Genomic DNA, 57671 nt, shown 5'->3' with positions numbered 1-57671 from the left:
CTTCCGCTACTATTTCGGAACTTTGCAGAATTTCCTTCGCAGAGGTATAATTTCGAATCGCCCGTTCTTCCGCACTTTGTGCTTCTTCTACCAACCTTCTTACGAACTTGGTTGCATAGGAGATCGTAACCCCGAATGCGAATAAAAATACTCCCATTAAAATTACAAGAGGAGATCTCAATCGGACCATTCCTTCATAACCCATAGTGAGAAGTTGCGGGTTCAGAATAGTGAGTGCCATAGACATCGCGGTGAATTGAACTGCCAAGACGGTGGAAGTGATAAAAGTGAATCTAGGATTGAACCTAAAAATAGTCCCAGCTAAAATCAAAAAATAGATCCCGTAGTTTGCAGGGCTCAACACCCCGTTCGGTTTCCATTGGTCTTCCGTTCCAAAATACCCGGCCTGTACTATCGCATAACCGATAAATTCCATAAACACTGTGGCGTATTTCAACCAAGGTTTGTAACCGAAAAACTTCATTACAAAAATGGAAAAGAAGATTATGAAGGAATATGCGATGATTCCACCGATATAATAACCTAAAACCGATTGGATTCCGCTTTTCCAGGCTAGCCCAAATGCGGTTCCGAAAATAAAAACTATCGTTAAAAAGATCCGCAGATAATTTGCGGCTACTTCCCCTTGGCGTTCTAGTTCCAAATTTCTATTCATTATTCCTCGGTTAGGCGGTTTCGTTTTTGGCCTAAAATCTCTTCGAATCGACCGAGTGTCAAGCAGGGATATTATGTGGATGTAATTTAGAAGAATTAAAAGTTGATTGGGATCATTAATGCCAACTCGAGGGTGCTCATGTGGATCGTATATCCGGAATCCTTGAACAACGGTCCATGCCAACTCAGCCTAGCTTTTACGAACCCGAATTTAGGCGTTTCTACATAGATCATGTATGCAAAAACTTGTTTATCCTTAGCGTTGATGCTGGTTCTGGACAGTGCGCTCAAAGCTAATAATTCCAAAGGATTGTAATCATCCTTCAAAGATGTATAAACTAAAAGTGATAGTATATCCGTAGAAAAATTGGTGCCTTGGCTGGCAAGATACGCCCCCATTAATTCCAAATTATTACCTTGGCTTAAGTTTAATAATAGATAATTGAATAGCGGATCTCCGCTTCTCAGATCCACTAAGCCGGAGCTCAATTGTATAAAACTTAATGTGTTCAAAAAAGTATTTCTGTCACCCATTGCTCCATACAATTTTCCGATCATTTCTCCGGGATCCCTAAAGTCCACATTCCCTCTCATTCTGATATCGGCTAATCCGAAACCGACTCCCATACGAAATCCGTCTACGTCCGGATTTCCCCAATAGAATGTAGGTATTATATAATTATAATCTACTTTGACGTTAGTTCCGAGATCCGCAGTAACCGAATTTTTATCATTCTGTCCGGAACTACTGCTACTAGACGAAGAGGAACTTGAATCGGAAGAAGAACTTGTATCCGGAGCAGGTACTGAATAGGATTGTTTGTCGAACTCTTTTCGGGCGGAATGGAACAGAAGTTGAACTCCAAAAGCCTCGTTGATCTTAAAGTCCTTACTTCTGATATCAAAAAAGAAATTAGACCTTTGAGACGTTGTAGTCATCGCAGCGGACCTTCCTCTTCCGCTGATATCCAGGTCGGAAATAAAATCGTAACTTCCGCCCGGTTGTATGGAAAAAAACCTAGCCTTAGGGACTTTAGGAATGCCTAAGTCTCTATCGAACTTGTTTGCCTTCTGTCCCGAGTCATAATGATCTCGGATCTCTTTTAAGACATCGTCATCCAAATCCGTTTTTGGGGGAGAAGCGAAATTATAGATTGGAGTTAAAAAGAAGATCAAAAATAAAAAAAATAATTTTGCCCGGATATTTCGCTTCATGTAGTATAAGAGTTTTTCCAAAAAGTCGAGGCTCACAAAGGCCGACACTTAGTTTTTATTGATAGTTTATTTTGGGACGGACTATAAAGAACATTATTTATTTATTCGATCCAATTCGAGTCAACTAACAAAACGGATTGAATAAGTAATGGTACACTTTAAGATGGAAGCAATGGATTGGAGATTTAGGTCCTTACTTTTTCTAAACTTAACCGTATTCAGCATGGGTTGTATAAAAACCTTTCCTGTGCTGGAAGATCCTGTCCCTGGGGAAGAAGGTTTAGTTGCGTTTGGTCTGATCGTTGCCCAGGGAGGTATCTCGAATGGGATATTTAGAGGTTTAGAAGATTCGATTCCAAAAGAAACACATATATCTTCTCTCTCGGACAATACTTTAAGAATTAATCTAGAAGATCCAGGGCAGGAAATGGAGGGAGACGAAAATTACAGATTTTTATGGGTCAAAAAATTACAGCTAGGAAAATCGGATGGAAGTGCTCCTAAATATTTCGCAGTCACTAGACTCCCGCAAAACCAATCTTTAATATTGGACAGTGCCTCTTATTCTTATACCACAACTCATACCTACACTACCGTAAACAAATATGGGCATGTACAAACCCATACCTACACTGTTCTTCATACCAACTCCATCCGAATAGAGTATGATCCATTAGAAAAATCTAAATTTTCTTTCACAAATCCGGGTGGATTAGAGATCCGATTTATAGGAAATTTTATCGCCTATCCAAAAGATACAAATCCGACTTATGGCAGGCCTTATTTGGGCACCTACGTTATGGAAAATCTGGATACGTATCTACAGGGAAATCCGAATTTTTCTTCTAATATTAAAAGTAAATATTACGGAAAGGAAGAAATAAGTCCAAAAGGTGCAGAGATCCATTTCCTAAAAAGATTTATCAAAGAAAATCGATCTCGCTATTGGCAGGATATCGCAATTAAAAAACTTCTCCAATTAGATCCGAAGATTAGAGAAGCGGCGATCAAGGCAAAGATCCCAATCCCGACTCAAGATTTACGTGTTGAAAATTCCACCCAGGAGAACTAAGGTTTTGAGATCAGAGTATTAATCGTACCGCTAAACCCAGTATTCAAAATAGTCCAAGAAGAAGGATCCAATCCTGTTTCGGAATATATTACGTTTCCTGCTCTCCCCGCTCCTAAAAATAATTTCACGTACGGATTATAGGCTAAGCTTAAAAAGTCCGGCTGACCGTTATCGTAGGAACAGTTGCCGATCGATTCATAACCGGTCCAATTGGCACCCGCATCGGAGGAATTCATCCAAGTACAATTGTCTCCGAGTGCAACAATCATATTTCCCTTAAAGGCCATGGAATTCAGAAGAATGTCGTAGGTCCCCAATAATTCATTCGTAACTACTTCTTCCCAATCCCCTCCTGAAAGCTTTCGATTCACGTAATTCGCACCGTCTCCTTCTCCAAAAGAAAAACGGGATTGGTTCGGCCCTTTGGAAAACCAAAACGTATTCGGATTATAGTTAGGTGGAGAAGTAGGCATATTAGAATATCCTAAATATCCGGGTTGATCTGAATCGGAAACCCAAGTAGAACTTGCAAAACTATATTTTAGGATCGCACTGGATGAAGCATAGGATCCTGTTTCTCCCAGACAATGAATTCCTGCCGAATCCGCAGAAAGATAACAGGTAGAATTTAATCCTCCATCTACAATCGGAGTCGGTCCTAACTTTTTAAAATTCCAGCTCATCCCATCGGAACTGACCAACCCATAATAGTCCTCATTGGCTCCAGTTCCCATTTTATGGCCGGAAGCAAAAAACATCCCATTCCCATAGACCACTGATCTAAGAGGAGTATTAGAATAACTTAATATGTTTGGATTTGGACAGGCATGTTTTACCCACTCGACACCGTCGACACTGCTCCAAATACCGCAATTATTCGTGTTCGTTTGATATGAGGCGCTGACTGTACCGACAGCCACCCACCTTCCGTTACCTTGCGCTAGTCCATAGATCACTCCGCCGGAACAACCCGTAAAAGGAGTAGAGCCGCCTTGTCGAATGCTCCAAACAATTCCATCATTGGAAGTAAAAAGGGAACAATTATCCCCTGCAGCCATAAACTCCGGGCCTGCATCTCTACCGTTAAGTACCTCGGAAAGGGTAATATCCATGAGTAGACCAATGGGAGATTTGGCGGAGTCTATATCGATGGATTTGGCTTGGTTACAAGCCGAAATAGAAAGTAAAAATACAAAAAAACAAATCCGCTTCATGACAGGTACTCCGGACCTTTAAACCACAAATCAAAGTCTAAAAAATTGCAAAACTTTCGTTAAAATATGGGATAGAACAAGCTCTAAAATTTTTTTTCTCTACCCAAAAGTTCGGCTAATAACACACCTGTGAGCACGAAACTGCATCCGATCAAACCGGTTGCGTCCATCCGTTCATCCAAAGTAAAATAGGCAAGAATTGCGGAGAACACAGGCTCCAAAGAAAAGATCAATCCCGCTCTCGTAGGAGAGATCCCTTGCTGGTATTTTGTCTGCAAGAATGTAGTTCCCACAGAAGAGATCAAACCGTTATAGAATAAGGCAGGCATAACTCTGGAATCCATTTTGATAAACAATGGTTCGAATTCCGTCCAATGTAAGAGAAATGCTAGAAAAAAAGCGAATACACTGGTCACTAATGTTTGAGACAAAAGGAGAATATCCAAAGGGCAGGACTTACTCGCCTTATCCACATAAATAATATATAAAGAAAAGAAAAACGCGCCACCCAAAGTAAGTATATCGCCCAGGTGATAAGATATTATAAATTTATGATCTTCTCCCGTTGATTCTGCGGAAAGAAAGAATAGTCCCAACATTACCACGATCACGCCCAGTAAGTTTCCGGAACTTGGCAAACGTTTCAAAAACAAAGTCTGCAAAATAGGAGTGATAACCACCAAGGTCCCTGTCAAAAACCCGGACTTAGTAGCGGTTGTGTATTTTAAGCCGACTGTCTCGAATGCGAATCCAAGAAACATCCAAAAGCCCAATAAAAAGGCCAAGAAGTAAAGAGATTTGTTTGCCTTCCAAGTCGGATAAGATACGGGATCCTTTCGGTTCTTCAGAAGAATATAAATAATAAAAACGAACGTTGCGATCGCAAATCGGATACCGATAAATAAACAGGAAGAAATAGAGGCCAAACTCAGTTTTGTAGCGGAGAATGTCCCGCCCCAAATCAAGGTGCAAAAGATCAGCGCGGCCTCGTTTTTATATCTGTTCATTCCGATATTATTGTGCCGGGGTTTTCTTCTTTAGAACGATTTCCACTGCCTTCCAAGATTTCCAAGTGGTGCCCTGCCAGTTGACTGTCTCATATCCTTCCTTTTCCACTTTCAAATTAATACCTCTAATTCCGGGAAAGGATTGGAAAAACATTCCATCTTCTTTTCGAGAAGTCCTAACTTCCCCATGATAAAAAACGACCTTTTCATATTTGATATTTGCCGCTAAAGGATTTCCGTGTTCGTCTTTGATCTTGAAGTAAAGTTTACTTCCATCGGCAATTTCTTCCAAAAGGATCATCCATGCCGGTCTCAAAGATTCCATAATTTTCGGTACGTCCGAATATGGAGGATTCAAGTGAGAAGATTCAACTAAGTATGCGAGAGTCCCGTACTTAAAGAAATAGTAATCTTGATCCACCCCGTCCACTGCGTAGATATTTTTTTTAGCGCCGAAATTATGGTTTGGGTTTTTACTTTCTACGGCGGAAGCGATCCTCTTCGCTAAATTCCAAGTAAAGTCCGGTTCCGGATTAGAGGTTCCATCAATGGTATAAGGAACTAAGATACAATTCGCAAAAGCATGATAACTGATAGAAGCTACAAACCTTTCCTTTTCGGCTAAATTCATCATCGCTTGTGTCTCAGGCTCGGAACCGGGATACGGTCCTCTGAAAAATACGCTATTCGACATGGAAGAAGTTCGGTTCGATTTTGTTTTTCCCCAGAAGAATGGATAATTCCGATTGATATCTACTCCTGGATTTTCCTTTTCGGAGACTTGTCCCCAACCGGGATATCCGTTCTTTCTTCCCATCGACATATTCTCATGCCAGAAAACTCTGGAGCCGTCCGGATTTACGATTGGAACCACCCAGATCTTGAGTTTTGCAAACATATCCGCATACTTCTTCTTATGAGCCAAAAGTTCATAGATCACATCATAACAATGTTCCACGGAAATTACTTCGTTTGAATGATGAGCACAATTAAATAAGACGGATACTTTATTTTCATCCGGCACGGCAACGTCAGTGAGCAGAATTGCAGGAATCTCCCTACCCCTACTTGATTTTCCGATTACCTTGTGCTGCGTATGTCTCGGAAAAAGTCGATGTACCCAATATAGATAATGAGAATTTAATATATTATCCTTATAACCTTTCCTGATATCTGCTAATGCAAAAATGGATTCTGATAGGGAATTCTGGTAATTTCCGGAATAATATTTGAAAGGCATACCCTTTGCGATATTGATCCCTTCTTTAGGAAAACCGTATGTTTTTAATTTTTCCTTATGGATCACTGCATAACTATAATCTTTCTCTATAAACGTATAAGGAACTTCCCAAGAAGTTACTCTTTCGAATTCTTCCCTGGCGTTTTTATCTATTTTCAAAAGAATCGAGACGGAGCCGTCGTTTAATGGTCGAGAAGGAATAGTTTCCCTTAAAATGGAACAGGAAACTAAATAGGTACAAAAATAAAATTTGAGTAGAAAGACGCGAAGAAAGCCCGCCACAGTCGTAGTTTTTTGAAAGGGAATGGGGAAGAAAAGAAAGAATTGAGCGGAACGGTAAAATGCGAGATTATTTCCAGGGTAGAGGATCCATCTTCCCTACCCCGGAAAAAAGAAAGATGTCTACTTTTTAAGCCAGACTTGGGTTCTTCCTAATAATGAAAACCCAACGTAACCGCGGACTTCCAATTTTTTCCCACCGTCTACCGCTTTTAAAAAGCATTTGTACCAAGTCCCGTTGTTAGGATCTAAAATTTTACCACCGGACCATTTGTCTCCATCGGGAGCTAAACCACGAATGATTACCAGTCCTAAAACAGGTTTGTCTTTGTCCGTTCCGTCACATTCTGTACAAGTATGAGGTTTTCCGTTTTTATCAAGTGGATCGGTTAACTTTGCGATCTTACCGAAAATTTTACCACCCTGCTCGTAGATCTCTACGATCGACTCTTCTTTTCCTTCCTCGCTAACGGTTCTCCAACTACCAACCACCGGTGCCGGATCGGCAAACAATTCCCCTACGGAGAAAAAAATAAGGAGAGTGAGCGTACCTATAATCGTCTTCTTCATATTACTTCCTGAAATTCTAAAATTCGTTTTCAATTTCGCCTTTGCAGGCAAGATCCGCAAAGGCGATTTATTCGGCTTATCGAAACTGAAACTTAAGGTGTAAATCTAGAAGGTCCAGTCGGTAATTCATTTGCTGCATCTCCTAAAAGATACAAGGAAATTTCCGGTACAAAAGTGACGATAGCAAGACCCACTAAAAAAATCAGCAAGGTCGGCAACACCGCTTTAATAACGTTACCCAAAGGTTCTTTAAAAATCCCGGAGGCTACAAACAAGTTGATACCGACAGGAGGAGTTAAATAACCTATCTCCAAATTCACGATCATAATAATCCCGAAATGGATCGGATGGATTCCATACGTTATCGCCATTGGGGCTAATAAAGGTGCTAAGACCAAAATAGCGCTCATCACATCCATAAAACATCCTACGATCAGAAGTAGAATATTCACCCCGATCAGGAATGTTACAGGATCGGAAATCATTCCGGACATCGTCTCGACCATCGCCTGAGGGATCTGTTCGAGGGTCATAAACTTATTCAAGGCGACTGCGAATAACAGGATCAAAAATAAAGAACCCAACATTTGCGCACTTTCCACCAAAGAAGAAGGTAATGTCGACCAGGACATTTCTCTATAGATGAAAGCTTCGACTATAATAGCGTATAATACCGCAATTGCCGCCGATTCCGTCGCAGTAAACAATCCTGAGTAAATACCTCCCAGGATTACTACAGGCATGAATAACGCAAAAATTCCCGCCTTTAATGTACGACCGATCTCCTTTGCATCCCATTTGGAAGTGGGAGTTTTCCATCCTCTAGCTAAAGAGTAAAAGACCAATAGTAGCATCAAAAGTAATCCAGGCCCTACTCCTGCTAAGAATAGATCAGTAACGGAAACTCCAACCATGATCGCGTAAATGATCATAGGAATACTAGGAGGAATAATGATCCCTAAGGTCCCGCCGGAGGATAATAGCCCCATACTGAAACTTTTGGAATACCCGGCCTTAACGAGAGCAGGATAAACAATTCCTCCGATCGCTATCAATGTAACAGGAGAAGAACCCGAGATCGCGGCAAAAATACCGCAGGCAAATACTCCCGCAATTGCAAGTCCGGCAGGGATCGGAGCTGTCAAAGCCTTACTCAAGTCGATCAATCGACGAGCGATCGAACCATGGGTCATCAAATTTCCCGCGAGTATGAAAAGTGGGATCGCAAGCAATACCTCTTTATCCGCGGCATAATACATATCCTCTACTATACCTATAAAACTTCCTTCTCCGAGGAAATAGATACAATAAGAAGTCACCAATCCCATTATAACGAACAAAGGCTGACCGAGAAGGATAAGAACAACGATTAATGCAAGAAGTCCGACGCCTACCATTAAGCCTTACCTCCGTTTTGAATTTCAGCTAACGCATCAGTTGCCTCGTTCTTAGATGCAGGTCTTAGACTTGGGATAAACGAGTAAATCAAATGGCGAAATGCCATCGCCATAAAAGTATACGGAAAAATCGTTTTTACCACCCAAAGAGGTAGAAGTTCGATAACCGGATGGATATCTCCGAAATTTTTAGCCTCGGAAACGTGAACGTAAGACAGATACAGAAAAAACAAACAGAACATTGCGATCAAAAAATGTTCTAAACCCTTTTGAAAATTATGCGCTGACTTCGGCCAAAGTTTATCGGCAATCTCAGGACGAAGATGTCCTCCTTCTCCGGAAGTAAGAGCAGCTCCAAGAAATCCCCCCCAGATCATAAGAAGAATTGCAGCTTTTTGGGCCCATTCGATCCCGGAATTGAAGATCTCCCTTCCTCCCACATCGAGTCCCATTAAAATTGTAAGGCCTCCGAAACAAAGCCCAGCCAATACCTTTTCGAAATATTTCAAAAAGGTAAGAATCTTTCCCAGTACGTAAATCATTCTTATTTTTTCCCCGATTTATAGGCCTGTTTACCTTTTAAGATCAAATCGTAGATCCTTTTAGATTCTCCCCCCAACTTTCCAACCAACAATTTATCCAAACCTGCAGCGGAGTTTTTCCATTGTTGTAGCTCGGAAGCGCTTGGGGTGTAAACTTCCACACCTGTTTTTTTCAAGGTATTAAGAAGTTTAGAATCCAATGCTCTCACTCCCGCTCTGGATTCTTTTGCGATCCCATTCCCTTCTCCCATGAGGATCTTTTGTATGTCAGGACTTAATGTATCGAAGAAACTTTTAGAAATTACGACCATTCCCGGCTGGTAAATATGCTGAGTATAGGTGAAGTATTTAATAGTAGTCTGCCATTCTGCAGCAAGAGTGAATAAAGGAGTATTATCGAAGGAATCCACCACGCCGGTTTGTAAGGCGGGAAGAACTTCCGGAACAGCGATCGGAACAGCAGAGGCTCCTACCTTCTTCCAAAACTCCAAATGTACTTTGGATTCCTGAGATCTGATTTTTACACCTTTCAGATCTTCCGGCACTCTGATCGGTTTGGTCTTCGATCCGATATTCCTGTATCCATTTTCCGCCCAACTTACGAGTATAAATCCTTTCTTGGCTAGGATCTCCTTGACAGGTTCGTATAGAAAATTGTCCAAAATAAAATCCGCTTCCGCTAGGCTATCGAATAGATAAGGTAATTCCAATACGTTAAGTTCAGGAACAGTATTCGCAAGAGCTCCGGCGGTAATTCCTGCCACCTGTATCCTTCCCTTACGTACACCTGCGAGAATTTCATTCTCTCCTCCTAACTGTCCGCCAGGATATAATTTTACTTTTACCTGACCGCCGGAGTCCGCTTCGATCTTTTTCTTGATGCTCACCATAGTGTCCATCCAAGGAGTTCCGCTCGGAGCTACGGAAGCAACCTTCACCGTAACGGGGTCCGCAGAAACGGAGCCGACGACGGCAGATAGAAATGTCACCGCAATTAGAATAGGGGTTAATAACTGGTTCATTTTAATTTCCTAAATTTTCTCCTAACTTGACGGTCCCCGATAAGATCGAGGACCGCGGGCCGAATTCAAAAACATTCGGGCTTTTGTTTGGGTTGATATTCTATTCGAACTCTTTAATCAGCTTTTTAGCTTTTAATTGTTCGATGATGTTTTCGGATTCCACATCCGGGATCGCTTTCGCGTTTCCTTTGATCACATAGTTCAGCTGTTTAATGGCAGCTTCCTCGTTCCCTCTCAAACGGAAATCGGCGTATAGAACCCGAGTACCGAAATAATCGGGAGCGACCTTAATACATTCTTCGAAGTATTGATCCGCCAATTTTTTATTTCCGGTCGGGCTTAACGCCTCCGCGCCGGCTTTATATCGAAGGACAGCTCCGTAAAAGTAGGTTTTATTCAGTTGTTCTACTCGTAACATGGTCTTGGTAAGTTTGGATTTGTTTTCCAACAATGTCATCAAACCTTCCAGCCTGGACCATTTAGCAAGATTAGCATAACGCCAATACAACGCATCTATGTCCGCCAAAGTGATAGTGTCCAACGAATCCTCGAACTTTGCTCCACCCTTTATTACTTTTTCGTAAAATGCTTGGTTATGGGCCAAACCGCGCTCACACCACTTGATACCTTTATCAAAATATTCGTTTTGCTGCTTTTTGATCGATGCTTCATTCTCATCGTTCATTTCAACGTAAAGATGACCGTCAGCCAAAAGATAGTAAGCTCTACATAAAAGGACTTTGGATTCGTAGTTGCTCGGATTTTCGGAAGCCCAAGCTTCAGTTTTCTCGATGAACTTTTGTAAATCTTCCTTTACGTGTCTGCTCTTCCACAGTTTTTCCAAGTCAGCGGGGATCTTGGTTGGTTTGATCTCCCTAGCTGAGTATTGATTATCCCAAGCAGCCGTTCTAGTGGTTGCACATCCCACCGACAGTACTGTACTAAATATCGCAATCGCACCTATTAGGACTCTAATTGTGTACATTAGCGTCTCCTTATTTATCTGAAATTTGAATCGGCCTGCATTTGGAGGCCGACTTCTTTGTAAGCGGGAAAACTTTAAAAGGACCGCATCGTGTGAGAAGTATTTTTTATTTTTTCAAAACACGTGTTATAAAAAGACAAACGCGACCCAAAGAAAATCCGCTATGTTTTGCAAGTTAAGGCGTCTTAAATCTACTTTTTCAGCCAGATTTGGGTTCTACCTAACAGAGAAATCCCGATAAAACCCCTGACTTTCAGCTTAGCTCCATTCTCTATTGCCTCGATTTTGCATCGATACACCCTGCCTGACTCAGGATCCATGATGGTTCCACCCACATATTCATCCTCGCCTTTTGTTAATCCTTTCAGGAAAACTAAACCGATCACTGGTTTATCTTTATCTTCTCCCTCGCATTTTTTACAAACATGAGGCTTACCGGCTTTGTTAAGAGGATCTTTTAAGCTGACAATCTTACCGAAAATTTTCCCGTTTTCTTCGAAAATTTCCACTACAGACTTTTCCGACCCGTCAATATCGTCTACGGTCTTCCATCTTCCAATAACCGGAAGAGGTTCGGCGATTACAGACTCACCGACTAAAAACGCCGCCAAAACGACAAACAAACCGAGTGATTTTTTCATTTTTTAGGTACCCTTTAAACGTTTCTGATTGAAATCCGTTATATTTCGCCTTGTTTAGAGACGAGCAAGCAAACTATTCTTTCCATCGGTTTTTTTGCTCAAAAACCGGGATTTGCGGGAAAGAAATCTTGTTTTACGCAAAAACACATTGTCGTATAGGTTAAATATAAGAGGGAACTTGGTTTTTTACCCGTTTTCTCAGAGTATATTTTATGTTTCCAAATCGTTTTCTCCCACGTTTACGAGTATTTCTATCCGCCCTGATTTCTATATTTTTCCTATTTTACTGTTCACAGAATGACAAAAATTCCAAAACGAACGATTTGATCGCGTTATCGTTACTCACAAATAGAGACCAAATTGCCGAGGCTTTAACCTCCGCTATGGATCCCGTATCGGGTTCTATGGAAGGTTTAAGTGGAGAAGGTACTTCGGTTGCGATTCGCGGAAATCGTATCGGTTGGCCGGAAAGGATCAGTTCATTAGGTCATAGGATTTGGAACAAAGGACCGAACTTCGGAGAATTAGAAGCTTATAATTTTTCGTTCAACTGTTGGGGAGGAGGAAATTATTCCCGCCAAGTATTCTCAACCGAAACAAACGCGTATGACTTCTTGGATTACATTCTGGATGGGAACGATCCTTCTACTTCTTTCTTAGCCTCTAAAGAATTCGGGAATTGTAGATTTTTACCATTCAGCAATTGGGTAATTGATGGTCTGACTGAAAATATCTGGACGAACCTTTCATCTTCTTCTCCTTTCGTACAAGACGGTTCAAATTTGAAAATTGGAGTGAATCGTACGATCCACAATTCTTTCCAAAATATTTCCGTAAAAGTGACCGGAACCGGCGCCCCTCTTTCTTACGCTGCCGGAAGCCCAACTACCAATCAGGCATATTCTTTAACTTGGAATAATATTCTCACAGGCGCTTCTCCCGGAATTTCTTCTTATTCCCAAGATGTTTCCGTTCTAAGAGAAGGATACTCCGGAGGGGATTTGCTCTTTTCCCATCAGGTTTCTTCCTTAAGCTCCTTGCAGTACGGTGCGGATAGAAGCGACTCTAATCCTTTATCTTGGTACCGTCTCTGGAGTGCGGGTACCCTACAAGTAGTTCATGTGGAGAAAAATTTCACGTTAACGGTTTCCGTAGTGGAACCTGTGAAATGGAAATATGTAGATTGTCTTCCTAGATCAGGACAAGTATCCTTTACATTGAGCGGAGATCTGACAGGTACCGGTTCCATCTCCTTCTCGGACGGATCCGGGTATTATATTTACACTGTGACAGACTCCGAGGGAAATAATTCGACGGAGCAAGGAAATATAGATTTTTCCTCTTGCAGCGTCCCTCTTTTTATTCTCTAATAATTTTCGGAAAATAGGTCCTTTTTTCTCGGTCAATTTTTCTCTTGCATAAGAATGCGCCGGGGCGAATCCTCTTGGGAAAGGACTCTTCCCAGTTTGATGAACTCGCTCTCCTTTCGTCCGATCCATTTTATCATTCTATTTTTATCCTTAATTTTTCTGATCGCTCCTCATGTACTCGGCTCTCCGGACCCGAGTAAACCCTGCTACGGAAAAAAGATCAAAGGAATGCAATGTATTCCGGAAGGTTATTTTATTCGGGGAAGTAATACCCACGATCCCGACGAGGCTCCTGAACAAAAAATTTATCTCAGCGACTTCTATATAGATCTCTATGAAGTTACAAATGAGGATTTCAGCAAATGTATAGAAGAAGGTTCCTGCAAGGATTGTCTTTATAACGGCAACTGCGATTATATAGGTCCTGCTTACGGTGATCTATATCTTAAGCCCAAACAACCTGTGTTAGGAGTGAGCTGGTATACGGCGAAAGAATATTGCGAGTGGGTAGGCAAAAGACTTCCGACGGAAGCGGAATGGGAGAAGGCAGCGAGAGGTCCCAAAGGAAATCTATTTCCATGGGGAAACAAACCTGCGAACTGTAAGTTAGCCGTCATTGAAGAAGACGAACGAAAAGGTTGTGTATACAAAAAGATCAATCCTCCGAATTTAATGCCGACTGCACCTGTCGGAAGTAGGCCCGCAGGAGTGTACGGACTATTTGATATGGCCGGAAATTCCTGGGAATGGGTCCATGACTGGTATTCCGAAAATTACAAAGTATGCGGGGAAGCCTGCAGTGGAAAAGATCCGAAAGGCCCTTGTGAGGGAGAAGATAACTGTCCCGGTTATAATAAAAAAACCTTAAAAGGAGGGTCCTGGTGGTGGCCCGCAAGTTACGCAAGAGGTTCCAAAAGAAGAGCTCACTTCCCTCAAAACTATCCTGAATACCATCATTTCGGGTTTCGTTGCGCAAAAGACGCAGGTTAAAAAGCTATACAACGGACAACACTTTTATAAACAAATACGTAAGAAGCCAAAAATGGTTATGCGAAATGAAAACAAAAAATACAAAGAAACCGATCGTTTCTCTCTTGTTGGTCCTCCTACTGGGACAATGCGGACCGACAGAGCCTTCTCCAATCGTGGGAATGGGGATCCCATTTACCATTTGGGAGCAGGATAAAAGTCCTTATATAATTTCTAACTGGGCTTTTTCCGAAGTATCTCCGGGAAATTTTTTCCACGGACATTTCCCGGTTCTACCGGGACAAGATTCAGAAAATCCTTCCGGCCAAGGCAACATATCCGAGACCCGGGACCTGGATGGATCTTTTTTAGCCGCACCTTCCAATATTTCTAACTACGATCCGAAACGAAAAGATTCCTCGTTCATATTCTTTCATTCCGTAAAAAGAAGCAAAAACGATCTGGATATATTACTTTCCGCTTATATACCTTTTTGTCCATCGGGCTGTTATCTAGGAGTAATATCGGAAGGAAAAGGACAGATAATCGTGCCGGGCGAATCGGAAGATTCCTCCAAACCCAGGATCGTAGTCATTCCTTTCCAAAATGAAGAAGTCACCTTAGCATTACAATTGTTTCCTTTTAACGGGCCAAGGAACATGATGGAAAATCCGGTAGTGGGTAGTTTTTCAGAGGTACAAACGGTTTATCTGGTCAAAGCCCTCAGAGTATTATTATTCAGCTCCTTGGAATTTTTCTCTTTCTTCTTTTTTGCGTTCATTTATATCAGAAGACCCCAAGACAAATTTAATCTCTCTTTTTCTCTTTTAAATCTTTCATTGGCGATCTGGTATCCCGCTTATGAAGGTTGGTTTCAATACATTGTGGATTCCCCCTGGACCTGGGTCATCTTCGGATATTCTTTGGGTGCATTTCTTCCTATCTTATTTTACGAATTTACGATAGGGATCTTCCAAGCTCCCAGAAACCTTCCCGGTAGAATATTACAATTTCTTTTTATTCTACTGACCATCTGGCCTTCTTTAGAATACGGACTCACAGGAGGCCACAAGTATTTCGGTAAGGTAGCCTTCCAAATATTTCTATTCATATTAGTATTCTTTTATATGAATACTCTGTATATTTTTTTCAAATACAGAAGGAGTAGCATTCTATCCTTTCGCTGGGTGGTCACGGGTCTTATACTTGTTGCGGTATCCTCTTTCTACACTGTGATGAGTTTCGCAGGTTTCGGTCCGGCTCAACCTTGGGTGAACGAAAGTTTTTTGGTCCTTACATTACTCTTCAGTTTAGCCCTTGCCAAAAGATACGCGGAAGTTTTTAGGGCCTTGGAGAAATCGGAAGGTAAACTGAAATCCCTAAACGAATCCTTGGAAAGTAAGGTAGAAGAAAGGACAAAAATTATCGAACTCCAAAAGGCGGAGCTTGTTCAAAAAGGAAGGATTTTAGCGAAAGACCTCTCAATCGCAGGAAAGATCCAAAATGCCCTACTTCCAAGGGAACTGCCGGTTATTCCGAATGCCAAGATCTCTTATAGATACAAACCGATGATGGAGATTGGAGGCGATTTATTGGATGTGATTTACGATCCTTCCACAAGTTCCTTGGGAATGTTCATCGGAGACGTAACCGGCCATGGAGTTTCCGCGGCACTTTTGGCGTCCATGTTAAAAATGACTTTGGGCGATTGGTCTATTCTGCTTCAGGACCCATCATCCCTTCTATTACATATCCGTAATCAATTCGAAGGAAAGTTGGACGGTCATTTTATTACCGCCACCTTAGTAACCGTAGATCTGAGATCGGGTAAAACATTGATCGCGAATGCAGGGCATCCGGAATGCCTTGTTTTAAGAAAAGACGGAATTGTTGAATTTTACAGACCCAAAGGAGTAGCGATCTACGAGGCGATCCCAACAACTTACCAAACGGAATCGGTGGATTTATTACCGGGGGACAAAGTGGTATTGTATACGGATGGCATTCCGGATTCCAGAAATACAGAAGGGGAATTTTTCGGAGAAGACCGTTTGTCCGACCTGCTAAGGAAAAATTCTTTTAGACCTCCCGAAGAACTTTGCGATTCGGTTATACATGGAGTTCAGGCTTTCCAAGGAGAATTCCAACACCAAGACGACATGGCCTTACTAGTCGTAGAATATTTAGGCTAATTTATTGCACGACTAGGTTCCGTAAGTTTTAAAGAGAGTAAAGAATTTGCATATTTAGGCAAGTGAAGGTCTTCTGCGAGTTTTGCCGCTTCGTTCAAATACGAATTAATCAGATCGGCAATTTGTCTTTCTAATCGAATCTCTTCTAAAAGACCTAATATTTCTCCCTTTTTATTCCTTTTCCAGTCCGGTCTTTTTTCTTCCGGAAGGAAATAGATCATAGAAGAAATATCCTCATTTTCCAGATCTTCATTCAGATCCTGATAATCATCCAAAAGCCTCCAAGCCACACCGAAGAACTCGTACATTTTACGCACAAGTTCCGCTTGGTCCTTGGAAAAAAAAGATCTGGAAAGCAAATACGGCTGCAAGGACCAAATCCCCATTTGAGAACGAAATCTAGAGAGATGAGCCTCTAAACTTTCGGAAATTCCGATGTCTACGATCGATTTAAAATATCGATCGATAAATTCGTCAATGATCAGAACACCGTCATGCACTTCTCTCCCGAATAATTTAGTGGATTGAGCATATCTAGTCCATGCCTCCGTCCGAAGCTGAAGGATGATATGATTCGCTTTTAAGGACCCGTCCGTCAGATGATCGTCTAACGAATGAAGCAGTAACGCGGAAGAATGAGACTCAAGAAGTAACGTAAGCCATGGATTTTCCCAAGGTAACCCATGTGCTGATTCGTTGATCCAATATAGGATAGAATAACTGGGACTATAATATTTCCGTAAAAAATTAAAACCTCCCGTTATGCTGTTTTGGGAGTATTTATATAGGAATAAGACCGCTTCAGTCCTGAGAGAAATTGGCAATCCATAACAAATACTTAAAGCGGAACGATTCAGCAACTTGCAGAATTCTTCCGCCTCTCCGGGGTTATCCGAAAGACCGAAATCAAGCCTTTGCATGGTCACATTTTGAAGAATTTTCTTTTTTTTACCATTTATTTACTTCCATCTGGGAAATTTTTGTGATATTTAAGGTTTTTTATAAGTTCTTTCCGGAAAAAATATTCCATTTTAGCATTTTAGAATTTGATAACTTTTCCCCGAGGAAGACAGTTCTTTTTAGGAAAAATAAATCGATTATTAGATTATGTCTCTTAATATGAAGAGCAAAATCCTAAAAACCCTGCGTTATACGCGCTGTTAAACGAATCCTTACAATCAAAAGATTACAAAATCGGAATACAGATTCCGCACTTCTTCCAATATTTTTCTTGCAGATTTAAATGCTGAGAACATCTTCCTGAGATCGGAAGGAATAAGGTTGAGAACTTTTTTAGACTTCGTTCATACGGAAACAGTAAACCATCCTCAATTTATACTGTGTATACAAAAAGAAGATCCAAATTTTTTACAAAATTGGTTCCACACAATAGGTTATGATGTTTCTACTTGGGAATGTTCTAAATTGATCGAAACTTTTAAAACTACTTCAGGCCATAAAAAAAAGGATTAGGGTCCTCCGGCATACATTAAAATTTAATTATATATTACCCTAAGGCCGCACAGGCTTACGACCAAATTTTAGATCGCTATTCCGAATAGGACCTGCAATTGAGCGCCGTACGGATTCTGATGGCTTCTTGCCTCCTTTTCCGGTTCTTGCCAATCTTTTTGTAATTGTCGATAATCCCAATCGGTATTCGTGCCGTAAGCTCCTCTTTGTTCATGGGTAGTTCTCTCCGGATAGAGTAGTATATTTCCCCCTACATGTATAAAAAATCCGGAAGTGAAAATATATCTAAAGCCTGCCCCTGCAGAAACAAAAAGTTTTTGTTGGGAAATGTTCCAAGCATAGTCCCTATAATTCCCGCTAGGAACATAGGTCTCCGTTTTCCGTTGTTTTTCCGAGTATGTTTCCAGTCCTCCACCCGCGGCAAAATAATAAGAGCCCGAAAAAGGAAACCATTCTAGCTGGAGGGATAATTGTCTTTGGATCTTTTCAGAATTGGTAAGGGTGAATACTCCGGATAGATCGGATTGTACACCGTTCACATCCAAATCAAATCTTTGGATTACCCTTTGTTCCTGCCATTGGAGAGAAGCAGCCAACTTGGAAGAAAAATGGAATCCTGAACCGAACCAACTCAGACCGTTTGCCGTAAAACCTCCTATGAAAAATTTTCTGGAACTTCTTCTTTCAGCCTGCTCCAGTTCCCCCGGAACGGGAGCAAGACCGTTGCCGCCTTGCGCAAAAGCCGCCGGTGCAATCAATAAAATGAATAAGAAAAATAGAGCCTTTCCGCTCTTGAAGTCCAGAGAGCGGACTAAAAATTTTTGAACGAGGTTTTTTTTCATACGGGTCCGTCCAGCCGATCCAGAATTCCAAATTTATTTGGAAAGGTCAAGCTACTCGGAGGAGACGTAGACGGATCCGCCTTTCTTTAAAAATTCTTCCGATTTTTCTTTAAATCCCTCTTCCATTGCCTTCTCATCCGAGATCCCTTTCTCTTCCGCATATTTTCTCAGCTCCTGAGTCAAATGCATGGAACAGAAATGAGGCCCGCACATGGAACAAAAATGTGCGGTTTTCATTCTGTCTTGTGGAAGTGTTTCGTCATGAAAGGACTGTGCAGTATCCGGATCCAAAGAGAGAGCAAATTGGTCTTCCCATCTGAATTCGAATCTGGCCTTACTCAATAGGTTATCCCTTTCTTTGGCACCAGGATGTCCTTTGGCAAGATCGGCCGCATGAGCAGCAATCTTATAAGCGATCACTCCTTGTTTTACATCTTCTTTATCCGGAAGTCCCAAATGTTCTTTTGGAGTCACATAACATAACATTGCAGTACCGTGCCATCCGATCATTGCAGCACCGATCGCAGAAGTGATATGATCGTAACCGGGCGCTATATCGGTTACTAGAGGTCCTAATGTATAAAATGGAGCTTCTTTACAAATTTCCATCTGCAAGTCTACATTCTCCTTGATCTTATCCATAGGGACATGACCTGGACCTTCTATCATTACTTGGATATCTTCTTTCCAAGCAATCTGAGTTAGTTCTCCTAAAGTCCTTAATTCGGAAAATTGTGCCTCGTCATTTGCATCGGCGATACTTCCTGGACGTAAACCGTCACCCAAAGAAAAGGACACTCCGTATTTTTTCATTACCTTACAAATCTCTTCGAAACCTGTGTAGAGGAAATTTTCCTGATGATGGGCCAAACACCATTTTGCGATAATAGAACCGCCTCGGGAAACGATGCCGGTCACCCTTTTGGAAGTCATCGGAATGTATCGCAGAAGGACTCCCGAATGGATGGTGAAATAATCCACTCCTTGTTCCGCCTGCTCTTCCAAAGTTTCCAAAAATACGGAAAGACTTAAATTCTCCGCCTTACCTTTTACTTTTTCCAAAGCTTGGTAGATCGGTACTGTTCCGATCGGAACAGGAGAATTGCGTATGATCCATTCCCTGGTTTCATGGATATTTTTTCCGGTGGAAAGATCCATCACAGTATCGGCCCCCCATTTGATGGACCAGCGGAGTTTCTCCACTTCTTCTTCAATGGAAGAAGAAAGAGCTGAATTACCGATATTCGCGTTTATTTTTACCAGGAAGTTTTTGCCGATGATCATCGGCTCTAATTCAGGATGGTTCCTATTGGAAGGAATGATTGCTCTTCCCCTGGCGATCTCACTTCTCACAAATTCAGGATCCATCCCCTCACGTAAGGCAACGTATTGCATCTCTTCGGTTATCATTCCTTGTTTTGCGAAATACATTTGGGAATGATTTTGAACGATAGAAGGACCCGATGTTCTTTTACGGATCCATTCTTCCCTAAGTTTAGGGATCCCTACCTTCCAATCGGAAGGATTCCATCCGTCTTTCCAAGGACCTTCTGTAGTGTAAGCGTTATAAACGGTTCCGTCGGTTAAGCGTATCTCTTTTCGAGGCATCTCGAATGGAGGTATAGTTTGGTTGGATTCCATAAAGTTTCTCCCATGTTGGGGAAAATTCCGGAATCTGAAAGTGAGGAAAAGAAAAAGGATCCGGAAAGAAGTCCATGCGAAATTTATAATCTTTCGCGGATATAGATCTCGGATGTTCGTTTTTTTCCGTTTCCCTTCGCAGGCATTATCCTGATCAGGTTCCGGGGACTCTCTCAGAGACTCTTGGTCCCACCCCCAACGGTTCTCTCCATTGGATTCCTAAATTCTAGTCTTGCAAGGAGTTTTTCCGAAACTTCCCTCCGGAATTCGCGAGGAAAAATTCACTGATTTTTCTCAAAGTGTTAAAAATCAAAATAGGCGAACAAACGTAAAGATCCATGCAAAAGAGGAAGCATAAGATTATTTTTTACAACAAATGTTCAAAATAAAATCGTTTATAACGGACTTTTTTATTTTATCCAGAATATCTGTTTGACACCCAAGTCCGCGTCGATATTGTCCTGTCCAATGCTTAGGCCCCACTATAGACATAAATGGCCTAAGTGAAAACCACTCTACTATACGAAAAGTTTAAGGAGCTATTTAAATGGTTCGTAACATCACGAAAGCTTTGCTAGTTTTCGCCGTACTTTGTTCTTCATTCGGCTTAAGCGCAAAGACTTACATCACTGGGGGCCTCGGTCTCCAATTTGACCTGGGATCATTGGGCGATACAATTGCAACTGACGGTTTGGATGCATCTGGAAGCTATGCAACTACCGATTCAACCGGGACTCAGAGCGGAGTTCTTCCTCGAAAAGTGATTATTGCTGAAAATCGTTTGCTAAGTTTGCAACATACCACAAACGGATTGATCAGCGCAAAAACTAACGGTGCAATGACCGGTCTTGTTCTTTCCTTAGGATATGAGCAGGATTTTGGAAAAGCTTTCTTCTGGAGAGCAAATGCACACTACACTCGTAAAGTTATGGGTGGAGAGACTACTGCTAAATTTGCAGGACAAACTTTTTACGATACTACTTGGGACTACCATGCACTTCAAGTTCCTGTAAACGTAGGAATCAAACTTTCCGTTACAGAAGACACTGCTTTCTATATCGGAGCAGGGGTTCACTATTTCAATGGTGGATGGAGCCTCGCAGGAAGTAACCGTTTGAACGACGTTCATACAGCTCTTGTTGGAGCAGGTGTTACAAACACTACCATCTTAGGACTAGTGGCTGACGGAACAGATCCTGTTGCAAACTGGGAAAAGACAACCTTCCAGGTTTCCGGAATTGCCCCAAACTGGTTACTCGGAGCTCAATCTAGAATTTCCGATAAAGGCCACGTTTATATGGAAGTGGAGACACTGTTTTCCTTCAAATATGGAGTTGCTTACCCAAGATCACAAGGTGGTATGGAAGGTTTAGCACCTTCCGTTGCTTATCCTCAAGTTCTTGGTGGAAACCAATACAGATTCGGATACAAACACGAAATCTAATTCTAAGATTTTTGTTTGGATTATGCAAAGGCTCTCCGTTTCGGAGGGCCTTTTTTATTCCCATTCACCCTTTTAGGGCTTCGCCCATTCGTCTCCGTGCGAATTAACAAAAATTAATAAGTAAAATATAAGTCCCTCGCTACTAAAGAGATCCAGTCTTTTCTTCCTCTTTATCGAATGATAAATATAAATAAAGTCTGATCCAAAAAATACTCGCAGCGTTTCTAAGCAATTTATTCCAATGTGATTAATTACAAATAGTTAATGGAGACATTATAATGATACAAACCGCCAAAAGAATGCTTGTTACGTTTCTTCTCCTCCTTCTTCCGGGAGTCTTTTTAGAAGCAAAAACTTACGTAATGGGTAGCGCCGGATTACAGTTCGATCTAGGAAGCCTAGGGAGTACGATCTCTACGGATGGATTGGATTCTTCTAGTAATTATGCAACTACCGATAGCACGGGAAACACGAACGGAGTTCTTCCCCGTCTAGCCGTCATCCCGGAAAATCGTTTGCTTACATTGCAACATTCCTCCAACGGTCTGATCAGTGCCAAAACAAGCGGCGCTATGACCGGTCTCACATTGTCCATTGGATATGAACAAGATTTCGGGAAGGTCTTTTTCTGGAGAGCAAACGCCCATTATACTCGCAAGATTATGGGGGGAGATACGGAAGGAAAATTTGCAGGTCAGTCATTTTACCATATGACCTGGGATTATAATGCGATCCAAATCCCGTTAAATATCGGTATTAAAATCTCAGTTTCGGAAGATGCAGCTATATATCTAGGCGCCGGGATCCATTACTTCAAAGGTGGTTGGAGTTTAGCGGGCCATAATCGTTTGAACGATGTACATGAACTCTTAACCGCAGCAAATATTGATGATCCTACAGTTTTAGGCCTGGTTTCGAACGGAACGGATCCTTCTGCCAATTGGGAAAATACAAAATTTAACGTCTCCGGAATTGCTCCCAACTGGCTCATTGAAGCCCAAGCCAGAATAGCCGATAAGGGTCATATCTATATGGAAATGGAAACGTTATTTTCCTTTCAGTATGGAATCGCCCACCCTAGATCGGAAGGAGGAATTGTCGGCTTAGCCCCGAGTGTCGCGTATCCACAAGTTCTCGGTGGAAACCAGTATAGATTCGGTTATAAACACGAGATCTAGGCTAGGTCCGTTCTCCCAAGAAGAGGTACGAATTTCACAGACAATCGATTCGTTTCTTCGAATCGATTTTGTCTTTTTCTTAATGTTAGAAGTAACTGAATATCTTCTTTCCATTCTACCGGAAGCACTGCAATCCCTTCTTCCGAGAGAGATTCGAAAAGGAAACTTCCGGGTCCAGGGATTTTTGGAAAACATGCGGAGGATACAAATTTGGAGAATTTTTCTTTAGACTGTGTAAAGAGTAACGCGTCTCCAAACAGGATTCGATTCCTTTTCGTAAATCCTGTAGACCAACTTTCTAAAACTTTTACGGTCCTTTCATAGAGTGCAGGTACAATTTCCAAAGAAAGAAGTTTTGCTCCTAACTGATCCAAAATAGCGGCTAAGTATCCGGAACCTGTGCCGATTTCTAAAATTGTATCTCCTGCTTTTACCCTAAGTTGATCCGCGATGTAAGCTACTATGTATGGCTGTGAAATCGTTTGCTCTTCCCCGATCGGAACTGCCTTGTCTTCATAAGAATGTTCTCTATATTTTTCGGGAAGGAAGATATGTCTGGGAACTTTTAGAAATGCGGAAAGTAGATTTGGGTCTTTGATCCCTCTATCCGAAATTTGTGTTCGAACCATTCTCTCTCTTGCAAGAACGGTCCCTGCATCGTCAAATTTGGAGACGAAGCCTAAATCAGGATTTTCCATTGACGTATAGACCCGACTCAGTATTTTGGTTTTGGGTTCGGCTCTGTAGCTCAGTCGGTAGAGCAGAGGACTGAAAATCCTTGTGTCGGCAGTTCGATTCTGCCCGGAGCCAAAACCCGATTATCCCTTCTTTCTTTCCTCTCCCAGTTTCCATAATTCGGTAAATACCAGATCTTCCACTTGTTTGCAAAGTTCGGGCTTATATAATTTTTTTACCGGCGGTTTGGGATACACATGGATCTCATCCGTGTCCGGTATATAAGTAAGCATCCGTAAAATCTGATCCTCCCCTTCAATTTCATACATCGTATAGGACATCCCCTTAGAAGGGATAATCTGAGAAGTTTCTAAGTATTTCATGATTCTACTGCTCTATCAAGTCTAGATCTTTTGGAAAGAGATTTATTCTAGGTTTTTGTTTGGGGTATTTTACTTCCATGAGTAAGTCTTAAAAAGCTTGTACTAAAAGGCCTTTCCGTATAATCTTTCCCAATGACTCGGTCCTCTCTTAGAACTGACGGAGCTTTTCTTGTCGGGATCACCGGGATGATCGGTGGTGGTAAATCCACTGCAACAAAAATCTTGGAAGAGTTGGGTGGAGTCAGGATCAGCGCCGACGAGATCGCCCGTAAATATACGGATCCGGAAAGCCCTATTTCGAAGGAATTAATAGATTCCTTAGGACAGGAAATTTTGGATGAGTCCGGTAAGGTAGATCGAAAAAGGATCGCTAAGTTGGTATTCGGAAACCCCGAAAAGCTGAAGATCCTAAACTCTTTGACCCATCCCAGGATACGTAAGGAGTTTTTAGAAGTATTAGGCGGATTAGAAGAAGGTAGCCTGGTCCTGTGGGAGGTCCCACTACTCTTCGAAACGGACTCTTATACTCTTTGTGATGCAACCGTTTGTGTGATCTCGGATCCGGAAGTTTCCTTGGAAAGGACCGTAAAAAGGGACGGGATCAGCAGAGAAGAAGCGGAAGCCAGAGCAAAAAGCCAGCTTTCTCTTCAGGAAAAAGCAAAGAAGGCCGACTATTCCATTAAGAACACAGGGGATTTACAAGACCTTCGTAAAGAATGCGAACATTTGTACGTTGAATTAAAAGGAAGAATGAAATGAAGGAAAAAATTTTCTACGTCATCAATCTGGACAATAAAAGGATCACTCTGCTTTCCCTGTTTTTAGTGGGACTTCTTTTTTCATTCTTCTTTTTAGGAGTTTCCGTCGGTAGAAAGAGAGGCCAAGTTCAAGACGACCTGGCCCTCAACTCCAACAGAGACGTACAATCCTTGTCTTCTTCCACTGTAAACCAAGCGATGGATGAATCTTCTACCGTCAAAAGGGAAGAAGAAGTTAAATTCAGAAATCTTCCTCCCGGTGCGGAAGTTGTGGATCTAAGATCCGAAGTTTCTCCCGCAAAAAAAGAAGAACCTTCCAAGATAGAAGTGGAAGCTCCGTCTTCTTCTCATCCTGAAAAAAGATTAGTTCGGAAAGAAAAGGAATCCAAAAAATTAATTCACACCTCCCCTCGTAAGGCGGCGGTCCACAAGTCTGATAATGATTTTTTCGTTCAAGTCGCGGCTTTCAAAACTAAAGAGAAGGCGGATGAACTCAGGTCGTCTTTAGGTGGAAAGTCTTACGTAAAAAAAACCAAAAACGGTTATTTTACGGTCCGGATGGGAAATTTTCCGTCCAAAGAAGACGCGGAAAGGTCCATGAAAAAACTTCCAGGCAACTTGAAAGAAAACGCTTTGGTCTCTAAGGAATAATCTTTTTTTTTAGATATTCTTCCGGCCGATCTTCCATATTTTTTCAATTGACCCAGGAACCGTGAAACCCCAAGTTCGTTGTTAACAGAAATGGATCTGAAAGAACTCGAACCAGTTCGTCTTGCCGTTGTCAGATCCACAATCGAAAGATTGCGTCACACATATTCGGATCTTTTAACATCGATTAAGGGATACGATGGAATCCCCTCTTTTTTCGAAAACAATCTCTACGCCCCCACCAACAAGGAGGAAAGAGATCATGCATTGGAAAGTTTGTACGAAAAATTAAAAACGGTCGCAGGCAAGGCAATGACCGATAATATCCATCAGATTATTCTACTGAACAAACTCACCGATTCTTTGGATTTTGATACTGCAAAGGTAGTGATCGAAAATAACCTGATTGAGGACGGAGAGATCCCTCAGGAAAATCTTTATGCCGCTTTGGGAGCCGTAGGCAGATTCGATGACCGAAGGGCCCAGATCGGGATGGTGGGGGAAACTCTGAAATTTTTCTTTTCCCTTTCCAAACTTCCTATGGTAAAACTGATCATGGCTCCGATCAAAGTTGCAGCATCCATGGTAGGAGCTACTTCTTTAGTGGATACTATGGAAGCCGGATACAATCTATCCACTAAGATCAAAGACTTGCAGCCGTTTATCGAATCGTTCGTAGATAGAGAGAATAGACTCTTAGGAAAGCTGATCAACGGCGAAAAACACGAACCGATCCAATTTTAATTTTCCGAACGAACTTCACTCAGATTCCCTCTTGCCTTTTTTCAGATTTCCTAGATCCTTTGCTCCGGCCGAAGTTTCGGCCTTGAGGCAGACTGATGTTTATAGGTCATTACGGCGTTTCTTTCGCTTTTAAAAAAGCGGAACCCAAAACTCCTCTTTGGGCAAGTTTTGTGGGAGTTCAATTCGTAGATATTTTGTTTATGATCTTTATCTTGTTCGGGATCGAGGGTATCAGATTTGTTCCGGGATTTACGGAAATGAATAATTTCGATCTTTATTATATGCCGATCACCCACAGTTTAGTAGGAGGGATTGGTTGGTCTATTTTATGTTTTCTGATCTTTAAATTCGTCTTCTTAAGATCCAAACCATATTCGGATTCTTTAAAGAACAAGATTTCCGGGCTGATCGGTCTGACTGTTCTTTCTCATTACTTTTTGGATCTCCCTATGCACACTCAGGATTTGCCTATCTTATTCGATTCAGGTCCTAAAATAGGTTTCGGTCTTTGGCATAATAAAATTCTTTCCATCACGATTGAAGTGACTCTTACATTAATCGGTCTTATACTTTATTTCAGAGCGACGAAACCGGGCACTACTTTCGGTGGAAAATATGGAATGCAGATATTCGGTGGAATACTTTTGGTCTTAGCGATTGCCACTCCATACTTTCCAACTCCGCTGACTATTCCTGAATTTTCTATCCAGGCGTTGGTAGGTTATTTGGCTCTTGCTTTAGTTGCAGGTTGGCTGGACGACAAAAGGTTACCTGTAGAGTCTTGATCTTTAGTTTGCAAAAAGACTTCATCGGAAGTAAAAAAAGTTCATTACCTCTTTTCACGGATAAGAAACCTTTTTTACTTCTTTTGAAGGACTATTGGATTATTGTTATTTAAGTCCGTTTGGAAACTGAGAGCGTAAATCCTGAATAAACTCTTTATAACAATATTTCAACATATCCGAATGTTTAAAATCGTTTGGAAAATGATAAAATCCAATACCCAATCCAGATTCAGTCGGGGCCGAATATTTTTTAGAGAATACCGCCTTATTTGTCTTAGTATCTAATAAAGACAGTTCTACTTGCATTTCACTGGATATATAAACGGAAGGAACGGGTAGTATCCAAAGATATATGTAAAAGATGGAAAGGCCGTAGGAAAAAATTTTCGCGTGTAACTCCGTGTTTAGGATCGACCCTTGGATCACATATCTGAAATTCCCTTTGCGTGACTCAAAGCTACTTTCCTTGAACAACCCTGCATTTTCCAATTCTGAGGCTAAAGCTTTACCAAAATCATCCACCGGTTTATAATTAACCCAAAGTCCTGATGTAATATGATTCTGTTGCCCATCTGGAATTTGATAAGTTATCCAGCCGAAAGGCATGAGCGGTAGAAAAGCGAAACCGCCTCGATTAACATTTTCATTCGGTCTAGCGTCATCAAACGGTAGAACGGCGATAGATTCGTTTGTTAATTTATTGGCTGAAAAGTTTTTCGCTTCCGGGCGATAAACCCAAGATTGAGAAGTGGCGCATGCAGCAAAATAGAATATGGCAAATAAAAGTAAAATTCCTTTCCTTTTCTTCATTCAAATCTCTCTTTCATAAATTTATTCGTGAAGATTACCATTCCTTCCTCGAAGATTCGTCCCGACTCATGAATTGAGACCTTTGAAAGCAGGAAAAAAAAACTTGATAGATTGGTGTATTTCTACTGATCATTTCTGAATGAATTCCGCAACAAAGCTAGGTAAGCGGAAAATATTTCTCTTTTCCTCGATACTCTTGCTTTTGGGGATTCTATCCTGCCAAACTCGTTTACAATCGGAGTTACTTTCCGACTATGCAGAATTAAATCCCGATTTCGGTAGAATAGAACTCTCACCATACGCAAAAGTATTAATCGATCCTAGTGGTTCCCTTACCTTTTCGGAAATTAAAGAAGGACCGATTAATAACCTACATCCGAGTAGAAAAGACCAATTATCTTTCGGTCCGGAAGACGAAACTATATGGCTCTCGATCCAATTTACGACAAATTCTAAAGATTGGGTTTTCTTAATGGATTATCCTTGGATTGATGAGATAGACTTTACGATCATCGATTCTAAGGGAGCTTTGATAATCAGCGAAAAAACCGGAGACAAAAGATCGTATTCCGCCCGAAGTTTGAAATATCGTCTTCCTGGAATTTACCCAAACCTAAAAGTCGGCGAAAAATATACCCTTTTTATCAGAGTAGCTTCGGAATCAGTTAAACCGGTCCGTATCTTTACCGAACCTTTGGAAATGTTCTTAGGGAGAGATCATTTTCTTGGGAGTATGTTTCCGATATTCGCCGTATGTTGTTTTCTATCGTTACTTTTAAACCTTTTCTTGGCTTACAGATGGAGATCTTTATTACCTGTTTATTATAGTTTTTTCCTTATTAGCACTCTATCCTACCAAGCCCTTTGCGAAGGATATGGTAGTGTTTATCTATATCCCGAAGGAGGATTTTGGGAAAATCGCGCCATTTTCCTTTTTGGATTCGTTGGCGCTTGTTCGGTGGCATATTTTTGGCAACGTTTGCTGATCTTGCCTACACTTGCTCCATTTTGGAGTCGGATCATCTGGCTTACTTCGACGGGATATGTGATAATTGGAGTTTTTTTAATATTAGGAATTATTAATTTTATTTTTTTAGAATATGTTATTAGAATAAATTTTTTAATATTTTCATTTTCACTCCTATGCTCCGGGATCATTGCTTATAAAGAAGGTTTTTCTCCCGCAGTGTATTCCGTGACGGGTCAGTTGGGTGTTATTTTTCTTATAAATATTTTTCTTTTCGCCACCTTGGGACTAGTCCCGAGCACATCCTTTACTCGAAATGCTGTCTACATAGGATATATTTGGGAATTCATTTTCTTTTTCTTTACTCTTTCTTCTAGGATAAAATTTCTCGAAGAATTTAAAGTAGGAGAACGTGTGGATGAACGAGCTGCTGAAAAGTATAAAGTTTGGAAAAAGAGCAGATTAAAGGAGTCGGAAGGACAAGATGCAGCAGATCGAATTGAAAAGGCTCTTACTGTCCACAAATTATATACTGAGCAAGGTTTACAGTTGCAGGATTTTGCTGATTTCGTCCAACTACGACCTGACCAACTTTCAGAAATTTTGAACGTCCGCTACGGTAAAAGATTCAATCAACTAGTGAATGAATACAGAGTCGCTCACGCAATCGTACTACTACAATCCCAAAAAGAAGTAAACATCATCGATATCGCTTTCGAAAGCGGTTTTAATTCAAAAAACACGTTTAACAGGGAATTTAAGAAAATCGTTCGAATGTCCCCAAAGGAATTTCGTTCCGCAAAAAGGTGATATTCAGGTTCTTCAAACTTTCCGACTAGACCTTTTGGGTTTACTGACTACCTGTTTCGGTTTATCTTTTACGTTCTTTTTACTTAGAAGTCGGAACAAAAAAACATAAGCTAACAATCCGAAGGTCCATTTTTTCTATTCGGATCAAGACTGTGTAGTTTTTTCGTTTTTAGAAGTCGAAGAGTATTGGCCGAACCACCTCGGCCATTCGTATATTCGGATCACTCCGTAGAATTAGAAAAAGGCAAATAATAATGGCTGCAAACTCCATACAAACTACAAATTTTTCCGAAAAAGGAGCGATCAGTATAAATCGGATCCGAATCGGATTCTCCATAGTGATGCTTTTAGTAAACATTCTGGCTTTATTTTCTCAAGGATCCAGCTCCCAAACCAGCACATTCATAAACTTTTTGATAGAACTCACGATTTTCGGCTACGGGATAGCTCAGATCATTTTGCTCAAAAAGGGAAAGCTCAAAAGTTCCTTCGTAACGCTTTGTGTATTCTTAGATATCTTAATGTATTCACTCATATTCATCACCGTAACCGTTTACGCGGCCAATACGGAAGCGATGGTCGGAACATTAAAGATGCCGTTTTTCATCATGTTGTATTTTTTCGTGATGATCTATTCCGGACTTCTGCTTTCCCCCAAAACCACTTTATTGGTAGGGTATCTGGCTCTGATCGGAACATTCTCCATGGATTATTTCGCATGGTTAAACGGAGTGGAATTCAAATACACTACGGAAAAGTCCACAGAGATCTCCGTATTTTTCGAGATTATAAGATTCGTATTTTTTGTTTTAGGAATTCACATCTTAACTTCCGTCGTAAAATTTTTGGTTTCCGTCTCGGATGTAGCGATAAAGTCCACAGTGGAAGCGGAAGCTAAAAGTGAAGAAGCGGAGAAAACTAAAAACAGAATTAAAGACGAGGCTACTGTCTTAAACAAAAACACATCCGAAATGAAAAACGAAATGGATACTTTGAATTCAGAGATCCAAAGCCAAGTCTCTAGTATGGAGCAGATCAGTGCCTCCTTAGAAGAATTAGCAGCCTCCACAGACAGCGCAGCCGAATTCGTAAAAGCACAGTTCGGCAAAATAGAAGAATTGAACAAAGAGAGTGATACATTAAACTCGATCTTAAAGGAAGTCCGTATTTCAACCGACTCACTATCAAGAACAACGGAAGAATCCAAAGTTTATAGCAAAGACGTATCCGGAGCCATGGAAGTTTTAGGAAATAATTTCGGAGAAGTAAGTAAATCCTTCCAAAAGGTCCAAGACGTAAACGATATCATGAGGGAGATCGCCGACAGGACCAACTTACTTGCGTTAAATGCTTCTATCGAGGCGGCAAGAGCCGGAGAACATGGAAAAGGATTCGCAGTAGTAGCGCAAGAAGTAGCAAAACTTGCCGACAGCGCTTCCGAAAACGCGGCCACAATTTCCAAAATTATAGGTGAGGCTGCAAAGTTGATCACAAACGGAAACACTGCTGCAGAGGAAACAAAACGTAAAGTTTCCGTCCAAGAAGCTGGATTTACTTCCATAGTGGATAACCTGAATCAATTGAGATCTAGAGTGGAGAACCAAGGACGAATCCACGAATCATTCCTGAAATCTTTCCGAGAATTATTCGATCTATCTAGGCAGATAGAATCGATCGCAAGCGAGCAGAAGAATGGGACCAAAGAGGTAGTCCAGGCGCTTTCTTCCATCGAACAATCTTCGAATATTATTTCGGAAGGCTCCACCAGAATGAGAGCAAGCCTAGAAGAACTTTCGGAGCAGTCTAAAAGATTAGTGGTTCAGTAAACTCTGAGTCCCTAACATTTCTTTATCAGATTGCCGGATTATTAATTAATTGAAGGTTTTGCGAGTGGAGGGACTCGCCGTTTCGCAGTTTTGCTTCCTGCAAAACTCGGCTCCACGGCGTCTTTTTCGAGCCCTTCACCATCCATGGCTCGGGACGAGTTTGTTTACGCTCCCTATGGGTCGCTACAAACTCTTTCGCTCAAAAGCTTCGAGTCCCTCGAAATATACTTAATAGAATGTTTGATTGTTCTAAAAGGAAAGTTTTTGCGAGTGGAGGGACTCGAACCCCCACACATTACTGCACCAGAACCTAAATCTGGCGTGTCTACCAATTTCACCACACTCGCGACGGGTTACGAAAGTCAGTTTTTCAACAGAAGACGTGACGTCAAGGAGATTTGGTAGGCCACCTTTCTGGATAGGCTCCGTTTAGACCTTCTCTATATTCCAACTTTGGAATAACGGCAAAATTGCCTCCGCTAAGGCTAAGTCGAACTTTTCCGTGATTTTCAGATTGTACGGATTGGATTCCACCAGTTTGGAACCGATGCCCTGTCCTTGTACCCAAGTGCATAGGTCGGTCGGTTCTGTTTCATACGGTTTTTCTAGGATCTTTTTTAGGAGATCTCCCCGTATTCCTTGGGGAGTTTTCATAAACCAGATCTTCTCCCGGTTTAAAAATTTAAAGCGGCCTTTTTCTTCTTCCAAAACGGTTTCGTGATTTTTAGAAGCGAGTGTGGCAACCCCGAACTCTTCGGTCACTTTAGACAATCGGTCCAGATCATCTGCGGAAACGAACGGTCTTGCTGCATCATGAATGAGGATGATATCATTTGCCGAGAATTGGAGACTTGAAAGACCGGCTAACGTGGATCCGTGCCTGGTTTCTCCGCCTTCTACGATACGATCTCTTTCTCTAAGCAAGGAAGAACAAAGTGTCTCCGATCTTAAGATATAGTCTTTATGAGATACAAGAACGATACTTTTTGTTTTTCCCCAATCCAGAAAGATTTCCAGGCTATGGAGTAAGATGGATTTTCCGTTTAATTCTAAAAATTGTTTTGGAATATCGGACTTCATCCGGGAGCCTGTTCCTCCCGAAAGAAGTAGTACGTAAATATTACCCGAGGGAAACCAGGACTTCATTCTGTAGGACTTGTTCCAAGGTTTGTTTCTTGCGGACGAGTTTAACAGATCCGTCCAGATCGATCAGGACCTCCGGGGTTTCCGGATAAGAATTATAATTTTTTACGGACATGGAAGAACAATAAGCTCCAGCTCCTTCCATCACCACCAAATCCCCGATCTCAGGAATTTCCGTGGTCCTAAGTTGAGGTCCGCCCCCTTCCTCTTGTGTGATCAAGTCCCCACTTTCGCAACAGTGTCCTACATATACAAAGTCGCCTGTCTTACGTTCCGATTTTTCTTTCGTGGGGATCACTACCAACGGATGTTTTGCGGCATACAACGCCGGTCTTGTGTTCACATCCATCCCCATATCCAGTTTTACGAAAGTAAAACCCCCCACCCCTGTGTTGACGATATCGTCTACCTGAGCGAGGATGGCTCCATTATTCACCATTAAGAAAGAACCGGGTTCTATTTCCATTTTGAGCTGAATCCCTTTTTCTTTGGCATAATTTTCAAAGAGCTCTTTGACGGGTTTTCCGATGACCTGAGGATCGGTCGTTTTTTCACCGATCATTCTTCCAACTTTGAAACCTCCGCCCAGATTCACTGTTCTACAATCGGGGAATTGTGCCGCGATCTCTAAGGTATAATGTGCTACAGCCTTCCAAACTTCAGGATCGGAACCGGAACCTATATGTGTGTGGACTCGAACCAGTTTAAGTCCGTATTTAGAAACGATCTCTTTTACTTTTCCGATCTCTTCATGCCAGATACCGAAGGAGGATGTATTACCCCCCACATCCGTTTTTTTCGTTGCTCCGGAACCTAAACCAGGATTAAAACGAACGCTTACTTCTTTCCCAGGAAAGTTTTTTCCAAATTCTTCCAATTGCCACAGAGAACACGCGTTGAATTGGACTCCTTGAGAAACCAAATCTTTCAAGGATCTCGCTAATTGTTGGGACGTGAGTAGAATGTCGGAAGGTTTAAATCCTGCGAGTATCGCACGTTGCACTTCGTGTTCGGAAGATGCGTCTATATGAATGCCCTTCTTCCTTAATATTTCCAGGATCGTGCGCCCCGGATTCGCTTTCATTGCAAAGCGTACGGTCAGGCCGAAGGCGTTAGGGAATGCGAGTGCGTCGTCGCAACTTCTTTCGATTCCTGTACGAGAGTACACAAAAACCGGAGTCCCGTAATTTGTTGCGATTTTTCTAGCTTCTTCTGGAGTCAAAAATTTAAGATTTTCTATTGATTGCATAGGGTTAGAGGGTTTTCTAGATCCTTCTAGGCCATCTTTTAGAGCGGTCCGGGTTTTTTCAAAGGCAAAATTCCGATATGGCAGGCAAAATCACTCATCTCGAAGCTCTTTCTCAAGTCTGCAAACATTTGGATCACGGGACGGCGGAACAAAGAAAGATTGCAAAACTTTTAAGAGAAGAAGGCACCCGTAAGTTTGCCAATATAGGCGCAATCGCTCCCGATATTTTCTATTTTTATCATGTTCTTTCCCCTGTTCGGACCAAAAAGGCCCTTCCTTGGGGAGACCTAAGCCATCACGAAAACGTTTTAGAATTAGTGCTGAATTTTTTGGACGGAGTCCTCACTGTCGAAGAAGGAATCTATAGAGATCGTTTTCTCGCATTCACCCTTGGTTATATCATCCACTGCGCAGTGGACATTGTCACTCATCCTTATATCTTTTTTATCTCCGGTGATTATTATAGTCCGGATAAACAGATCAGTTCAAAAGCACAATACAATCATATGAGAGTGGAATTCGCTTTGGATTCTTGGCTCCTGGATTTCAGATGGGGAATGACCCCGAAAGCGTACGATTTCGTACAACATGTGGATGTGATCTTCAAAGGAAAAGATGGGAAGAAAAAAATGGACCCTATGCTTTGGAACTTTTGGCTGAAAGGTTTAAAAGCCACTTTCCCAAAAGATTTCAAAGAAAAGTATATAGGCTCCGAAGAAAAGATTATCCCGGGAGATATCCTTAACGAATCCTTCTTAGGTTATTTGTATTTTCATAGATACTTGGATTCCAGAAGCAAAATAATTAGGGCCGCACTTAGATTTTTAGACAATATCACTTTACATAAAGTAAATTCCTCCGTGCTGATGCTCCCTCTAAAGGAACATATAGACAAAAGGATCATGAACGAAGAAAAAAGAGAATGGTCTTATCCTGCGGACCCCAACCTGATCCGAAACGATTCTTTTGTAGAGTTGATCAATAAGGCATGCGAGTCCGCAAAGGATGCGGTGACAAATGCCTGGGGTTATGTTCACGACAAAACTTCTCGTTCTTCTTTGATCAAGGAATACCAAGGATACAATCTAGACACCGGACTTAGGTACCACGGTATCGATAAGATGCGCCAATTTTCGCCTTTATAAAAAGCAGAAATTAAAACAAATGAAACACGAACCCGTAGATTTTTTCACAAGATATTTCGTAGTACTCTTTAGGGACAGGGTCCAATCCCGTCTAAATTCTTCCGATCCTGTGCGTAAACTGATCTATCTTGTTTTGGGACTGATCTTCTTAAACGGATTTTTATTCGTATTCTCCATCAAAGATATTTGGCAGGTCCCGAAAGCGGACCGTTACGAAAAACCTTCCCTTCTATTCGGGATCAACTCCGAAGGAAAGTACGAACCGATCGCGGAGTTTTATAGATTCTCCCGAGTAGTGATCTCGGATCAAGATCTTCCCGGCGGTTGGGAAGATAATAAAGTGATTCGCTGTTTTGTTTCCACAGAGGATAATAATTTCAGATCCCACAAAGGTCTGGATTTACGCGGAATTTTTAGAGCTACCATGGTCAACCTTCTTGCAGGAAGAGTAAAAGAGGGCGCCTCTACGATCACTCAGCAGGTCGCTAGATTAAAATTCTTAAACACGGAAAGGTCCTTCTTACGAAAGGCAAGAGAAGCTTGGCTGGCGCTTCTTTTAGAATTGGTATTCGATAAGAAAACCTTAATGGAAATCTATCTAAACGAGATCCCTCTCGGACACGGTACCATAGGAGCGGGAGCGGCGGCCAAATTTTATTTCAGAAAAGATATCAAGGACTTAAGCTGGGGAGAAGCGGCGCTACTCGCAAGTTTGACCACAAGACCCAAGGAATTTTCTCCATTAGTGAATCCGAATACATCAGCCTCCAAGGTCAGAGTTGTATTCAAAAAACTTGTGGAAAACGGGATCCTGGACGTGGAAACCGCCGAGAGAGAATTCGAAACATTCTCCGAATATTATATAACCTTAAATCGTTCTCCTAATGATTCCGCATTTTCGGACCGTCTGAACAAATTCCCTTATTTTACGGAATATGTCCGTAAAAACCTAGCCCGTTATATACCTTCTCAACAGATCTACGAGGGTGGTCTGAAGATCTATACCACCTTAAATATACAGCATCAATCCCAGGCCGAAAAAGCGTTGGCTGCAGGTTTAAAACAACAGACCCAACTATCCAACCAAAGGGCTTTTACTAAGATCGATTCCTTCGAGGATACCTACGGTTCTACATTCAAACTTTTAGCGGAACTCCATGATCTTCCCGAATTCAAATTTAAGATCTCCAGGTCATACAGGACATTCAATAGAGCCTGGCAGGAAGAATTCAGAGACGATTTAGCCGTTTTAAATTTGATTTCCGGGACTGAGATGTTAGGAGAAGCAATCGACTGGAATTATAGGACTCAGGCTACAGAAGACCATTTACTTCCTGTAGAAGGTGCATTAATTTCCATTCGTCCGGACACAGGTTATATCACCGCAATGGTAGGAGGTTCGGGATTCCGCTCGGACAACCAACAGATCCGCGCATTTCAAGCGTACAGACAACCAGGTTCCGCATTCAAACCGTTAGTATACGCTTCCGCGATGGAATATTATCATGAACATCCGGACGATAAGAAAAATGTTACTGCCGCTTCTTTATTCGACGATTCTCCGTTGCAGTACGTGTTGGAAGACGGAGACGAATGGAACCCAAGCAATTATTCGGGAGAATATTCCGGATTTATCCGCTTGAGAGAAGCGCTCGAACTTTCCAGAAATAGTGTTGCCGTCCGATTATTGGAACATACCGGTCTAAATAATCTTCTGCCAAAACTGGAAAAACTCTTACAAGTGGAGAATAGAAATCTTCCTAAAGACTTTTCGATCGCATTAGGAAGTTTTGAAGTTTCTCCGTACGAACTCGCAAGGTCTTATGCCGTATTTGCTTCCGGAGGAAAACAAGTTTTTCCTCTCAGTGTTCTGTATGTAGAAGATGAACAAGGAAATCTGATCAAAGATTTCCGAAAAGAATTCGAATCCAAAGAACGAAAAAGATTACTCTCTCCTGAAACAAGCTATGTGATTACTTCGATGATGGAAGATGTGATCAAAAAAGGAACCGGAACGGGGGCCAGGTCATACGGACTCACTCGTCCTGCCGCTGGAAAAACGGGAACCACAAATAATTTTAGGGATGCTTGGTTCGCAGGTTATACTCCGGAACTTGTTGCAGTTGTTTGGGTGGGTTATGATACCGGAACACTTTCTCTCGGCAGAGGAATGTCGGGCGCCGTTGTGGCCGCTCCTATCTGGGGAAGATTTATGGCAAACGCACTTGCCAAAGAAAAATCAAGACCGTTCGATTTCGGAGACGCAAAAATTGTACGCAGGACCATCTGTTCCATCTCCGGAAAACTTCCCGGTTCCCATTGTTACCAAACGGAAGAAGAAGTTTTCGACAAAGACACAGTTCCGAAAGAAGTCTGCGAAGACCATAGAGGAATGACTGAGCCGGATCCGACCCCTACCCATACCACGGACCCAGGAACGACTAAAAAGAAAAAACCGAATCTCTTTGAAGGTGACGAGGATGTTATTCGTTAGGGACTGAGTGCAGTGTTCGCGATGATAAGGTTGCGACGAATTTAAAATTTGACTTCGCTGCGCTTCAGTCACCGACTCGCCAACGCCGGTCGTTTTCTCGCTCCCTACGGGTCGCTGCGAAAGGTGACGAGGACGTAATAAGATAAATTTCGCATAGAGGACAAGGAGATCACGGAGGGTTTTTAGATTTCCCCCAACTCAGTGTCCTCTGTGCGAAACCTTTCCCGATTATCTTCCGCAAAAAGAGTTGTCGATTTCGGAACCGCCCACCAAATAGATGAATCAGCAGTCAGGAGTAACAGATGGCCATCGGTAAGGATAATAATAACAGCGTAATCGGCCCGGGTTCCATTTTTGAGGGCAAATTCTATATCGCTGGTTCCCTACGTATCGACGGAAAATTCGAAGGGGAAATTAAAACCGACGACGCATTATTTATTGGAGAAACCGGTAAGGTCCGCACTAACATTTCGGCAAGAGAAGTGATCGTTGCCGGAACCTTGATCGGAAACATTAAGGCGGAAACAGAAGTCCGCTTGGAAGAAACCGGACGTCTCTTAGGGGATATTATCGCTCCCGCTCTTTCCCTGGCAAAAGGTGTGGTAGCAAAAGGAAATATCACCGTAACAGGCGGACAAAAGAAAGACGTTAAAAAGATCGTGGAAGAATCTTTTGGCGGCACAAGGACTCTGGACAACGGTAAGGAAGAATAACTCTAAGGCCTCGAGTTCTTTTTCCCACCTCTTAGATTTGTTCGAATCAAAAACTCGGGTGGTTCTCCACCCGACCGACCGATACTCATAGTATGATCTTCAAGAAGCCCAGGCAATTGACCGCAGGAAAAGAGATCCTCCGGACAGATAATTTCACCCTGATCTACCTGGGCGCATTCCATTTCCATTATTCCTTTTATTTCAGAGGGAACCTATATCACGGAAACCTGGATTTCAGAAGGCGTAAATTCCGCGTTATTCCTCTTATAGCGTCAGTCGTCTTTATGGTCTTGTTTTTAGGGATCTGGATGAGTCCTTCCAATGCCTCGATGGAATCCGCATCCACAGAAGTGACTGAAAACGATCAGGAAGATTTAAAAGCCAAAAAAGGCGACGAAAAGTTCTTAGAAGAGTCCGAAAAAGCAAAGCTGACCATTTTGATGGCGAACGAGATCAAAAGCGCTTCCGACAAAAAGAAACAATTTAAAGTAGTTACCTACAAAGTTAAAAGGAACGAAACTCTTTCCGAGATTGCAACCCGTTACAAGGTTTCAATGGAATCCATCGCAGGCTCCTCCAATATCAATTTGGAAGAAACACTTTACCCGGGACAAATATTACAGATCCCGAATAAACAAGGTCTATTATATAAATTTAAAGCGGGAGACACCGTTGCAAAGGTAGCGTCTCTTTACAAAGTGAACCTGGATGAAATTTTAGAAGAGAATAAGCTGGATGATCTGGATATTCTTCGTCCCGGCCAAAAAGTTTTCCTGCCAGGCGCCGTGATCCCGGACCCTGCACCCAAATGGGTGGTTCCTGTTAGTTCGCATGTAGTCACTTCCAACTACGGATGGAGAACCTTTCCACAGCATAAATTCCACGAAGCATTAGACCTAAAAGCCAACTACGAAGCGGTGATGGCTGCTCGTAACGGTAAGGTTGTATTTTCCGGATGGATGGGCGGTTACGGTAACGCGATCGTAATCGAACATAACGACGATTTTAAGACATTATACGCTCATAACTCTAGGCTGAACGTAAAACGAGGAGATTATGTGGTAGCGGGTAAGAAGATCGCAACCTCCGGATGTACAGGTTACTGTTTCGGCCCTCACTTACATTTCGAAGTAATTCACAAAGGGAAATCGGTAAATCCCGGAAAATATCTAAAAGGCCTCAGTTATAAAAGAGGCTCTAAACCGAACCATTAAGATTTTATGATGTTTCGATCTTTCTTTTTTATTCTTTTTAGTTTTGTTCTCAGCTTAGGTTGTGGTCCGTCCGCATCCGAGTATCTGGCAAAAAGGACAAATCCGCAGTATTCTTCCACTCATGGGATCGAGGTGTTTTTTAATACTTCCAGAGCGGTCAATCCAGGTACACAGGTCGCTTGTTCTAATTCTTATTTCCTGAATTTCGGAAATATGGGAACCCAATCAGGTTCTTGTTTGGTAAACGTTCCGGCTGACAGAGAGATAGGTTCACTCCCCTTCGGTCTGGGGAATAAAGAGAAATCATTCCAGTTCTTAGAACATAGAGTTGCCATCCAAGGAAAAAGCAAGGAAGAGCAGGAAAAACTTTGGTGGAACGGAATAGAAGAAGATCCTTTCGAAGAAGTGATCGTATTCGTCCACGGATTTAATGTAAACTTTGAAGAAGCTATTTTAAGGGCGGCCCAACTCAAATACGATCTGAAATTTCCCGGTAAGGTGGCGCTCTATACTTGGCCTGCAGGAGGAGACGGTTCCATGCTTGGGACCTTCTTCCTCAAAAACACATACGAAAAAAATTTAATCTCCGCAAGAAGTAGCAGAGATTCGTTTAAAAACTTCCTGAAAAGAATGATCTCTACTAAAAAGAAGATCCATCTATTGGTACATTCTATGGGACATCAGGTGGTCTTAAATTCGGTTTCAGAACTCTCCAAAGAATGGGGAGACAAACCTTTTTTAAAAGAATTAGTATTGAATGCTCCGGACTACGATACGGGCGAATTTATTTTAATCCTAGACAGTTTGTTAAAATCTTCGGAAAGGATCACATTATATTGTTCTCCCGGTGACTCCGCATTGTTTGCCTCCGCCCAGATACACCAGACAGGAAGACTAGGCGCCTGTTCCAGATTTCCCGGTGTGGATGTGGTCAATGTAAATCCGATCGACGCTTCTTTATTGTCATTAGGTCACGGATATTATTCTTCCCGTCCTATCTTGACCGATCTGTACCAACTCTTTTTGGGTTTAGGGGCGGAAAAGAGACTGTTCATTCGAAAGTCCTACGGAAACGAAAACTACATTCTCCGAAATTAAATCATTCTAAATTGTCGACCGATCCATCCGTCCCAGGGATGGAAAAATCCTTTTCCCGCTTCACGTTAGACGATATGTCAAAAAATTTTAAATTTTAGTCCGAAAGGATTAGGGAAATTTTTATATACTTATAGTTGTTTCAAAAAAAATTACAAGATAGTAGTCGATCGTAACAAAAATCATCCTTATATTCGATTTTACTTGCAAAGATGGCTTTCGAATTCTTTTGCACATTTCCGCAGATATTTTCACCTATCAATTTACATTTATGTGGTTGAAACAATCGGTTTTATTCGTAGATTAGAAGTATGCTCACAAAACCTAAGATCCTAGTTGTCGAAGATGAGATCATAGTCGCAGTCAACTTGGGCCAAAAACTTAAAAAATTAGGTTATGATCTTGTAGGCATTACATCCTCCGGAGAGGAAGCCATCCAAAAGGCGGAGGAAAATCATCCTGACCTAGTCCTAATGGACATTAATATCGAGGGAAATTTGGACGGGATCCAAACTGCGGAACTCCTACGGAACAGATTTCAAACGCCCGTTATTTATCTCACGGCTTATGCGGATGAAAACACTCTCAACAGAGCTAAAAGGACCCAGCCCCTAGGTTATATAGTCAAACCGTTCGAGTCGGACCAACTCCGTTCTTCTATCGAAGTTGCTTTGTATAAAAACGAGCTGGAAAATAGAAATCGCAAAAACGAAGAATCCTTAAAATCCACTTTGAACCAAATGGAGTCCGGGATCATCACTACGGATGAGAACGGTTTGGTTTTATTCTGCAATCCAGTAGCAGAAAAGATCGCGGGCTTAAGTTACGCGGAGTCCATCGGACTTTCTTTAACGAAGATCTTAAAATTAGAAGATACAAACTCATCCGCTTATATTCTTCCTGTTTCTGATGTATTAACTTCTCATCAAACAATTGAGAAAAGTGGAATATTCGCGATCGATGGGATCGGAAATAAGACGGCTGTGTCGGTCCAGATCTCCCCCATTCTAAACACTGAAGGAAAATCCAGCGGGTCGATCACCGTTCTTCGTTTGGGAGAAACCGACAATACGAATCAGTCTTACTTAAAAGAGATCCATCATAGGATCAAAAACAATCTCACCGTCATTTCTTCCTTACTCAGCATGAATGCCTCCAATCTGAAGGATCAAGAAACCTTGGATATTTTCAAGGATAGTCAGCATAGGATCCAAGCTGTAGCCCTTCTGCACGAAGTGCTTTATGAAAATCATGACCTGTCTTCCATCAGCTTCGATCTCTATGTTCGTAAACTTACGGACCTTCTATTCGAAGTATACAAGGTGGATCGTTCCAAATTCAAACTTATACTGGATATCCAAACCCCTAAGATACCGAGCGAAATGGGAATGAACTGCGCGTTGATTATCAATGAACTTCTGACCAATTCGTTTAAACATGGATTCAAAGGTAGAGAGAGCGGTTCTATATTGATCCGCTTTAGTTTGAATGACGAACGATATTTCTTAGAGGTTAAAGACGATGGCGTGGGTCTTTCGGACACAACGCCTCAAATTCGCAATTCCGCCTCTTTGGGACTTTCCTTGGTGGATTCTTTTGTAAAACTCCTAAGGGGAAAACTTTCATTAGAGAACGAGAACGGCTGCAAAGCTACTCTAAGTTTTCCTACAAGACACGAGACCTAAAAAACGTTTTACTCGTCGGCTGAATCGGATAACTCTGATCCCGATGAAGACAAACTTTGAATTCTTTGAAATCGTCGAAAGAGAAGACGGAGTAGCCATCGTCTTCTTGAATCGCCCCGACAAAAGAAACGCGATGAACTGGAGTTTCTGGAGAGACCTTCCCGACGTAGTTCATGAAATTAATTCCAATCAAAAGATCCGTTCCTTCGTAGTTGCCGCAAGAGGTAAATCTTTCTCCACAGGTTTAGATCTGGACTCATTCTTCCAAGAATTCGGATCCGTAGTACAAGGGACTTATGGGGACGATCGTAAAAAATTCTACGAATTGATCCTCCGCATGCAGAAAGGGATCAACGCAGTTTATGATTCTCCTAAACCTTCCATCGCGGCAGTCCAAAAACATTGTATCGGAGGAGGACTTGATCTGATCTCCGCCTGCGATATCCGTTATGCGACGTACGATGCAAGTATATCCCTCAGGGAAGCAAAGGTAGCGATCGTAGCAGACATGGGTTCCATCAACAGGCTTCCTTCTATCATCGGACAAGGAAACACAAGAGAACTTGCCTATACGGGTAAGGACATAGACGGAGAAGAAGCTCTGAGAATCGGACTTGTATCCAAATTGTTCAAGGACCAGGACCAACTTTTGAATGGTGCAATCGCAACAGCTTCCGAGATCGCCGCCAATCCAAGGATAGTGGTAGAAGGTACTAAAGAAGTAATGAACTACTCCGAAGGAAAACCGTTAGCTGTCGGTTTGAACTATGTCGCGGTATGGAATTCCAGTTTTATGGATTCCAGAGACTTCAGGGAAGCGATGAAGGCCTTTAAAGAAAGAAAAAGGCCGGAATATAATAAAAGTTAGAATCTCACCGAGTGCGGATGTAGGAACTCCTACAAACGAACCACCGCGTTTTGTGGAATTCCGACATCCGAATCAAACGTACAGATCCAAAAGCCTGGATCTTCCCTCGGAAGCCTGGGCTTGTAATTGAGCTTCTACGTTGAGTTTCAAAAGTTTAGAATTCATATCCGACTGAGCTTGGAAGATTTCTCTAGGCAGATTTGCAATTCTTTCGATCATGAGAGACTGGCTGGTTTGGCTACCGATTTCCATTTTCTTTACCTCGATTGAAGTGGGGATTTTTCTTTCCTTTGCCCCCGTTTCAATCATCGGTTGATCTGTGGAAAACTTGATTATTTTAGGAATTTTTTTAGCCTGTCCCAGTCGTGGGTTTTAGGGAACTAATCGTAAGCGCCATCCATAGGGAAAGGCAGAGAGAATTTACTAAGGCGTTCAATCTATACAAGGAATCCCTGAATTTCACCAAAAACCCGAAAACCATCCTGAAGGTGAAAAACCGCCAGGCCTGGTGCCAATACTATATTGGAAATACCAGGGAAACCTTGAATCTTTTCCAGGAATTGCAGGATCGTTTTTCCGCTCATCCGGAAAGTAGACTGTATTATGCAAATTACTTAATCAAGGTTCACAATTACAAGTCCGCCAAAAAAATACTCACCTCCGCAATCGAACTCTTTCCGGACCAATTGGAATTATACCTTACTCTTGCAAGTTTATTGAAAGATACCGATAGGTCCAATGAGGCGATCCAAGTCTTAAAACAAGCACTGTCTCAGGAAAAACTTTCCAGAGGAAGAGGGATTAAACGAAAAGATATCTGGTCCGAACTTGGATATTTGTACTACCAAAGGGGAGATTATAATTCAGCTTTAGCTTCTTTAAAAACAGCCATGAGAATGGACGAAGAAGAAACTTTCCTACATTACGATATGATCGCTCAATGTTATCTGAAAGTCTCCGATCATAAGAATGCTCTTAAGTTTATAGATCTGTATATCAAATATTTCGGAGAATCCGACGCGGATATTCTCGTGGTAAAAGCAAGGGCTCATGCCCAATTACAGGAAAGTCACTTGGCCTGCGCTTCTTTGTTACAAGCATACTCCTTAGAAAACGGGCTTAAACTTTCAGCAGAAGATATGGTCGACTTCGGTCCGCTATTACAGACCGGTTTTTTTGACACATTAGAGAATGTTGAAATAGACGAAGCTTGATCATTTCCCCGCTAATTTTTTCTTAGCAAGATCTTGGATCTTTAGGAAATCTTCCAACTTCATATTTGTTTTCGCTCCCACAGGAGAATTGTTTACTTCGCTATGATCGTGTACGTAAGGGATCCCGATCTTTGATAGATCGTCTTTATCGATCACAATCGTTTTTGTTCCTTTCGTAACCGTAAGATAATCTGATTCAGGGATCAGCCTAGAATGGTCCACACTATTTTCAAGTTCCACCTTACCTTGGCAATGGCAGATAAAAGTCATATCCTCTACTACGGAAGTATAAAATTTAGTTCCTCTAACACCCGCAGTCGTCGTCGGAGTTCCTAAACTTACGCCTTCACCTTTCACAAGTTTATTGGAGAGGAGCCAAGATCTTCCTTTCTCTTGGAAAAACTTTTTGTCCGATTTGATATCGTCGAAGCGAAATTTAGAACCGGACTGGATCTCTAGTAAGGAAACATTTTCTCCAAAGGCGATCATTGCAGTAGCGCCTTCGTCCGTAACCAATACGTCGCCGCTTTGGATCTCTTTGTTTACCTCTGCTTTGGATTTTTCGGAACCTCTTTCCAAGGTTACGTTCCCAACAATGAATGTGATCACTCCTCTGTTTGTATCCGCCTCCTTTTTAACGCAAGAAAACAAAACACTTATTAAACCTAAAAGAAATAGAACTGAGAATATTTTCATAGCGGTCTATCTTGGAGGTTCCGTTAAGGGAAGTAAATCGATTTTTAGGATAGAAGATATCGTTATTCTTCTTTATTTTATATGATAAAGAAAAAATTTCTTAAACGCATAAAAAGAAGGTGAAATTTAGTCCTTAGATCTTAGAGTAAATTCTTTTCAAACTTTATTACAACCGAACTTATTTGGAAATTTTTTTCATAGTACCGATGGTGGCATCGCTTGCCAACCTAAGCTGTTTGATCGAGAATATCGGAAGAGACCATCCATTCCATAGGCTCATGACCGTATTTTATCTTGCTGTGGGAGTCCAAAATGGAGCTACCGCTGCAATGTGCCTATCCTCTTCCGACGAACTAGGTTTGGCATGGTGGATCTTCCAATGTCATTCTTTTTTCAGTTTGGCTCCTATTCTTGCGGGTATGGCAGGTTTTTGTACGGGTCGAAAAATCTTAAATCCGCTTACAGTTCTTGTATTAGTCGCGGCGGTCCTCGCAGATTTTTTATGTTCTTCTATACCGCATTACTTCGTGGTCGGATTTAATCCCTTCCCTTTCGGTTATGGCCCTCTTCTTTCTTTATCTGGCGGTTTGATCGGAGCCGGAGTTCATGTGCTTGGAATGTGCATTTGTATTTACTTCTTCTTAAACCCTGTAAAATGGAATGTCTTCTTTGAGAAAAAATTCTTTATTACGATTTTCTTACTCTGGTGGATGGCGTTATTTTCTAACTTTTTGCCTCTTTACGGTATAGATCTTCCTCCTCTTCATCCGGTAGCGGACGCTGCGCTTTCAGTTACACTCTCCGTTTATTTGAACCGATACAACCAAGGAAGTCCCGGATTATTCAGGATAGCGGCGAATATATTGATCTCTATTGCAGTAGGCATTTTGGTAGGAATGTTATTCTGGCCGATTTTTAAATCTTTACAATTTAAAGAGATCTACATCACCGCGATCTCCGCTTTGGCAGCTTGTAGCTTCTTATCCTTCTTAGTGTTTCATTTATATAAAACCGCAAATGTAATACCTAAAACCGAATTCAACTTAGAAGAATACGGATTGTCCAAACAGGAACTCCGTATCTGCGAATTATTGAACGAAGGACATAGCAGATCCTTTATACAACTCGTATTGAATGTTTCTAATGGGACTCTTAGAAATCATTTGAAAAATATATATGCAAAGGTACTTCCGGGATCTAAATCAAGCTCTAAAGACCAACTCCAAAGACTTACGGTATTTTTGGCTAAAAGAAAGATTGAGAAGAATTAACCTTCGCCCGTGTTACACGAACGAAGGTTATTTTTTTATGATTTTGTACAGCGTGCTCGAAAGGACATCATCTTCTTATTCGGGCCGCCTCCGAATTGGTCCGCGATTTGACAATTTAATACCTGAAGATCGTAGATCGTAAGTGTATTTTCCATCACGAAGGCAGGACAATCGTTTACCACTCCATACGTGTTTCCGTCGTTATGATCTAAATCCATATGAGATCCGGTTGAGAGAGCCCCAGCTTCCAAAAATATTCCCGAGTTCTTGGACATATCGATCATGTGGATATTCAAGATAGGCAGTGTAGGTCCAGTATCCTTACTAATAATGACTCCTATATTTCCATCCTGGCATTCTTCCTGGTTTAATAAATTGAAACTATCCGAATCCAACACCAAAGTCGCAGTACCTAAAGCCGGTTCTGCAAGTCCGCCGATTAAACCACCAGGCCCTGCTTGCAGGGCTGCAATTGCCAATAAGGATTGATCATTCTTCTTTTCTTCCGAGCAGTTTACCAAAACAAAAGTAAAGATAAACAAAATCGAAAAGTGAATCTTATATATTCTAAACATATTTTCTCCGTAAGATATATAGGAGAAAGATTACACTTTTTGGAATGAGTTGGTCAATTTCCCAGATGTAATGGATCCGTATCTGCTCTATTACATATGTAATGTTTTTAGATCTTTATGGACTTATCAATCCGGAACGCTGGCAAGCTGGTTGACATCCTCTCCCCGAACGAGAATAAATTCTCCATTGGAGCCTTTTAGCCTACTTTCCAGAAACGGTTTGTATTCTTCGGAATGATAGAAGTTTTGGACCGCTTCTTTGGAAGGCCATTCAATTATTAAGAAGAGCTGAGGCAGTTTTCGATCGCCTTCCATCTTCTCCATATTTGTGGTCCGAGAAAGATATCTACCCCCGAATTTTTCCACCATCTTGGTTACATTACGAACATAAGCTGGGATCCAACGAGGGCTGGTGATATTCAATTCTGCTACGGAATAATACTTCATGACCTTCTCCCATCTTAGATCTTGAAACGGTTGCAAGCGTTTTCGGAATTGATTTGAAATGTAAACTAGTAATACCGGTAGGAATCCGAACGCCGTTTTATTCCCGAAAAATTAATAAATCCGGTGTATTCTTATCATCCCGAACGAATTTTTGAGAGCGATATTATAAGATCAGTCGAATCCTACTCGGTTTTGGTGCAAAATCTTTTCCGAAACAGCGGGAGATAATCGGCCTTTTCCATAAGACCGATAGAATGAATCCGCCGAGGAAAAAATGAACAAAGAACATTTCGATGTGATCACTGTAGGTGCGGGTCTATCAGGGATTAGCGCAGGTTATCATCTGCAAAAACTTTGCCCGGGCAAAAAATACACCATCTTAGAAAGTAGACCCGATATAGGCGGGACTTGGAGTCTCTTTCGTTATCCGGGAATTCGTTCGGATTCGGACATGTTTACCTTGGGATATTCTTTCCGACCTTGGAAAGAAGCGAAAGCGATCGCCGACGGACCTTCTATCCTAAATTACGTGAGAGAGACAGCATCCGAATTCGGAATAGATCGTAATATCAGATTCGAACATAGAGTAACGTCCACTTCCTGGTCCAGTAAAGAAAACCTCTGGACTGTAGAAGTAGAAGTGGGACCTAAAAAAGATAAACGCACATATACTACGGACTTTCTTTATATCTGCAGCGGTTATTATAATTACGAAAAAGGATTTACTCCGAACTTTCCAGGAGTAAAAAACTTTAAAGGTCAGATCATCCATCCGCAACATTGGCCCGAAAATTTAAACTATACTGGTAAAAAAGTCGTAGTGATCGGAAGTGGAGCAACCGCCGTCACCTTGGTCCCATCCATGGCGGACAATGCTTCGCATGTGACAATGTTGCAAAGGTCACCGACTTATATCACAAGTCTTCCATCCAAGGATATAATTGCCGATTTTTTAAGGTTTCTTTTGCCTGCAAAGTTGGCTCATCATATCACTCGTATCAAAAACATTCTAATCCAGATTTGGTTCTATCAGGTTTGTAAAAGATCTCCTAACTTTGCGAAGTGGCTAATCAGGGCAAGATTAAAGGTTTCGCTTCCGAAAGGTTATGATATAGATACTCATTTCAAACCGAACTATCAACCTTGGGACCAAAGAGTTTGTTTGGTTCCCGATTCGGATCTATTCAAGGCGATCTCTAAAGGAAAGGCCTCCATAGTTACGGACTATATCGAAACTTTTACTTCGAATGGAATCAAATTAAGATCCGGAAAAGAATTGGAAGCGGATATTATAGTCACCGCAACCGGATTGGAATTACTAGCGATCGGCGGGATCCGACTCAAGGTAGATGGTTCGGAAGTGGATATTTCTAAACTATTCACATTCAAAGGATTAATGTTAAGCGGAGTCCCGAATTTTGCGTTCTGTGTCGGGTATACGAACGCATCTTGGACATTAAGAGCGGATCTAACATCTACCTATGTCGCAAGATTACTAAATCATATGCAATCGAAAGGTTACAAACAATGTATGCCTATTTGCGATCCGGAAAAAATGGAGAAGGAGCCGATACTCGATCTAAATTCTGGATATATCCAGAGAGCAATAGATCAATTCCCTCAAAGAGGGGCAAACCGCCCTTGGAGATTCCATCAAAATTATCTAATGGATCTATTCGATATCAATTTTGCCAATGTGAACGATTCTCATTTATCCTTCGGATAAACGACAAAAATAGGAAGAAGAAAAACCAAATGAAAAGTTTTAAAAATAAAGTAGCAGCCATCACCGGGGCCGGATCAGGAATGGGAAGAGAACTTGCGATCCAGCTTGCAGAACAGGATTGTAACCTTGCGTTGTCGGACGTAAACGAGGCGGGACTTGCGGAAACGGTCCAATTGGTAAACAAGAAGAATCCGAATGTTTCCGTTACCAGTCAAAAGCTGGACGTTTCCGACCGATCTGCGGTCTTTAATTGGGCCTCTAAAGTAGCCAAAGATCATCATAAGGTAAATCTAATATTCAATAATGCAGGGATCGCATTCGGCTCCACGATCGAAGGATTCGAATCCAAGGATTTTCAAAGAGTAATGGATATCAATTTCGGCGGAGTGGTAAACGGTACTCAGGCGTTTTTACCTTACTTAAAAGAAAGTGGAGAAGGTCATATTATCAATACTTCCAGCGTGTTCGGGATCATCGCCGTTCCAGGGACTTCCGCATACAACGCTTCCAAATTCGCGGTCAGAGGATTTACGGAAACCTTAAGACAAGAATTGGATTTTACCAAAGCGGGAGTTTCCGCCACAAGCGTTCATCCAGGCGGCATCAAAACTGCGATCGCAAAAAGTTCTAAGACCAACGACAGTGTAAAGGCACTTGGCTTGGATCCGAATACTGCAGGTGAAAAAATGTCCGCTCAATTTATCACGAGCGCAGAGAAGGCGGCAAGGGTAATCTTAAAAGCAGTAAAGAAAAATTCCCCAAGAGTCCTGATCGGACCGGATGCCGTGTTCTTGGACTTAATGCAGAGAATTTTTCCAAGCTCTTATCCTAAGATCATTACCAAGGCACTTATGGGAAGAATGGCAAAATAAGAAGGTCGGCGAAGAGCATAATTTTTATTTTGCATTACAATAGATATTATACTCTTCGAACTCTTTTTATTCAAAAAATATAACTCTACTCTTCTTCAACAGAGGCGCCAGGTGCGTTTTTCTTAACGGATTCGATCCCGTTTTCGCAGGCCTGTTTAGATTTATACCCTTCGCTTACGGCAATAATTTCTCCGTTTGCAGCCTTTAATCTAAATCTATATTCTCCTTTAGCATCCTTATAAATTACGAATTTTGCGGACATTTGAACCTCCTGTGGGTGGAAGGAATATAGCTTAATGCAAAAAAGATAGTCAATTTATTTTTTGCTTAAACATTAGCCGGATAGGTTAAATGTATTTTTCGCATTCAGATTGTTCTTACTCCGAGCGAGAAACCTTATCCAATTCGAGAACTGAGTCTTTCGAAAGAAGTTGTTGTAAGCGAAAGCGATCTACGGCCGATCTTCTATTATTAGAATTTTTCTTCCCCAGTTCTTATTGCACCCCTTCATGTGCCGGTCATGTATCACAATCGAACAATTTTTGAGACTTGAGATCGATCGAAATTATTACGCGGATTTACTACTTTTGGAAGTGATTGATACTATTAATATGAATTCAAAGTAATACGCCAAAAGTGTATTACTTTGCTCATAAACGTTATGCATTTATCCCTAAAAACACGGATTAAAACTGACAAATGTCAATTTTTTCATCTTTTCAAATGAAAATAGTTTTTAATGAATCCCAACAATCAACAAAAGAATTCCAGCCATTAAGGATTGTGATGGAGACATTCGACATTTTTCGTCAAAAAAATTGTTAGAAAGCGAAGAGGATCCGATCCAAAAACATGGATATAAGAGAAACACATAAGAGGTCTTGGGATATTTTATCCGATCCCACTGCAATTTCCAGAATTGCAGGATCCTTTCTTTATTCAGAAGAACTTACAGTGAAAGGCCGGCAATCCGAGAACAAAGCGATTATTATAGAAACTTTCGGAGATTCCGGACAGATCTCCGTTCGTTTTCAGCAAAGATCAAGAATATCATCGGATGAAAAGATCATTCTACAAAGGACTTTGAAAAATCATTTAGAGCTGAATTGCAGAACTATCAGGCGTCTCAATGATTTCGAATTTTTGATGCAAGCTGAATCGGTTTGTATTGCTAAAACGAATCGAAAGGAAGAAAGGCTTAGAATTAAGAATGATTCTGTGTTCGCGACGAATATTGTTTATCATCCTGAACGTTTCGAATTAAATCGGCATATCTCTCCGAACGTTATACGCGACATTTTGGAAACTTTCAAGGATGAATTAAAACATCCGAAATTTGGAGAGATAAACGTCGGACTTTTCCAATCAGGCCAAGAATCCAAATTCGAGATCGTTAGAAAGACCAAAAAGATCTTCTACATCCAAAACACCAACAATCCAGGCTCTTACACCGAGGTCTTGCCTCAATTCGTGAATTACATAACTTATTTCGGTAAAAATATTCTTTCTGCAATCAGACGGTATAAAAACGAATCCATAATATCGGAATTAATACTTCCTTTACTATATGATAAAAACGACAAAGACTCGTTTCCTAAGGCTTATCTTTGGATAAGAAGTGCTCAAGAACCGATCCTAGCCGAAGATCTCTCCGAACTCTACGCATTATCGGAAAAGATCATCACTACAATCCAAAACTCGGATTCTATCAAGTCGACCGATCGATTTGACGTAATTGATATTTCCGAATCGGGCGTAAAAATAAGGATACGTCAAAAGGATATATTGTACAACGTCTACCGAAACGAAAGTCTTAAATTCGACCTTGTATTCAAAGGAAGGCCACCGATTCACATGAATGCAAAGATCTGTTGGCGCTCCATAGACAGGAATGGAAAACTTTTTTTAGGATTAAAATTCATATCTGATCAAGACCAGCTAACCAGCTTAAGAAAATTGGAATATAATCTTCAATCATTACGCAATCGTATAAACTCCGAAAAAAGTAATGCTGCGGTCGTTAAAATTTACCGCACTTCGGTCCCGAGAAGAAAGAAAACTTAACTCAGGCTTACAAGGATTACTCAACGAAGCAAAATTAATTATTCAATGCCAGTCTAATACCCACTCCAAATTGTAGGTAAAATGTATTTAATATTCTCCCAGTAAATTGGTTCCCGATTGGATTAACTTCTTATCAAAAGATTAATTGAGCATTGATCTGCTTCTCTACAGGCAAAAGACGATTCTAAACAAAATTAACGACATTTGCCGTAAGGCGGACGACTGTCTTTATAGAGTTCGATATTAAACAGACCTTCTCGGATTTTTCCATTACTTTCAAAGCCTTGGCCCGGTCCGATTCGTTCGATATTCGGATCTTTGCATCCAAAACAATCTCAGTGATCGAATAACGTCCTTCAACCATCTCAAGTTTACCGTTAGCGGAACTTTCAAAATCGGAGAATTCAAGTTTTGAATTTTTAGCGATCGCAAGAAAAGTTGTCATATAACAACTGTTAACGGAAGCAACAAACAGATGTTCAGGCGACCAAATCCCGGGATGACCGCCGGGAAATTCCGGCGGTGTAGCTACTTGTATGGAAGAAAGACCGGGTGCGGAAGCGATCCCGATCCTATCCTTCTCCCATTTTACATTTACTTGATAGAAATGTATTTCCTCCATTAACGCCTTCTTCCTTTCCCAGGTCTACCTCCTCCTCGTCCCCATAGCGGATCTCCTGCGGGAGTCCGAAGAGTGAGCTTCTGTCCATCCTTAGTAACTTCGCGAGCAACGATGATATTTCCGACCTTTGAACCTACGATCGTTATCATATCGTCTTTGGCTATCTTCACGGTTTGTTTATCTATGTAAAAGGAAGGTCCTAACATAATCGTAAACGTTTCATTTTCGGCTTGAAAGGTTAAATGAATTCCTTCCCCTCTTCCACCATGAGGAACCTTTATAATTTCGGTAACCTTCCCGCTTAACGTAACTTCCGTTGTGGGATCGTATTTCTTTCCCATTCCTTGGCCCATATTACCGCCGCCTTGGGCAAAAACATTCGTAACGATCAGCATACCGCAGATCATTAATAATAATCGATTCATCGGATCCTCCAATTTAACAAATAGATAAAACATAACTTATATTTCCTTTCAACGAAATATAGCCTGTATCTACATGATATATATCACGACTCGGACGCGGTCCAACAAAACAAGGCGCATGAATGAAGTAGCATAAGAAAAGGAACCCAAAGACGAAATTCCATTAAGGTATAAAAAACAAATAGTTTGGGTATGGATCCCTTACGACAAAAGTATATATTTATTATTAAATAAGATGAATATTAAAGCTTGGATAGATCTCTACAATCTATTTCGAATTCCTGAATAGATTGTGAATTGAAAAGGTCCTGCGAAATTCGCAATCCTGTCTCGCCGAATTTTCCTTTTTCTATTTTCTGATAGCCGATGGTAACATGGAAGGTATCGATCCAATTTATGTTCTCGAAGTCTTCTCCAATCTTAAGTTTAAGAGATTTCCCCGGTTGTACTAAAGCAATAGATTTGGATTGATCCTCCGAATTTTTGTGCTCTTTATTTGAGCCGAAAAAATATCCAAGCCTTGCTTCCGAATAGTTTCTCTCAATCGAGGGAGAAGCCGTATTCAATAAAATTACAGGATCTGAGTCCTGGTTTTTGATCGTTATTTCATTCAAGATCTGATCGCAACGAATACTATCGACAGTTAGAGAATTAGGAATTTGTTTGAAATCTACAGATTCTTTACACGCGAAGGTTGTAAGCGAGCAAAGTAGTAATAAGGAAGATTTCGCACCCATTTCAAATAACTCCTTTACGTTTATATTCTATTTCTTGTGAGAATCAATTAAAAGACGAAAAATCCGACTCAGATACAAGAACATTTCTTTAAAATGTAATGAATTATTTTCTGAAGCCGTCGCGAAGGATTTTTATTTAAAAAAATACAAGCCAGAACGGCAAAGCTCATTCAATTTGTATTTCATTGAAGAATCAAGGGAAAAGGACCGTTTATGATAGAAAAACTGGTAGATTTATCCATTCGTAAGAAAGGAGCAGTATTGATCATCTGCGCCATATTCTCCCTTATCGGTTTATTTAACGCTTTAAAACTTCCAATTGACGCAGTTCCCGACGTAACAAATGTCCAAGTAACTGCCGTTACTTCCTCGCCGGGTTTGACCCCGTTCGAAGTGGAGCAATTCATTACGTATCCGATAGAATTAGAGTTGAACGGAATTCCCGGAGCAAAAGAGATCCGCTCCATCTCACGCGCGGGAGTAAGCTCCGTATCGGTTATTTTCGAAGATGGGACAGACATTTGGTTTGCAAGACAACTTGTGAATGAACGCCTAAAGATTGTCGATGCCCAAATCCCTCCGGAATACGGATCGCCTGAATTAGCTCCCGTTGCCACGGCCTTAGGGGATATATACGAATTCGTTCTTTCTTCCGATAGACATTCTCCGACAGAACTTAGGAGTTATGTAGATTGGGATCTATCGAAAAAAATAAAGGCGGTTCCTGGTGTAATTGAAGTAAACACGTTAGGCGGAACTTTAAAGCAATATCAAGTATTGATCGATCCCAAAAGATTAGCGGCACACAATCTTACCGTGACCGAGATCTTGGATGATATTAAGGCTGCTAACTTCAACACCGGCGGAGGTTATGTTCAAAAAGGAGAAGAACAATTAGTTATCCGCGGAGAAGGACAGTTCGGAGGAATAGAAGAACTGAGGAGAGTTGCAGTTAGAACTTCTGCCGACGGAATTCCACTTTTATTAGGCCAAATCGCTAAAGTAGAAGAAGGACCCGCACTTCGTTTCGGTATTGCCACTCAAAAAGGCAAAGAAGTGGTTGCTGCGACAGTCATCATGCTGCTTGGTCAGAATTCCAGGGATGTCGTGGATCGAGTGCGCGAAAAAGTAGAAGAAGTTCGACCGACTCTTCCTGAAGGAATGAAGTTAGAGCCGTTTTACGATCGTTCCGAATTTATTAACCGTGCTTTAAAGACTGTCTTTATGAATTTAAGTGAAGGAGCTCTACTTGTATTCCTTGCTCTTATCCTAACTTTAGGGACAGCAAAAGGCGGAGCGTTAGTTGCCGCGGCAATTCCCGTTTCAATGCTGGTTGCGGTTATCTTTATGCGACAACTGGGTGTTGTAGGGAACTTGATGTCTTTAGGCGCACTCGATTTCGGCTTACTTGTGGACGGCTCCATCGTAATGTTAGAGTCCGTTTTGGCCGGATTTTATATAGGTAGAAAAAGCTTCGATCGCCCCATGAATGAAGAAGAGCTTCGTGTTGCTACTGAAAACATTATTTCGGATCGATGCAAGAGAGTAGCGAAAGCGGCAGCATTCTCCGTTGCGATCATTATGCTTGTCTATCTTCCTCTCATGGTCCTTGAAGGAGTGGAAGGAAGAATGTTCCGCCCCATGGCGATAACCGTTGCCCTCGCTCTAGCAAGCGCACTTGTTTTTTCCGTTACGGTCTTTCCGGCAAGTCTTGCTTACGCATATAAACGACCTTTTATCCATAAAGCACACGCTTGGGAAAAAATAGAGGAATACTATATTAAACTTTTGGATTGGGGATGGATGCGAAAAAAAAAGATCATTCTCTTTTCAGTCGGAGTTATCCTTTTTTCATTTTTATCCGGAAGTTTCTTAGGTTCCGAATTCTTACCTCGAATCGATGAAGGAGAATTGGAAATCGATGCAAAAAGACTACCCTCTACCGCTATCGATTATTCCCGAGATTTAAATATGGAGATCGAAGAGGTTCTCTCCGGATTTCCGGAAATTGTTAGCGTTGTCTCCCGTGTGGGGCGGGGAGAATCAGCGGCGGAACCCTTAGGTACGGAGGAAACTTCCGTCATGGTTAAATTGAAACCTAAAGAAGATTGGGTAAATGCGGATACTCGTGAAGAGCTGATGGACAAGATCAAAAGTAAGCTGATCGCAGAAGTCCCTTCCACTTATTTCAGTATGTCCCAACCGATCGAAAATAGGGTAAATTCACTTCTTACAGGTTCTAAAGCGGACGTAGTCGTGAAGATATACGGAGACGATCTTAAAACTATTAAAAATATCGGAGATAAGATCGCATCTACAATGCAGAAGGTGCCAGGAACCGGAGACTTACGTGTGCAAAGAGTTCTCGGACTTCCTATGCTTCAGATCAATACCAACTACGATAAGATGGCTCGCTATGGAGCATCCGCTTCTGAAATTCTCCGCACGGTGGAGATGATGAGAGTCGGAACTAAGGCCGGAAAAATATTTGAAGGAATGAGAAGATACGATTTAGTTCTCAGACTTGATTTGGAAGCCGACGATCTTCCGGAAGTAGCCAATATTCCAATTATGACAGCAACCGGAAATACGATCCCTCTTGGACAAGTAGCGGATATAGAAATTCTAGATTCCGCGGCAGCCATTTATAGAGAAGCGCTTAAACGAAGGATCTTCGTCGAAGTAAATATTCGAGGAAGAGACCTAGTCGGATATATCAATGAAGCAAAGGAAAAAGTAAAACCTATCGCAGCTAGTCTTCCCGCCGGATATGAAATAGAATGGGGAGGACAATTCGATAACTTCGTGAGAGCAAGAAACAGATTACTCTTAGTCGTTCCTGTCGCCTTAGCGATCATATTTTTTATGCTTATGGCTGCATTCAATAGTATTTACTATGCATTAGGAGTATTTGCCGTAGTTCCGTTGGCAACTGCAGGAGGTATTTTAGGTTTAGTCTTGCGTGGTTTGCCATTTAGTATACCGGCTGCAGTCGGATTTATTGCTGTAAGCGGGATCGCCGTTTTGAACGGCGTGGTGTACGCATCAACATTGAAGGAAGAGATCCAATCCGGAAAACGTATAGCAGATGCGGTTATTTCCGCCGGGATACTTTCGTTACGGCCCGTTCTTACGACTGAATTTATCGCCGCTATCGGATTTCTTCCAATGGCACTTTCCAATATGGCAGGAGCAGAAGTGCAAAGACCTTTGGCTACCGTAGTGATAGCAGGAGTATTGGTCGCAACCGCATTATCTCGTCTTGTTCTTCCTATCGTGATGGAAACTCTTTTAGGTTGGGACGAAGCAAGGATAAAAAGAAAGGAAGAGATCCGAAGAAAAAAAGAAAGCACTTATATTCGGATCGATATCGGAGAAGATCATACTCCAGCTTTTGCAGAACATCATAGTGAAGTTTTGTATGAAGAAAACAGTCATAAATCTGAACCAATTAAGAAAAAAAATGTTAGAAAAAAGACGAAATGAAACGGAAGCGGTGGAACGATTCGAAGGAAAGGATAGTTATTCATTTAACACTCGTAATCCGAACCGAGGACCGCCTAACTTTCCAATCCAGACGGTCCGGACCAGTCCCAAGACAGGAATTAAGGATCTGTCAAGTGGATTTTTCGTTGGGCCATATGAGCCACACCTTCAAAAAAAATATCAAAATTTAGCCCTTAATACACAGTATTTCACCCAGATAACCAAGAAGATACTAAACGACTTCTACCCGAAACATTGTCCAACTACTGAATGTAACAATAGAATCTTAGACAAAGAAATCTCAACAAGACCAGATCTAATTAGATGCCCTCAATGTAGATATCTAACATCAAGACTAAGTTACACTCCCCTTCACCATTTCAAATTGCCGTTATGGATGTTCGGATATTTACTTTATGAATCATTAATTCAATACCCAAAGGTAGTAACAGCAACAGAATTAAGTAAGAGATTAAGAATTGGATATAATGCAGCCAGCTTACTAAAGAGAAGATTTCAACTCTTTGCATCAGACCAAAACCCAAAGTATAAGAAG

53 protein-coding genes, 2 tRNA genes, 1 pseudogene and 1 riboswitch (1 of these 57 running past the window's edge) are annotated in these 57671 nt (G+C 41.5%); of the genes and pseudogenes, 28 read left to right on the top strand and 28 right to left on the bottom strand.

Annotation, left to right across the window (positions count from 1 at the left end):
• Positions 1-676, bottom strand: partial view of a methyl-accepting chemotaxis protein gene (locus LEP1GSC192_RS16525; RefSeq protein ID WP_020771499.1) — the start only. The gene continues 899 nt to the left of window position 1, outside the view; 676 of the gene's 1575 nt are visible here — the first part of the coding sequence; it begins with the start codon at positions 674-676; its stop codon lies beyond the left edge, outside the window.
• 95 nt (positions 677-771) lie between these two features.
• The gene (locus tag LEP1GSC192_RS16520) at positions 772-1890 is read right to left on the bottom strand and encodes a hypothetical protein (RefSeq protein ID WP_020771424.1); all 1119 of its coding nucleotides are present in this window, start codon (positions 1888-1890) and stop codon (positions 772-774) included.
• A gap of 148 nt (positions 1891-2038) precedes the next feature.
• Between LEP1GSC192_RS16520 and LEP1GSC192_RS16515 the strand changes: the two genes are divergently transcribed.
• Complete coding sequence (locus tag LEP1GSC192_RS16515; RefSeq protein WP_036090746.1) at positions 2039-2962, top strand: hypothetical protein; 924 nt, start codon at positions 2039-2041, stop codon at positions 2960-2962.
• Here LEP1GSC192_RS16515 and LEP1GSC192_RS16510 read toward each other — a convergent pair.
• The 9 genes from LEP1GSC192_RS16510 to LEP1GSC192_RS16470 form a co-directional block, all read right to left on the bottom strand.
• Positions 2959-4176 (bottom strand): hypothetical protein, encoded by a 1218-nt coding sequence (locus LEP1GSC192_RS16510; protein ID WP_020771279.1) that lies wholly within the window; start codon positions 4174-4176, stop codon positions 2959-2961. The two genes, LEP1GSC192_RS16515 and LEP1GSC192_RS16510, sit on opposite strands and share 4 nt — an antisense overlap.
• Positions 4177-4259: 83 nt before the next feature.
• A complete protein-coding gene (locus LEP1GSC192_RS16505; RefSeq protein ID WP_020771506.1) occupies positions 4260-5183 on the bottom strand; it encodes a DMT family transporter in 924 nt (307 codons plus the stop codon).
• A 7-nt stretch (positions 5184-5190) separates the two neighbouring features.
• Positions 5191-6705 carry a M14 family zinc carboxypeptidase gene (locus LEP1GSC192_RS16500; protein WP_020771157.1) on the bottom strand — a complete coding sequence of 505 codons (1515 nt, stop codon included), beginning with the start codon at positions 6703-6705 and terminating at the stop codon, positions 5191-5193.
• 120 nt (positions 6706-6825) lie between these two features.
• The gene (locus LEP1GSC192_RS16495; protein WP_036090975.1) at positions 6826-7272 is read right to left on the bottom strand and encodes a DUF2147 domain-containing protein; all 447 of its coding nucleotides are present in this window, start codon (positions 7270-7272) and stop codon (positions 6826-6828) included.
• A gap of 92 nt (positions 7273-7364) precedes the next feature.
• Positions 7365-8669, bottom strand: a complete 1305-nt coding sequence (locus LEP1GSC192_RS16490) for a TRAP transporter large permease (RefSeq protein WP_020771323.1) — start codon at positions 8667-8669, stop codon at positions 7365-7367.
• Positions 8669-9211: a TRAP transporter small permease gene (locus LEP1GSC192_RS16485; protein WP_020771263.1), complete on the bottom strand. Its 543-nt coding sequence runs from the start codon at positions 9209-9211 to the stop codon at positions 8669-8671. Before LEP1GSC192_RS16485 ends, LEP1GSC192_RS16490 begins: the two co-directional genes overlap by 1 nt.
• 2 nt (positions 9212-9213) lie before the next feature.
• Complete coding sequence (locus LEP1GSC192_RS16480; RefSeq protein ID WP_020771180.1) at positions 9214-10233, bottom strand: TRAP transporter substrate-binding protein; 1020 nt, start codon at positions 10231-10233, stop codon at positions 9214-9216.
• A 100-nt stretch (positions 10234-10333) separates the two neighbouring features.
• Positions 10334-11218, bottom strand: coding sequence for a TRAP transporter TatT component family protein (locus LEP1GSC192_RS16475; protein WP_020771437.1), 885 nt, complete (start codon positions 11216-11218; stop codon positions 10334-10336).
• A 191-nt stretch (positions 11219-11409) separates the two neighbouring features.
• On the bottom strand, positions 11410-11859 hold the full coding sequence (locus tag LEP1GSC192_RS16470) for a DUF2147 domain-containing protein (RefSeq protein ID WP_020771332.1): 450 nt from the start codon (positions 11857-11859) through the stop codon (positions 11410-11412).
• Positions 11860-12242: 383 nt separating this feature from the next.
• Here LEP1GSC192_RS16470 and LEP1GSC192_RS16465 point away from each other — a divergent pair, with 383 nt between their 5' ends.
• The 3 genes from LEP1GSC192_RS16465 to LEP1GSC192_RS16455 all read left to right on the top strand — a co-directional run bounded on the left by LEP1GSC192_RS16465 (position 12243) and on the right by LEP1GSC192_RS16455 (position 16390).
• A complete protein-coding gene (locus LEP1GSC192_RS16465) occupies positions 12243-13229 on the top strand; it encodes a hypothetical protein (protein ID WP_232421076.1) in 987 nt (328 codons plus the stop codon).
• 99 nt (positions 13230-13328) lie between these two features.
• On the top strand, positions 13329-14219 hold the full coding sequence (locus LEP1GSC192_RS16460) for an SUMF1/EgtB/PvdO family nonheme iron enzyme (RefSeq protein ID WP_020771295.1): 891 nt from the start codon (positions 13329-13331) through the stop codon (positions 14217-14219).
• A gap of 65 nt (positions 14220-14284) precedes the next feature.
• The gene (locus tag LEP1GSC192_RS16455) at positions 14285-16390 is read left to right on the top strand and encodes a PP2C family protein-serine/threonine phosphatase (protein WP_020771431.1); all 2106 of its coding nucleotides are present in this window, start codon (positions 14285-14287) and stop codon (positions 16388-16390) included.
• Here LEP1GSC192_RS16455 and LEP1GSC192_RS16450 read toward each other — a convergent pair.
• Complete coding sequence (locus tag LEP1GSC192_RS16450; protein ID WP_020771342.1) at positions 16387-17310, bottom strand: hypothetical protein; 924 nt, start codon at positions 17308-17310, stop codon at positions 16387-16389. The genes LEP1GSC192_RS16455 and LEP1GSC192_RS16450 overlap by 4 nt on opposite strands.
• A gap of 361 nt (positions 17311-17671) precedes the next feature.
• On the opposite strand from LEP1GSC192_RS16450, the gene LEP1GSC192_RS16445 reads away from it, so the two are divergent.
• Positions 17672-17863 (top strand): hypothetical protein, encoded by a 192-nt coding sequence (locus tag LEP1GSC192_RS16445; RefSeq protein WP_020771146.1) that lies wholly within the window; start codon positions 17672-17674, stop codon positions 17861-17863.
• Between the two features lie 68 nt (positions 17864-17931).
• Here LEP1GSC192_RS16445 and LEP1GSC192_RS16440 read toward each other — a convergent pair whose 3' ends face one another.
• Together LEP1GSC192_RS16440 and thiC are read right to left on the bottom strand one after the other, a co-directional pair.
• Positions 17932-18705 carry a hypothetical protein gene (locus LEP1GSC192_RS16440; RefSeq protein ID WP_020771260.1) on the bottom strand — a complete coding sequence of 258 codons (774 nt, stop codon included), beginning with the start codon at positions 18703-18705 and terminating at the stop codon, positions 17932-17934.
• Between the two features lie 51 nt (positions 18706-18756).
• On the bottom strand, positions 18757-20346 hold the full coding sequence (thiC, locus tag LEP1GSC192_RS16435) for a phosphomethylpyrimidine synthase ThiC (protein WP_020771346.1): 1590 nt from the start codon (positions 20344-20346) through the stop codon (positions 18757-18759).
• 114 nt (positions 20347-20460) lie between these two features.
• Positions 20461-20553, bottom strand: a riboswitch (TPP riboswitch).
• Positions 20554-20893: 340 nt separating this feature from the next.
• Between thiC and LEP1GSC192_RS16430 the strand changes: the two genes are divergently transcribed.
• A complete protein-coding gene (locus tag LEP1GSC192_RS16430) occupies positions 20894-21790 on the top strand; it encodes a porin OmpL1 (protein WP_036090735.1) in 897 nt (298 codons plus the stop codon).
• Between the two features lie 278 nt (positions 21791-22068).
• Positions 22069-22968, top strand: a complete 900-nt coding sequence (locus tag LEP1GSC192_RS16425) for a porin OmpL1 (protein WP_020771131.1) — start codon at positions 22069-22071, stop codon at positions 22966-22968.
• On the opposite strand, the gene LEP1GSC192_RS16420 is transcribed toward LEP1GSC192_RS16425, so the two are convergent.
• Positions 22965-23666 carry a protein-L-isoaspartate O-methyltransferase gene (locus LEP1GSC192_RS16420; RefSeq protein ID WP_020771170.1) on the bottom strand — a complete coding sequence of 234 codons (702 nt, stop codon included), beginning with the start codon at positions 23664-23666 and terminating at the stop codon, positions 22965-22967. The two genes, LEP1GSC192_RS16425 and LEP1GSC192_RS16420, sit on opposite strands and share 4 nt — an antisense overlap.
• Positions 23667-23705: 39 nt before the next feature.
• Between LEP1GSC192_RS16420 and LEP1GSC192_RS16415 the strand changes: the two genes are divergently transcribed.
• Positions 23706-23778: transfer RNA gene (locus LEP1GSC192_RS16415), tRNA-Phe, on the top strand.
• 8 nt (positions 23779-23786) lie between these two features.
• Here LEP1GSC192_RS16415 and LEP1GSC192_RS16410 read toward each other — a convergent pair.
• On the bottom strand, positions 23787-24026 hold the full coding sequence (locus tag LEP1GSC192_RS16410) for a hypothetical protein (RefSeq protein ID WP_036090732.1): 240 nt from the start codon (positions 24024-24026) through the stop codon (positions 23787-23789).
• 132 nt (positions 24027-24158) lie between these two features.
• On the opposite strand from LEP1GSC192_RS16410, the gene coaE reads away from it, so the two are divergent.
• From coaE to LEP1GSC192_RS16390, 4 genes are all read left to right on the top strand, one after another.
• Positions 24159-24785, top strand: coding sequence for a dephospho-CoA kinase (gene coaE, locus LEP1GSC192_RS16405; RefSeq protein ID WP_036090729.1), 627 nt, complete (start codon positions 24159-24161; stop codon positions 24783-24785).
• Positions 24782-25435 carry an SPOR domain-containing protein gene (locus tag LEP1GSC192_RS16400; RefSeq protein WP_020771217.1) on the top strand — a complete coding sequence of 218 codons (654 nt, stop codon included), beginning with the start codon at positions 24782-24784 and terminating at the stop codon, positions 25433-25435. Before coaE ends, LEP1GSC192_RS16400 begins: the two co-directional genes overlap by 4 nt.
• Positions 25436-25525: 90 nt before the next feature.
• Positions 25526-26176: a hypothetical protein gene (locus LEP1GSC192_RS16395; RefSeq protein WP_020771127.1), complete on the top strand. Its 651-nt coding sequence runs from the start codon at positions 25526-25528 to the stop codon at positions 26174-26176.
• A gap of 95 nt (positions 26177-26271) precedes the next feature.
• Positions 26272-26961 carry a hypothetical protein gene (locus LEP1GSC192_RS16390; RefSeq protein ID WP_020771145.1) on the top strand — a complete coding sequence of 230 codons (690 nt, stop codon included), beginning with the start codon at positions 26272-26274 and terminating at the stop codon, positions 26959-26961.
• A 105-nt stretch (positions 26962-27066) separates the two neighbouring features.
• On the opposite strand, the gene LEP1GSC192_RS16385 is transcribed toward LEP1GSC192_RS16390, so the two are convergent.
• Positions 27067-27771: a hypothetical protein gene (locus LEP1GSC192_RS16385; protein WP_020771248.1), complete on the bottom strand. Its 705-nt coding sequence runs from the start codon at positions 27769-27771 to the stop codon at positions 27067-27069.
• Positions 27772-27973: 202 nt separating this feature from the next.
• Here LEP1GSC192_RS16385 and LEP1GSC192_RS16380 point away from each other — a divergent pair, with 202 nt between their 5' ends.
• A complete protein-coding gene (locus LEP1GSC192_RS16380) occupies positions 27974-29548 on the top strand; it encodes a 7TM-DISM domain-containing protein (RefSeq protein ID WP_198289334.1) in 1575 nt (524 codons plus the stop codon).
• A gap of 254 nt (positions 29549-29802) precedes the next feature.
• On the top strand, positions 29803-31374 hold the full coding sequence (locus tag LEP1GSC192_RS16375; RefSeq protein WP_020771414.1) for a methyl-accepting chemotaxis protein: 1572 nt from the start codon (positions 29803-29805) through the stop codon (positions 31372-31374).
• 265 nt (positions 31375-31639) lie between these two features.
• Here LEP1GSC192_RS16375 and LEP1GSC192_RS16370 read toward each other — a convergent pair.
• From LEP1GSC192_RS16370 to LEP1GSC192_RS16360, 3 genes are all read right to left on the bottom strand, one after another.
• Positions 31640-31721: transfer RNA gene (locus tag LEP1GSC192_RS16370), tRNA-Leu, on the bottom strand.
• An 82-nt stretch (positions 31722-31803) separates the two neighbouring features.
• Positions 31804-32520, bottom strand: a complete 717-nt coding sequence (locus LEP1GSC192_RS16365; RefSeq protein ID WP_020771498.1) for an IspD/TarI family cytidylyltransferase — start codon at positions 32518-32520, stop codon at positions 31804-31806.
• Positions 32495-33766: a diaminopimelate decarboxylase gene (locus LEP1GSC192_RS16360; RefSeq protein WP_020771181.1), complete on the bottom strand. Its 1272-nt coding sequence runs from the start codon at positions 33764-33766 to the stop codon at positions 32495-32497. The genes LEP1GSC192_RS16365 and LEP1GSC192_RS16360 overlap by 26 nt, the downstream gene beginning before the upstream one ends.
• 77 nt (positions 33767-33843) lie before the next feature.
• On the opposite strand from LEP1GSC192_RS16360, the gene LEP1GSC192_RS16355 reads away from it, so the two are divergent.
• From LEP1GSC192_RS16355 to LEP1GSC192_RS16325, 7 genes are all read left to right on the top strand, one after another.
• A complete protein-coding gene (locus LEP1GSC192_RS16355) occupies positions 33844-34911 on the top strand; it encodes a zinc dependent phospholipase C family protein (protein ID WP_020771519.1) in 1068 nt (355 codons plus the stop codon).
• 19 nt (positions 34912-34930) lie between these two features.
• The gene (locus LEP1GSC192_RS16350) at positions 34931-37405 is read left to right on the top strand and encodes a penicillin-binding protein 1A (RefSeq protein WP_020771141.1); all 2475 of its coding nucleotides are present in this window, start codon (positions 34931-34933) and stop codon (positions 37403-37405) included.
• 302 nt (positions 37406-37707) lie between these two features.
• Positions 37708-38118, top strand: a complete 411-nt coding sequence (locus tag LEP1GSC192_RS16345; protein ID WP_008593196.1) for a polymer-forming cytoskeletal protein — start codon at positions 37708-37710, stop codon at positions 38116-38118.
• 92 nt (positions 38119-38210) lie between these two features.
• Positions 38211-39332 carry a peptidoglycan DD-metalloendopeptidase family protein gene (locus tag LEP1GSC192_RS16340; protein ID WP_020771222.1) on the top strand — a complete coding sequence of 374 codons (1122 nt, stop codon included), beginning with the start codon at positions 38211-38213 and terminating at the stop codon, positions 39330-39332.
• Positions 39333-39341: 9 nt separating this feature from the next.
• Positions 39342-40430: an alpha/beta hydrolase gene (locus LEP1GSC192_RS16335; protein ID WP_020771355.1), complete on the top strand. Its 1089-nt coding sequence runs from the start codon at positions 39342-39344 to the stop codon at positions 40428-40430.
• A gap of 308 nt (positions 40431-40738) precedes the next feature.
• Positions 40739-42112: a histidine kinase dimerization/phosphoacceptor domain -containing protein gene (locus LEP1GSC192_RS16330; RefSeq protein WP_020771322.1), complete on the top strand. Its 1374-nt coding sequence runs from the start codon at positions 40739-40741 to the stop codon at positions 42110-42112.
• A 43-nt stretch (positions 42113-42155) separates the two neighbouring features.
• Entirely contained in the window at positions 42156-42980 is an 825-nt protein-coding gene (locus LEP1GSC192_RS16325; protein ID WP_020771211.1) for a crotonase/enoyl-CoA hydratase family protein, read from the top strand.
• Between the two features lie 72 nt (positions 42981-43052).
• Here LEP1GSC192_RS16325 and LEP1GSC192_RS16320 read toward each other — a convergent pair whose 3' ends face one another.
• Positions 43053-43232, bottom strand: a complete 180-nt coding sequence (locus LEP1GSC192_RS16320) for a hypothetical protein (protein ID WP_036090960.1) — start codon at positions 43230-43232, stop codon at positions 43053-43055.
• 113 nt (positions 43233-43345) lie between these two features.
• Here LEP1GSC192_RS16320 and LEP1GSC192_RS16315 point away from each other — a divergent pair, with 113 nt between their 5' ends.
• Entirely contained in the window at positions 43346-44194 is an 849-nt protein-coding gene (locus LEP1GSC192_RS16315; RefSeq protein WP_020771176.1) for a tetratricopeptide repeat protein, read from the top strand.
• Here LEP1GSC192_RS16315 and LEP1GSC192_RS16310 read toward each other — a convergent pair whose 3' ends face one another.
• Positions 44195-44890: a FecR domain-containing protein gene (locus LEP1GSC192_RS16310; protein WP_036090725.1), complete on the bottom strand. Its 696-nt coding sequence runs from the start codon at positions 44888-44890 to the stop codon at positions 44195-44197.
• A 182-nt stretch (positions 44891-45072) separates the two neighbouring features.
• Between LEP1GSC192_RS16310 and LEP1GSC192_RS16305 the strand changes: the two genes are divergently transcribed.
• On the top strand, positions 45073-46161 hold the full coding sequence (locus tag LEP1GSC192_RS16305; protein ID WP_020771199.1) for a LuxR family transcriptional regulator: 1089 nt from the start codon (positions 45073-45075) through the stop codon (positions 46159-46161).
• A gap of 35 nt (positions 46162-46196) precedes the next feature.
• Here the strand turns inward: LEP1GSC192_RS16305 and LEP1GSC192_RS16300 are convergent, their stop codons facing one another.
• Together LEP1GSC192_RS16300 and LEP1GSC192_RS16295 are read right to left on the bottom strand one after the other, a co-directional pair.
• On the bottom strand, positions 46197-46736 hold the full coding sequence (locus LEP1GSC192_RS16300; RefSeq protein ID WP_020771326.1) for a hypothetical protein: 540 nt from the start codon (positions 46734-46736) through the stop codon (positions 46197-46199).
• 126 nt (positions 46737-46862) lie between these two features.
• Positions 46863-47183, bottom strand: a complete 321-nt coding sequence (locus LEP1GSC192_RS16295; RefSeq protein WP_020771331.1) for a DUF1330 domain-containing protein — start codon at positions 47181-47183, stop codon at positions 46863-46865.
• A gap of 274 nt (positions 47184-47457) precedes the next feature.
• Between LEP1GSC192_RS16295 and LEP1GSC192_RS16290 the strand changes: the two genes are divergently transcribed.
• Positions 47458-48909 carry an NAD(P)/FAD-dependent oxidoreductase gene (locus tag LEP1GSC192_RS16290; RefSeq protein ID WP_020771109.1) on the top strand — a complete coding sequence of 484 codons (1452 nt, stop codon included), beginning with the start codon at positions 47458-47460 and terminating at the stop codon, positions 48907-48909.
• 29 nt (positions 48910-48938) lie between these two features.
• Positions 48939-49781 carry an SDR family oxidoreductase gene (locus LEP1GSC192_RS16285; protein ID WP_020771470.1) on the top strand — a complete coding sequence of 281 codons (843 nt, stop codon included), beginning with the start codon at positions 48939-48941 and terminating at the stop codon, positions 49779-49781.
• Between the two features lie 85 nt (positions 49782-49866).
• Here LEP1GSC192_RS16285 and LEP1GSC192_RS19645 read toward each other — a convergent pair whose 3' ends face one another.
• Positions 49867-50043 carry a YegP family protein gene (locus LEP1GSC192_RS19645; RefSeq protein WP_020771328.1) on the bottom strand — a complete coding sequence of 59 codons (177 nt, stop codon included), beginning with the start codon at positions 50041-50043 and terminating at the stop codon, positions 49867-49869.
• Between the two features lie 590 nt (positions 50044-50633).
• Here LEP1GSC192_RS19645 and LEP1GSC192_RS16280 point away from each other — a divergent pair.
• The gene (locus LEP1GSC192_RS16280) at positions 50634-51845 is read left to right on the top strand and encodes a PilZ domain-containing protein (RefSeq protein WP_020771221.1); all 1212 of its coding nucleotides are present in this window, start codon (positions 50634-50636) and stop codon (positions 51843-51845) included.
• Between the two features lie 184 nt (positions 51846-52029).
• Here the strand turns inward: LEP1GSC192_RS16280 and LEP1GSC192_RS16275 are convergent, their stop codons facing one another.
• The 3 genes from LEP1GSC192_RS16275 to LEP1GSC192_RS16265 all read right to left on the bottom strand — a co-directional run bounded on the left by LEP1GSC192_RS16275 (position 52030) and on the right by LEP1GSC192_RS16265 (position 53629).
• Positions 52030-52467, bottom strand: a complete 438-nt coding sequence (locus LEP1GSC192_RS16275) for an OsmC family protein (RefSeq protein ID WP_020771341.1) — start codon at positions 52465-52467, stop codon at positions 52030-52032.
• Positions 52467-52892, bottom strand: coding sequence for a hypothetical protein (locus tag LEP1GSC192_RS16270; protein WP_198289333.1), 426 nt, complete (start codon positions 52890-52892; stop codon positions 52467-52469). The genes LEP1GSC192_RS16275 and LEP1GSC192_RS16270 overlap by 1 nt, the downstream gene beginning before the upstream one ends.
• 242 nt (positions 52893-53134) lie before the next feature.
• Entirely contained in the window at positions 53135-53629 is a 495-nt protein-coding gene (locus tag LEP1GSC192_RS16265; protein WP_020771182.1) for a hypothetical protein, read from the bottom strand.
• Positions 53630-53842: 213 nt separating this feature from the next.
• Between LEP1GSC192_RS16265 and LEP1GSC192_RS16260 the strand changes: the two genes are divergently transcribed.
• Together LEP1GSC192_RS16260 and LEP1GSC192_RS20120 are read left to right on the top strand one after the other, a co-directional pair.
• Complete coding sequence (locus LEP1GSC192_RS16260) at positions 53843-57115, top strand: efflux RND transporter permease subunit (protein WP_020771216.1); 3273 nt, start codon at positions 53843-53845, stop codon at positions 57113-57115.
• A pseudogene (locus LEP1GSC192_RS20120) lies at positions 57093-57671 on the top strand (transposase); the annotation flags it as partial. The gene LEP1GSC192_RS16260 and the pseudogene LEP1GSC192_RS20120, both read left to right, overlap by 23 nt.

Origin of the sequence: Leptospira sp. B5-022 (assembly GCF_000347035.1) — a bacterium.
Taxonomy (GTDB): Bacteria; Spirochaetota; Leptospiria; order Leptospirales; family Leptospiraceae; genus Leptospira_B; species Leptospira_B cinconiae.
This window is presented reverse-complemented; position numbering and strand designations above follow the sequence as displayed.

Excerpts from the sequence above, each read along its gene's own strand:
- LEP1GSC192_RS16390 (WP_020771145.1), top strand. The coding sequence starts at position 26,272 with ATGTTTATAGGTCATTACGGCGTTTCTTTCGCTTTTAAAAAAGCGGAA.
- LEP1GSC192_RS16490 (WP_020771323.1), bottom strand. The coding sequence starts at position 8,669 with ATGGTAGGCGTCGGACTTCTTGCATTAATCGTTGTTCTTATCCTTCTC.
- LEP1GSC192_RS16355 (WP_020771519.1), top strand. The coding sequence starts at position 33,844 with ATGGCAGGCAAAATCACTCATCTCGAAGCTCTTTCTCAAGTCTGCAAA.
- LEP1GSC192_RS16330 (WP_020771322.1), top strand. The coding sequence starts at position 40,739 with ATGCTCACAAAACCTAAGATCCTAGTTGTCGAAGATGAGATCATAGTC.
- LEP1GSC192_RS16485 (WP_020771263.1), bottom strand. The coding sequence starts at position 9,211 with ATGATTTACGTACTGGGAAAGATTCTTACCTTTTTGAAATATTTCGAA.
- LEP1GSC192_RS16400 (WP_020771217.1), top strand. The coding sequence starts at position 24,782 with ATGAAGGAAAAAATTTTCTACGTCATCAATCTGGACAATAAAAGGATC.
- LEP1GSC192_RS16295 (WP_020771331.1), bottom strand. The coding sequence starts at position 47,183 with ATGAAGTATTATTCCGTAGCAGAATTGAATATCACCAGCCCTCGTTGG.
- LEP1GSC192_RS16420 (WP_020771170.1), bottom strand. The coding sequence starts at position 23,666 with ATGGAAAATCCTGATTTAGGCTTCGTCTCCAAATTTGACGATGCAGGG.
- LEP1GSC192_RS16510 (WP_020771279.1), bottom strand. The coding sequence starts at position 4,176 with ATGAAGCGGATTTGTTTTTTTGTATTTTTACTTTCTATTTCGGCTTGT.
- LEP1GSC192_RS16335 (WP_020771355.1), top strand. The coding sequence starts at position 39,342 with ATGTTTCGATCTTTCTTTTTTATTCTTTTTAGTTTTGTTCTCAGCTTA.
- LEP1GSC192_RS16475 (WP_020771437.1), bottom strand. The coding sequence starts at position 11,218 with ATGTACACAATTAGAGTCCTAATAGGTGCGATTGCGATATTTAGTACA.
- LEP1GSC192_RS16340 (WP_020771222.1), top strand. The coding sequence starts at position 38,211 with ATGATCTTCAAGAAGCCCAGGCAATTGACCGCAGGAAAAGAGATCCTC.
- LEP1GSC192_RS16310 (WP_036090725.1), bottom strand. The coding sequence starts at position 44,890 with ATGAAAATATTCTCAGTTCTATTTCTTTTAGGTTTAATAAGTGTTTTG.
- LEP1GSC192_RS19645 (WP_020771328.1), bottom strand. The coding sequence starts at position 50,043 with ATGTCCGCAAAATTCGTAATTTATAAGGATGCTAAAGGAGAATATAGA.
- LEP1GSC192_RS16345 (WP_008593196.1), top strand. The coding sequence starts at position 37,708 with ATGGCCATCGGTAAGGATAATAATAACAGCGTAATCGGCCCGGGTTCC.
- LEP1GSC192_RS16280 (WP_020771221.1), top strand. The coding sequence starts at position 50,634 with ATGGATATAAGAGAAACACATAAGAGGTCTTGGGATATTTTATCCGAT.
- LEP1GSC192_RS16395 (WP_020771127.1), top strand. The coding sequence starts at position 25,526 with ATGGATCTGAAAGAACTCGAACCAGTTCGTCTTGCCGTTGTCAGATCC.
- LEP1GSC192_RS16265 (WP_020771182.1), bottom strand. The coding sequence starts at position 53,629 with ATGGGTGCGAAATCTTCCTTATTACTACTTTGCTCGCTTACAACCTTC.
- LEP1GSC192_RS16360 (WP_020771181.1), bottom strand. The coding sequence starts at position 33,766 with ATGCAATCAATAGAAAATCTTAAATTTTTGACTCCAGAAGAAGCTAGA.
- LEP1GSC192_RS16460 (WP_020771295.1), top strand. The coding sequence starts at position 13,329 with ATGAACTCGCTCTCCTTTCGTCCGATCCATTTTATCATTCTATTTTTA.
- LEP1GSC192_RS16300 (WP_020771326.1), bottom strand. The coding sequence starts at position 46,736 with ATGTTTAGAATATATAAGATTCACTTTTCGATTTTGTTTATCTTTACT.
- LEP1GSC192_RS16470 (WP_020771332.1), bottom strand. The coding sequence starts at position 11,859 with ATGAAAAAATCACTCGGTTTGTTTGTCGTTTTGGCGGCGTTTTTAGTC.
- LEP1GSC192_RS16350 (WP_020771141.1), top strand. The coding sequence starts at position 34,931 with ATGAAACACGAACCCGTAGATTTTTTCACAAGATATTTCGTAGTACTC.
- LEP1GSC192_RS16425 (WP_020771131.1), top strand. The coding sequence starts at position 22,069 with ATGATACAAACCGCCAAAAGAATGCTTGTTACGTTTCTTCTCCTCCTT.
- LEP1GSC192_RS16430 (WP_036090735.1), top strand. The coding sequence starts at position 20,894 with ATGGTTCGTAACATCACGAAAGCTTTGCTAGTTTTCGCCGTACTTTGT.
- LEP1GSC192_RS16455 (WP_020771431.1), top strand. The coding sequence starts at position 14,285 with ATGAAAACAAAAAATACAAAGAAACCGATCGTTTCTCTCTTGTTGGTC.
- LEP1GSC192_RS16270 (WP_198289333.1), bottom strand. The coding sequence starts at position 52,892 with ATGAATCGATTATTATTAATGATCTGCGGTATGCTGATCGTTACGAAT.
- LEP1GSC192_RS16465 (WP_232421076.1), top strand. The coding sequence starts at position 12,243 with ATGGATCCCGTATCGGGTTCTATGGAAGGTTTAAGTGGAGAAGGTACT.
- LEP1GSC192_RS16515 (WP_036090746.1), top strand. The coding sequence starts at position 2,039 with ATGGTACACTTTAAGATGGAAGCAATGGATTGGAGATTTAGGTCCTTA.
- LEP1GSC192_RS16325 (WP_020771211.1), top strand. The coding sequence starts at position 42,156 with ATGAAGACAAACTTTGAATTCTTTGAAATCGTCGAAAGAGAAGACGGA.
- coaE (WP_036090729.1), top strand. The coding sequence starts at position 24,159 with ATGACTCGGTCCTCTCTTAGAACTGACGGAGCTTTTCTTGTCGGGATC.
- thiC (WP_020771346.1), bottom strand. The coding sequence starts at position 20,346 with ATGGAATCCAACCAAACTATACCTCCATTCGAGATGCCTCGAAAAGAG.
- LEP1GSC192_RS16320 (WP_036090960.1), bottom strand. The coding sequence starts at position 43,232 with ATGGAAATCGGTAGCCAAACCAGCCAGTCTCTCATGATCGAAAGAATT.
- LEP1GSC192_RS16480 (WP_020771180.1), bottom strand. The coding sequence starts at position 10,233 with ATGAACCAGTTATTAACCCCTATTCTAATTGCGGTGACATTTCTATCT.
- LEP1GSC192_RS16365 (WP_020771498.1), bottom strand. The coding sequence starts at position 32,520 with ATGAAGTCCTGGTTTCCCTCGGGTAATATTTACGTACTACTTCTTTCG.
- LEP1GSC192_RS16440 (WP_020771260.1), bottom strand. The coding sequence starts at position 18,705 with ATGAAAAAAAACCTCGTTCAAAAATTTTTAGTCCGCTCTCTGGACTTC.
- LEP1GSC192_RS16495 (WP_036090975.1), bottom strand. The coding sequence starts at position 7,272 with ATGAAGAAGACGATTATAGGTACGCTCACTCTCCTTATTTTTTTCTCC.
- LEP1GSC192_RS16275 (WP_020771341.1), bottom strand. The coding sequence starts at position 52,467 with ATGGAGGAAATACATTTCTATCAAGTAAATGTAAAATGGGAGAAGGAT.
- LEP1GSC192_RS16505 (WP_020771506.1), bottom strand. The coding sequence starts at position 5,183 with ATGAACAGATATAAAAACGAGGCCGCGCTGATCTTTTGCACCTTGATT.
- LEP1GSC192_RS16450 (WP_020771342.1), bottom strand. The coding sequence starts at position 17,310 with ATGCAAAGGCTTGATTTCGGTCTTTCGGATAACCCCGGAGAGGCGGAA.
- LEP1GSC192_RS16260 (WP_020771216.1), top strand. The coding sequence starts at position 53,843 with ATGATAGAAAAACTGGTAGATTTATCCATTCGTAAGAAAGGAGCAGTA.
- LEP1GSC192_RS16375 (WP_020771414.1), top strand. The coding sequence starts at position 29,803 with ATGGCTGCAAACTCCATACAAACTACAAATTTTTCCGAAAAAGGAGCG.
- LEP1GSC192_RS16290 (WP_020771109.1), top strand. The coding sequence starts at position 47,458 with ATGAACAAAGAACATTTCGATGTGATCACTGTAGGTGCGGGTCTATCA.
- LEP1GSC192_RS16385 (WP_020771248.1), bottom strand. The coding sequence starts at position 27,771 with ATGAAGAAAAGGAAAGGAATTTTACTTTTATTTGCCATATTCTATTTT.
- LEP1GSC192_RS16520 (WP_020771424.1), bottom strand. The coding sequence starts at position 1,890 with ATGAAGCGAAATATCCGGGCAAAATTATTTTTTTTATTTTTGATCTTC.
- LEP1GSC192_RS16285 (WP_020771470.1), top strand. The coding sequence starts at position 48,939 with ATGAAAAGTTTTAAAAATAAAGTAGCAGCCATCACCGGGGCCGGATCA.
- LEP1GSC192_RS16410 (WP_036090732.1), bottom strand. The coding sequence starts at position 24,026 with ATGAAATACTTAGAAACTTCTCAGATTATCCCTTCTAAGGGGATGTCC.